The following is a 57,671-nucleotide window of genomic DNA, read 5'->3' on the forward strand; positions in this document are numbered from 1 at the left end:
CATAGTCCAGTAAGAAACTACTTTGGTTTTCGGGTCTGCATACAGCTTCGCTAACTCTTCTAACTGGTCTTTTGGTACCCCAGTCATTTCCGCGGTTTTATCTAAGGTATATTCCGCAACAAAGGCTTTATATTCGTCCCATGTCATTGGTTCAGAGGCATCAGAACCTGCATTTTTCGCGCTTTTTTCTAATGGGTGAGTTGGGCGTAAGCCATAACCGATATCTGTTGCACCGCGGCGTAGGTTAACGTGTTTATCCAGGAAGTCCTGATTAACTGCATTATTTTGAATAATATAATTCGCAATATAGTTCAGGATCACCAAATCAGACTGCGGCGTAAATACAATGCCGTTATCGGCAAGTTCAAAGCTACGGTGTTTAAACGTAGACAACACTGCAACACGTACATCTGGGTTAGATAAACGGCGGTTAGTAATGCGAGACCACAAAATAGGGTGCATTTCAGCCATGTTTGAACCCCACAGAACAAAAGCATCTGCGTGCTCAATATCATCATAACAACCCATCGGTTCATCCATACCAAAAGTACGCATAAAACCCACTACTGCTGACGCCATACAGTGACGCGCGTTCGGATCTAAGTTGTTAGAACGAAAACCACCTTTAAACAGTTTAGAAGCTGCATAACCTTCCCAAACAGTCCATTGGCCTGAACCGAACATGCCGATCCCTTCTGGCCCTTTTTCTTTTAAAGTGGTTTTGACTTTTTCTTCCATGACATCAAACGCTTGTTCCCACGTGATCGGTGTGAACTCACCATTTTTGTCATATTCGCCATCTTTCATGCGCAACATTGGCTGCGTTAAACGGTCTTTTCCGTACATGATTTTCGGTAAAAAATAGCCTTTGATGCAGTTCAGGCCACGGTTTACAGGGGCTTCAGGATCACCTTGGCTCGCAACAATACGGCCATTTTGAGTACCAACAAGAACGCCACAACCTGTACCACAAAAACGGCAAGGGGCTTTGTCCCATTTAATACTTTCTTGTTGACCGACGACCGCTTTGGCAATACTGGGAGTGCCAATACCTGCCGCCGCAGCAGCGGCCGCTATCGCATTGGCTTTCATAAAGCTACGACGACTGAGTTTCATAATCTTCCTCACCTTGCTCATCCTGCTGGTGATACACCAGCGAAACATCTAGCACGCCTTCGATATCGCGTACTAAATCAATAGTATCTAACAACGTTTTACTGCCTTGCCCTTCAACAACGACAATCAGTTTTCCATTTTCAGGGGCGCTAATCGCCACTTCACAGTTCGGAAACTGATTTATTTTTTCGGTCACAGCAGACATTCGTTCGCTTTTTATTTGTACAATCAAACTGCACACTTGATATTTACTGTGCATGTTCATGCTCCACGGTAATGGCTGATACAGGGCAGCCTGCAACACAGGCACCACAGCCTGTACAGCCTTGTGTTTCTATTTTTGGCTGGTAAATACCTGCCAGTGAAGGACGAAAAGAGATAACTTCAGGCTCACAACTGTCTTGGCAACGGCGACATTCAATAGATTTAAACGCAAGGCAGTTCTGACCGATAGAAACGGTGATATCCCAAGGTTGGGTTTGTTGTGGCAGAAAAATAGGTTCAGGGCAGGCGGTCGCACACGCGTAGCAAAAGGTGCATTCGCCACGTTTAAAATCGACAACAGGGTACCCACCTGCGCCAGCGTATAAAATTGTTGTTTCACAACTTTCTACACAAGCATTGCAGCGGGTACACTTTTCAATAAAGTGCGCTTCACTACCACTCCATGGCGGTCGAACCACTGGAGCGGCATTACGCCAAGCACCAGTTAATACTCCCCGACGGGTGAGATCAACCATGTTGATTTCCTTTACATTGCCAACAAAATCGTAAAAAAGTACTGATAAACCGCAGTTTTTATATGTGTATTATTTATGAGAAATATTAACGATAGAGGTTAGAAAAATACATACTACCAAGTAGGTAAAAGGAGTAATAACACCACTTACAACGGAAAATCACCGCATTCGAATTCTTGATAACTTTTGAACATCAGAATGACTCAAAACAGGGAATACCGACAGTTTTTTAATTATTTTTTAACAATCATTCAATATAGATATTTAATTTAATCGTGAGTTTTAATGTTGCAAGTTTAAATTAACACCAAGAACTACCACTAAAGTGGTAGATGCAATGTCATTTTAGAAAAAAATAATTGCAAGTTTTTTGATATTACGCACGATTTATTTCTTATTTTAATTTACGAAATATAAAAAGGATTACAACTAAAAATATTATTCTTAAAAATCAAATAACTAAATAAAACAAATCGTGTTGGTAAAAATAAGAATCATTACTAAATTATTATCCTAAGTGATCAGTTTAAAACCAGTCATTAATAACTATAGCAGTTTCTTTAATACTCCGTATTTATTATTTATCTGCATTCCATTTCTTTAATCCAAATTATCTTTTGATCAAAAACAATATTTTTTGTGTGGTTTTTTGTTACACATATAAGTTGGCAATGTCTTGATAGCATCCATCTGCTTGCTATCAAACCTATATAACAAAAAATACCCAAAATCGTTCGAGCTGATATACCCCACTAAAATAGTCGCTCGAAAAATGAAGGGATGGTTGGCTCACATTACTCGAGGCCCTTTTTATGGCAAACATAAGAAATAATGTACTGTGCTTACTGAGTCTAGTGGCAGGAATATTTCTCTTTACCTCTGTTCATGCACAAACCCCTACTCCGACTAAGGATGGTACCTCCACAATAAATACACGAAATGAAACTTTCGAAGCCGCTCATCCAGACCAATATCACTCTTGGCGAGCAACTTCTGAACAAGCGAACCGCGAAGATGCCCTCGCAGAAGACCCGCGTTTAGTCGTTCTTTGGGCGGGATATCCATTCTCCCGTGACTATAACAAACCGCGGGGTCATGCGTATGCCATCATTGATGTACGCGAAACATTGCGCACAGGTGCACCAAAAGATGCACAAGATGGCCCATTACCAATGGCTTGCTGGAGCTGTAAAAGCCCCGATGTTGCAAGGCTTATCCAAGAACATGGTGAAGATGGCTATTTTGAAGGCAAATGGGCAAAAGGTGGCCCAGAAGTCGTTAACGTTCTCGGTTGCGGTGACTGCCACAAAACTGATTCCCCTGACTTTGCGAAAGGAAAACCCGAGCTAACTCTGACACGCCCTTATGCAGAGCGCGCGATGGAAACCATAGGCAAGCCTTTCGATAAAGCCAGTCGTTTCGACCAACAATCCATGGTGTGTGGTCAATGCCACGTTGAGTACTATTTCTCTGGCGATAAAAAAGCCGTTAAATTCCCATGGGATAACGGAACCAAAGTCGAAGAGATGGAAGTGTACTATGACAACATTGGTTTTTCTGATTGGACAAACACACTATCCAAAGCACCAATGTTAAAGGCACAGCACCCTGAATATGAAACCTGGAGTGCAGGTATTCATGGCAAAAATAATGTGACCTGTATTGATTGCCACATGCCGAAACTACAAAACGAAAAAGGCGAACTGTATACCAGTCATAAAATTGGTAATCCGTTCGATAATTTCGAGCAAACCTGTAGTAACTGCCACACACAAAGCAAACAACAGCTGCAAGATGTCGTCGCAGAGCGTAAACACGCTATCCAAGAAATGAAAATCAAAGTGGAAGATCAGTTAGTTCGTGCTCACTTTGAGGCGAAAGCCGCATGGGATGCAGGTGCAACCGAAGACGAAATGAAACCAATCTTAACCGACATTCGTCATGCACAATGGCGCTGGGACTTAGCGATTGCGTCTCACGGTATCCATATGCATGCGCCTGATGAAGGTTTGCGTATGTTAGGTGGCGCAATGGATAAAGCCGCTGATGCGCGTACCAAACTTGCTCGTTTGCTCGGTTCGAAAGGCATCACCCATGAAATTGCCATCCCAGACATTTCCACCAAAGAAAAAGCGCAACAAGCCATTGGTTTAGATATGCAAAAAATCAATGCTGAGAAACAAGAGTTCTTAAAAACTGTTGTACCTCAATGGGATGAACAAGCTCGTAAAAATGACCTATTAGCCAAATAACCGTCATTTGCCCCGATGATAAGGGGCAATACAACCAATGGAGTAATTATGAGCGTACTACGTTCGTTATTCACTGCTGGGGTGCTGGCAACAGGCTTATTATGGGCAACTGCCGCCTCCGCTACACCTCAACTTGCTGAGGAAAATGCTGATGGCCGTTGGGTTGTCACACAGCAACGCAGCGCTGATGGCGCATGCTTGGATTGCCACAAACCAGACAAAGAAGGCATGCACGGCACGCACTCAGAAGTGGTCAATCCAAACAATAACTTACCAGTGACTTGCACCAACTGCCACGGTAATCCTGGGCCTGATCACCGCGAAGGCGTAAAAGATGTTATGCGCTTCAACAACCCAATGTACACCGTGGAACAACAAAACAGCGTCTGTTTATCCTGTCACTTACCAGAGCAACTGCAAAAAGCGTTCTGGCCCCATGATGTCCACGTGACAAAAGTGGCCTGTGCCAGCTGCCATGACCTCCATCCAAAACAAGATACGATGAAGGTTCTGACCGATAAAGGCAAGGTGAAGATTTGTGTTGATTGCCACTCTGAGCAGCGCGATAACCCTGCTTTCAACCCAGCAGCGGTGAAATTGCGTAAGGAGCAGCCATGAGTTGTTCTCGTCGTCAATTCATTATTTATTCAGGAGCACTGGCGGCGGTAGGAGGAATAGCTGGCCAAACTCTAGCGAATACCATGAAAATAGACGGCGTTCGCTACGGCATGATCCACGATGAAAATTTGTGTATCGGCTGTACGGCATGCATGGATGCGTGCCGTGAGGTTAACCAAGTCCCAGAGGGAGTTTCACGGTTAACCATTATTCGTAGTGAACCCATCGGACAGTTCCCAGATATCAAATATCGCTTCTTTCGCCATTCATGCCAACACTGCGAAAGTGCACCTTGTGTTGACGTCTGCCCAACAGGCGCTTCTTTTATCGATAAAACGACAGGCATTGTTGATGTCAATCCTGACTTATGCGTGGGCTGCCAATACTGTATCGCGGCATGCCCTTACCGTGTGCGTTTTATTCATCCTGTCAATAAAACAGCGGATAAATGCGATTTTTGTCGAAAAACCAATCTAAAAAATGGCAAGCAACCTGCTTGTGTTGAATCTTGCCCAACCAAAGCACTTACATTTGGTAATTTAGATGATCCTAAGAGTGATATTTCCTTGATGCTAAAGGAAAAACCCACTTATCGATTCAAAATCGCACTCGGTACTCACCCCAAAATGTACCGAGTCCCATTCAAATATGGGGAGGTTAGCCAATGACAACCGCTTCTGCTTTCCATTTTGAATCACTGGTTTGGGACTGGCCTATTGCGGTATACCTATTTTTAATCGGTATTTCTGCAGGTCTAGTTGTATTGGCCGTGTTACTGCGCCAGTACTACCCTAACGCTGCTGGTAGTAACAGTACTCTAATGCGTACTACGCTAATTTTAGCACCAACCACCATTGTACTGGGCTTGTTAATTTTGATTTTCCATTTAACACGTCCATGGACGTTTTGGAAATTGATGTTTCATTACAGTCCAACTTCCGTCATGTCGATGGGGGTAATGCTATTCCAAGTATATATGGCGGTCTTAGTGGTATGGCTGGCTAAAATCTATGAGACAGAACTGATTAGCCTGCAACAAAAATGGCTACCGAAACTCAGCATAATTCCTCGTGTACTCGCGATGCTTACTCAAGCTATGCGCTTTCTCGATATTATCATGCTGGTTTTAGCAGTATTACTGGGCGCCTATACGGGGTTCTTACTGTCTGCCTTAAAGTCCTATCCATTCTTAAACAATCCATTATTACCCGCTTTATTCCTATTTTCTGGAATATCGTCAGGAATTGCCGTGTCATTAATAGCATTAGCGTTACGCTACCGCAAAAATATTCATAATCCAGAATCAACCTTTTTACACCGTGTAGAAGGGTTTGTAATTTGGTTAGAGATATTCCTTCTGGCGGCCTTTTTTGTCGGCTTAGCCTTAGGTGATGATGGTAAAATTCGTTCATTAATTGCTGCACTAGGCGGTGGTTTCTGGACATGGTGGTTCTGGATTGGTGTGGTTGGCTTCGGCTTTATTATCCCATTAGGCTTAAAAAAATGGGTAGATAAAAGCCATCGTGCAACAAGAATTTTGCTGGTCAGTGGTTCGAGTTTATTCGGCGTATTTTGCCTGCGTTTCTTTGTGCTATACGCAGGGCAATTAACGGTTGCATAATTTATTCAAGATTAAAGGTGATAATTGGAACTAATACTCCCAGAAGTGGGTTTCATCTGCCTTGTGCTGGCTCTGGGTCTCACCAGTTTTCAAGCACTATTTGGGTTTATTGGTCACTTCAGACACGTTCCGAGGCAAATGCCTCAGAACGTGTTTTGGACATCTTTGCAGTTTATCCTATTACTCAGTGCATATATTTGTTTAACCATCAGTTTTGTTAACAGTGATTTTTCGGTGGTTTATGTTGCTCAACATAGCCACCGACTCTCTCCGTTATCCATTAAAATTGCCGCCGTTTGGGGCGGGCACGAAGGGTCATTATTCCTCTGGTTATTGTTTATCTCAGCTTGGAGCACCTTATTTGCGTGGCGCTATCGCCAGCAAAAACACCCATTATTTTCATTAACACTCACCCTAATTGCGGTCATTAATGCGGCTTTATTGCTGTTTATCGTCCTGTACTCCGACCCTTTTGCTCGTATTTTTCCACCTGCAATTGAAGGGCGAGATCTCAACCCAATGCTGCAACATTGGGGTTTAATCTTGCATCCTCCGCTGCTTTATTTAGGTTATAGCGGTTTAATTATTGTTTGTGCTTTAGTCATTGGCTCACTGTTATCAGATGCATTTAATACAACAACAGCTTGGTTGTGCTGGCGCTTTCTAGTACCAAGTTGGTGCATACTCACTCTCGGTATCATTCTAGGTTCTTGGTGGGCTTATAGCGAATTAGGCTGGGGTGGGTGGTGGTTTTGGGACCCAGTCGAAAATGCTTCTTTACTACCGTGGCTCAGTGCCACCGCACTGCTTCATAGCTTAGCTGCATCACGAAAAAATGGGCTTTATCGCCACTGGTCTATGTTATTGGCAATCGCCACATTTATTCTCTCTTTATTAGGAACCCTGATTGTTCGTTCTGGTATTTTAATGTCTGTACATGCCTTCGCATTAGATAATGTGAGAGCCGTCCCCCTCTTTATATTATTCAGTTTTTTAAGCCTAACCTGCTTACTTATCTACGGATGGAAAGCCAAAACTACTGACAATGCAACACAAAGCAAAACACAGCGTGACGTTTATTTATTACTCACATTAATCCTATTTGTCGCTGTGTTATTTATTGTGCTTACAGGCACATTGTACCCGATGATTTATACGTTATTTGGTTGGGGGAAAATTTCGGTTGGTGCTCCTTACTTCAACCAGACCTTGTTGCCCTTTGGCATTTTAATGTTGCTGGTAATTACATTAAGTGCATTTAATCCAAATCCAAAAAAACGTCGTATTCTTTATATTGCATTTTTCGGCTTACTACTTGGCCTAGTTTTAGCGGCACATGGTATTATTATTGCTACGGCGTGTAGTTTATTAACTGTTGTTTTATTGGTTTTATGGTTAAAACCTTTCTACATTATCCGACAACAACTCCCTGCTTTATTAGCGCATACTGGCGTGGTTATTTTTGCTGCGGGTATTGCATTTTCAATCGGTAGCCGCCAAGAAACTAGTGTTAATCTGGCGGTTGGACAAACTATCACATTAGCAGGCTATCAATTCAAATTTGCCGATTTACAACTCGCGGCACAGCCTAATTACACCACTGAAAAAGCTATTATTCACATTACTCAAGAGAGCCAATTTCAACATAATTTAATTACTGAACGCCGTTTTTATCTTGCTCGTCAGCAATTAATGATTGAACCAGGCATTAACTGGGGGTGGTTACGTAATTGGTATGTGGTGCTTGGTGAAAAGACCGGTGATCAACATTATGCAATGCGCTTTTATGTGCAAGATGGCATTCAATGGATATGGGGCGGCGGCATATTAATGTGCCTAGGACTCTTATTTGGCTGGATACGAGGGCGAAAAAAATATGCTTAATCTCTTACGTGCCCTATTTTTATTATGTATTTCAACCGTAGCGAATGCGCAAATTGTCGATATATGGCAATTTAACAGTGCTGAAGAACAAGAGTATTCTTTACAGATTGCTGCACAACTACGCTGCCCTCAGTGTCAAAATCAAAACCTATTAGAGTCTAACGCCCCTACCGCCGTCAGTATGCGCCATCAAGTCTATAAAATGGTATCCGAAGGGAAAAACCAATCCCAAATAGTGCAATATATGAGGGAACGTTATGGCGATTTTGTTCTGTACAACCCACCCGTCAATTTTACTACCGCCATTCTTTGGTTATTGCCTTTTTTTGCATTTTGTCTGACTTCTTACTACCTAATACGCGCTCTCCGCACACAGAGAAAACAGGCGTCGACACAATCATCAATAACCCCATCAGAACAATTACTGACGATGCCTAAAATAAACCCAAACCTTAATACATGGAATCGTAAGCTCAATGCTTTACTCATCGTATTGGTCGTAGGGATCACCGCAAGCTATTTTTTATTACCCCGTTTTCAATTAGCTTATAATGAATATCAACGCATTTCAGATCCCATAAATGCCTTCACGCCATTAGAACAAGAACAAAGTGACCTATTACGCTTACAAAATGATATTCGCCAATCACCTAAAAACGGTGAACTTTGGGCCGTACTTGGGGAGTATTATTTATACCAGAATAGTTATGACAATTCGTTAATTGCCTACCAGAGAGCACTAAAATACACGGGGGAAAATGCACAACTGTACTCCGCTGTCGCCACTGTTTTATATTATCAAGCGGGCCAGCACCTCACTGATGAGACATTAGCCGTTATCAACAAGGCACTTAGCCTTGATAATAATGAAGTCACTGCGTTGATGTTAATTGCTTCCGATGCGTTTATGAATGCAAACTATGATAAAGCTATTCAAATTTGGCAAACTCTACTCGATAGTAATAGTCCACGAATTAATCGAGCGCAACTTATTGAAGCAATTCAAATGGCAAATATCATGAATAATAAACAATAATAAATTTATTCTAATATTACTAACGCTAGGTATTAATACATGGTAATCTATCACTAAGTAAAATTGTCACTAGCAAAATAATGACAATCTATTTAAATATGTAATTTTTCGTTTCTTATTGATTGTCATTATTTCCTTTCTATATTACTTAAAAAAAATTTATGCTAGATTTAATAAAATCAGCATTTCTTAATACACATACGTACAAAACCGTAATTAATATAGTCATATAGCTACATATACTGCTTATATGCATTTTCCTGTTTGTGTGTTTATTAAGGATAATTAAAATAACTACATATAGAAATAAATACTATGAGAAATAAAATATTTTCATTTTTAGTCGTAGGCCTTATTGCTGGCGTCTCCTTTATTGGCGGCGTTGCGAGTAATTATACTCCTGATTTAGATATTGTCTCTAAATCACAAAAAGCAGTAGAGGACTTTTTAGCATTCCCGAAGACAGCAAAGTATAAAAACGTTAAATATCATGAAATAAGAGAAACACTAGATCATGGCATGCTCGGGTATGTTTGTGGTGAAGTTCTTATCTTCACGACCCAAAACTCATACAGTTTTAAGCGATTTATTGTCAAAACATACCTACATCAAGATGGACGTAATGTCGTTTCTATTCCATTAATCGATAGTGATGAAAAAGAATTTCCAAACGATGAATTTAATATCATTTGGAATAAATACTGCAATAGTTAACAAAACGTAAATATCTAATTCTATTTATTATAAATTTAACTTAAAAGAAAAAATGAAATAGATATAAATTAAATATAGGATTTATATCTAATGTCAATAACTGCACTTCATTTATATGATAGTTGATAACAAATTAGAGTCCCATATTTTCATATGGGCTTTTTATTGGTCAGCTTAACGGTTGAGCAACAACAAGAAGACGAGCCATTAATTTCGGCCTCTTGAATCGGTGGACATTTAACTGAACCATAAGAGCAAAAAACACAACAATCCCCTTTTAATGGCTTCAATAAAACACCACAGTGCTTGCATTCATAAAACCATTGGCATGCATTTGTTGGCATTTCTTCCGCTTCAGATTTCCTACACTCAGGGCACGTGATCACTGATATTAATTCTATCTGTTTATGACTCATTTTAGCTCCATAACATCCGCGTTTTATTTTCATAAGAATAGCCCTTCTTCATTACAAATTCCTTGAGCTAAGAACAGATCAAGCTAAAAACTACTATTCTGATAGTAATTCTAATCTGCTTGATATAAAGTCTTCCCCCTTTTTTCTTTGGTCACTTAATTTTTGGAGATGAGATGTTTATTGGTTTTGATTATGGAACATCCAACTGCGCTGTCGCGATAATGGAAAATGGCGTACCTAAATTGCTGCCTTTAGAAGGTGAGCAGGCTTATATTCCATCGACTCTTTGCGCGCCAACGAGAGAGTCCGTTTCTGAACATTTATTTCGCCATTGCAAGATTGCACCTTCCGATGATATTGGACAACAAATTTTAAGAAGATCAATGGCGTTTAACCAAGAAGAAGGTGTTGAGTTAGTACCTGAAGACATTGTATTCGGTCAAGCTGCGTTAGATTTATATTTACGGGATCCTCGTGATGTCTATTACGTCAAATCACCAAAGTCATTTTTAGGAGCTTCTGGTTTACATGAAACACAAATAAGTTTTTTTGAAGATCTTGTCTGCGCCATGATGCGCAATATAAAAGACACCGCCGAAATAAGTACACACAATCCAATTACAGATACCGTTATTGGACGCCCTATTAACTTCCATGGCCGTGGTGGTGAAACAGCCAATCAACAAGCAGAAGCCATTTTATACCGCGCGGCAAAACGTGCAGGTTTTCATAATATTGCTTTTCAATTCGAACCCGTTGCGGCAGGTTTAGAATATGAGTCAACGTTAAATAATGACCAAATAATCTTAGTCGTTGATATCGGTGGCGGAACAACAGATTGCTCATTAATTCAAATGGGGCCAAGTTACCGTGGTTCAGAAGACAGAACCCAATCATTATTAGCTCACAGTGGCCAACGTGTCGGTGGGAATGATCTCGATATCTACCTCGCTTTAAAACAACTTATGCCGCTTTTTGGCATGGAGAGCCAATCATCATCCGGGTTAAAAATGCCATTTTTGCAATTTTGGAATCCCATAGCCATTAATAATGTCGAAGCACAAAAAGAATTTTATTCAAGACCGAACTTATTGGCACTTACGCGTTTAAAGCAAGATGCGAAAGAACCTGAAAAAATTGCGCGCTTGCTCGAAGTCTATAACCAAACATTGGGCTATAGCCTTGTTCGTAAAGCTGAAGAAGCCAAAATTGCCTTATCAAATAGTCCTGAGTATTTGGCTCAAATAGCCTTAATGAATGAAGCGTTAGAAGTGAATATTCAGCAAGATCAGATGGTTGAATCTATTGAATCACCAAAAAGTAAAATGATTGAACTAGTAAAAGAAGCCGTAATTCAAGGTGGCGTACAACCAAATGCTGTTTTTGTCACGGGAGGAAGTGCTCGTTCACCGATACTACACCAAGCTATTGCTCAGGAACTGCCAAATATTCCTATTGTAAAAGGTGACGATTTTGGCTCTGTCACGGCAGGATTAGCACGTTGGGCAGAAACCTGTTTTAAATAAAAAACGATAACTTGCCTAAAATTAATGCCGCATTAAGCGGCATTAATTAGAAACTATTTTTTTACTTTATGGACAATATCAAAGTACTTATCTTTGCTATCTTGTTCAGGGTAAATACGGTAAGTATATTCTTCTGGTGTTACTGTGACGTTTTCAACAACACGGGTAAATAATACTTCACCTTTATCATTTTTCGCCGTTAATGAGCGAGTTTTTCCATTTTCATCAAATGACCAATCCCCTTTCATTTTCGGTTTGCCATCGAAAGTGGTCATATTAAATGTGCCATCAGGGTAATACTCAGCTAAGCCAAAGAAATTAGCGACTTGCTTATCATCAGCACTTACTGCTTTTTTGTCTTGATCCAACGCTTCCGTGGTTGTCCAAACTTTACCGACCATTATTTCTTCATAAGCATTTAATTTATGCTCCGCGCTCTGAGCTTGGCTCACAGCTTGAGTTGTAGCGGCATGAATACCAAATGACATAGTAGATACAACAGCAAATAATGTAGGTACTAATAATTTTTTCATTTTCTTCCTCTCAATTAACGCTAACAACAGAACTTGTTTTATTTAGGTTAACGACATGAGTCTTATTATCAAAATAGTATTACGTTTATTTACATGAAAACATTTTGTTACATACAATATTTAGTTTTTTAATCTAAAAATGACATAAAAATTCCACAATAACAAAACTAAAAAATATTTATTTAAACCTTTTCCTCAAGTAGCTTATTGATTAACCAATAGCCTGCTTTTCCAGGTGGCGTATTTTTAGACCAAACTAAATCAACATCGATTTTTCGTGGCCACAAATCATAATTAAGGCTAACTAACACATCATGGCCAAATTGTTTAACTAACCATGTGGGTAAAATAGCCCAGCCAATACCTTGCTCCGCCATTTCCAATAACAATAAATAGTTAGGTGCTAACCAGTTTTTCTCGCTATTAATAATAATTTGACTACTGCTACTCAAACGTAACTGACGAGTCATCGTTAAATGTTGGTAAGTCACCTTTTTTACTAGCGCTAAAGGATGTGTTTTTAATACATATAATCCGAGCTCACCTTGAATAGGTAACCGTGAATATGAAATATCCGCGGGGTATTCAGTTCTTGATTCTATCATTCCAACATGGGCCTGCTGATTTTGGATCATCTCAATAACCGCATTATTTTCTGCAATTAGAAATTCAAATTCGATATGCGGAAATTGTCTATTGAGTGTTGTGAGAATATGCTCAGCATGAGGTGGCTGATAAATATCCGAAAAAGCACAACTTAATTGTGGCTCAATATCTGGAGATAACTCGACTCTTAATGCTTGCAAGCGCTCATCAGCTGATAATATATCTTCAACCAAGCTCAGCACTTTTTTCCCGGCCAACGTTAACGTCGATTCACGCCCTTGACGGTCAAATAATACAAAGCCCATATCATCCTCAAAACCACTGATTGTGCTACTAATCGTGGACTGACTTTTATTGAGCTTCCTTGCCGCCGCAGAAAATGATTTTAACGATGCCGCTTCTACAAAGGTACGTAATGTTTCAATGGAATAATTCATAAGGTATCGGTTTTATCGATGGCTGCCATTTTGTATATATAGTAAAAATCACCAATAATTGCACCTGTTTTTTACTAATACATTATTTTGCTATAAGTTTGAGGTTGTTATGAGCAAGCATACAAAAACATTAACTGAACGAGTTTTTCACGCAGTTTCATTCGAAGTCATTGCAATAGCAATAACTGCACCGGTCAGTGCGTGGGTTTTAGGACGCTCAATTTTCCAAATGGGAACAGTGGCTATCGTACTTTCCACACTCGCCATGTTATTAAACCTATTTTATAACATGCTGTTTGACCATTTTTGGCCTTTATCAAAAGGACCAAGATCTACAAAAGTACGTATTGGCCACGCCGTTGGTTTTGAACTTAGTTTCGTTATCTTAGGTGTCCCAATGTTGGCTTTATTATTAAACATGACCTTATGGGATGCCTTTATTTTAGAAGTTGGCTTTTTTACGTTTTTCTTATTTTATACGTATGCATTTAATCTGGTATATGATGTTTTACGCGTACGTTGGTTTGAACATCAAGAAAAACACGCCAAAGCTGCTAATCCTATCGTAAAACGTACTTAATTCGCCCAGTAACACCGGATATCGATATATTCGGTGTTACCTGTGTTTTCTCTTCTATTTCCCCAAACTATCCATCTCTATAATTGCAAAAAAATTCCGTTTATTAATTAATAGATGCGTTTTTTGCATTCAACATTTGCAGAAATGTCAATTTTCCCTTTGCTTTTCATCACTTATATTTAGCGCATTAAAGAAACAAACACTTAAAGTTACAAGCCAATATTAGCTGGCTAAACTGTTTAAAGGTATTTAAATGAAAAAAATATTTATCTCATCAGCATTTTTTTTAATCTTTCACATGAGCGCACAAGCCGATATCCGCGCACATGAAAATGCAATTGTTTCATTAAGCTTTAATGAAAATAACACATCTTATGCAAATGAAGCGGCAATCGCGGCTCATGCAAAGGCCGCAAATTTACCTAAAAGTGGCATCAATGGAGTGGCTAAGCCTTTTTCACAAATGAACATTCATGAAAAAGCCATAACCACATTAAATTCCACTGAAAATAATACGTCGCCCGCTATTTTGCATATTATCGAGTCGCATATTAAAGCAAGCCAATTACCTTCTAATAAAATTTCAGGGGTTAGCAAATCTCTTTCAGACATGGATTCCCATGAAAAAGCAGCTGTTGCATTAAGTTTTACCCACAACAACCAGTCCCCTTCAATGATTTATGCAATGGAACAACACTTAATCCGGAGCCAAACAAAATAAGAAAATTCGTTATTAACGCACTATTTCGATTTATCACACACTAATCATGCTCAAGGCTTAGGAACTATTCTGAGCCTTTTTAGTTACCCCGCATCTCAAAAAACCTATTAGCCGATTAGCCCCACGAAAATTTTGGCACAATCATTTATACTGAATATTGAATTTAATTAATTTTAAAAATAAAACTCATTCCCATTAAACTTAATAATTACAAGCCAACTCACGAATAATAAATTCAATTAGAAACTTATGTTAAAATAATGAAAATATTTTTCATTAGATAAATCACATCATATAAATAAAGATAACTATTTTTTTCGTCCACAGATAAAATATTTCTCTATTTCGCATTCAAGAATTAAAAATAGAGAAACATTTTTCATCTATCAGTTATTATTAACAAAATAATCGTACTCCCCCAACCAAGATTCAATTAAAATCATTTATTATCAATAGATTGGAAACTTAATGTTTTTTAATGAAAATTAATTATTATCAATAAGTTACCAACCAATAAAATATTAATTCATTGATATGACGCAACAAATCATCTTAATCAAATAGTAAGATGATTTCCTGAAAACCATATATTTAGTATGGTCATAAAGGTCATCACAATGAAGATAAAAAATAAATTATTAAATAGCCCTATTTCAAGACGTAATGTCGTGAAATCAGGAGCAGCAAGCGGACTATTTGCAGCTGTGGGTGGTTTGTCTCTTCCTTTTAATGCAAAAGCAATGAATGCCTCCTCTTCAACAAACTTCTCTGAGGATAAAGTCGTTTGGAGTTCATGTACTGTAAACTGTGGAAGCCGCTGCTTACTTCGTTTACATGTCAAAGATGACGAAGTGTTTTGGGTTGAGTCTGATAACACGGGTAACGACGAATATGGTAACCATCAAGTACGTGCTTGTTTGCGTGGCCGTTCAATTCGCCGTCGTATGAATCACCCTGACAGATTGAAATACCCAATGAAACGAGTGGGTAAAAGAGGTGAGGGTAAATTTACCCGAATTTCATGGGAAGAAGCACTCGATATCGTTGGCGATAGCTTACGTAACACATTGAAAAATTATGGTAATGAGGCTGTACACGTTTTATATGGAACGGGTGTTGATGGTGGCAACATCACCAACTCTAATGTCCCTTATCGCTTAATGAATTCATGTGGTGGTTTTTTAAGTCGCTATGGTAGTTATAGTACCGCTCAAATCCGTGCAGGTATGAACTACCTATATGGTTCTCAGGAAGCCAATAGCCCCGATGATATCGCAAATACTAAACTTGTCGTGATGTTTGGCAACAACCCAGCCGAAACTAGAATGAGTGGCGGCGGAGTTACCTATTATGTCGAGCAAGCTCGTGAGCGCTCAAATGCACGAATGATTGTTATTGATCCTCGTTATAACGACACCGCTGCAGGTCGTGAAGACGAGTGGTTACCAATACGTCCAGGTACTGACGGTGCTTTAGCAGCAGCATTAGCCTATGTCATTATCACAGAAAACATGGTTGACCAGGATTTTGTTGATAAATATTGCGTAGGCTACGATGAAAAAACATTGCCAGCTTCCGCTCCACGTAATGGTCATTATAAAGCCTATATTTTAGGTGATGGTGCTGATGGCATAGCTAAAACACCACAGTGGGCCTCGACTATTACAGGGATCCCCGCTGATAAAATTATTAAACTCGCACGTGAAATCGGGCAAGCCAAACCCGCTTATATCGTTCAAGGTTGGGGGCCTCAGCGCCATTCAAATGGAGAGCAAACTGTACGAGCCATTGCAATGCTCGCCATTATTACAGGTAATGTAGGAATTAGCGGAGGAAATTCAGGTTGCCGTGAAGGCACTTATGATTCAGGCGTTGAATGGTTCCCTATGCTTGATAATCCTGTAAAAACGCAAATTTCGGTGTTTACATGGACCGATGCGATTGAACGTGGAACTGAAATGACCGCCACTCGCGATGGCATTAAAGGAAAAGATAAACTGGATGTACCGATTAAATTCTTATGGTGCTATGCCAGTAATACGTTAATTAACCAACATAGCGAAATTGCACGCACTCATGAAATTTTACAAGATGACAGTAAATGCGAAATGATTGTCGGTATCGACCATTTTATGACCGCATCGGCAAAATATTGCGATATTTTATTGCCTGATTTAATGCCAACTGAACAAGAAGATTTAATTCCGAGTGAATCAGCTGGGAATATGTCCTATATGATTTTAGGGCAACCCGCCACCAGTGCTAAATTTGAGCGCAAACCAATTTATGAAATTTTATCTGAAATTGCAAAACGCTTAGGTCCAGATGTTGAAAAAACCTTTACAGAAGGTCGCACTCAGCATGAATGGGTTAAATACCTCTGCGAAAAAAGCCGCGAACGCTTCCCTGATATGCCAACTTATGAAGAGATGAAAACAGTGGGTATTTTCAAACACAAATGCCCTGATGAACATGTCATTGGTTTTAAAGAATTTCGTGATAACCCACAGGCCAACCCACTGAAAACGCCATCAGGAAAGATCGAGGTCTACTCGGAAGCTCTTGCTGAAATTTCAAAGAATTGGGAGCTATCCCCAGATGATATTATCGACCCATTGCCAATTTATGCCAAAGGGTTTGAAGGACATCAAGATAAATTAAGCGAGAAATATCCACTCCAAATGACAGGTTTCCACTACAAAGCTAGAACACACTCAAGCTACGGTAATATTGATATTTTAAAACAAGCTTGTCGCCAAGAAATCTGGATTAACCCTATCGATGCTAAAGCTCGGGGCATTGAACAAGGTGATATTGTTAAAGTTTTTAATGACCGAGGGGAAGTGCATATTCCTGCCAAAGTCACACCGCGGATTATGCCTGGCGTAACTGCGATGGGGCAAGGTGCATGGTTAGATGCTGACATGTTTGGTGCAAAAGTCGACCAAGGCGGATGTATTAATGTTCTAACAACGCAGCGCCCATCACCGCTTGCGAAAGGAAATCCGCAACATACTAACTTAGTCGAAATCGCAAAACTGTAAGGAGCCCGATATGTCACAACAATATGGTTTTTATATTGATACACAACGATGTACGGGCTGTAAAACCTGTGAACTCGCTTGTAAAGACTTCAAAAATTTATCAACGGATGTTCACTTTCGCCGTATTTATGAGTATGCCGGTGGGGATTGGACTGAACAAAATGGTGCTTGGCAACAAAACGTTTTTTCCTACTATCTGTCCATCTCTTGTAATCATTGCGATGATCCTGCCTGCGCTAAAGTATGCCCAAGTGGCGCAATGCATAAACGTGAAGATGGTTTTGTTGTTGTCGATGAAAGTGTTTGTATTGGCTGCCGTTATTGCCATATGGCATGTCCATACGGTGCACCTCAATTTGATGCAGAAAAAGGTCACATGACCAAATGTGATGGCTGTTTTGAGCGAGTTGCTGAAGGTAAAAAACCGATTTGCGTTGAATCTTGCCCGTTACGCGCGTTGGATTTTGGCCCTATCGATGAATTGCGAGCAAAATACGGTAACATTAATGAAATTGCCCCTCTTCCACCTGCACATTACACCAAACCGAATATTGTTTTAAACCTTAATAATAATTGTCGCCCCGTTGGTGATACTACGGGCTATCTTGCAAATCCGGAGGAGGTATAAAATGGGTGCTGGCTTACATGAATATCCATTAATACTCTTTACTGTTATCGGACAAACCGTCGCTGGCGCTTTTATTTTAATGGCGCTTGTTTTACAACTTAAACCTTCCGCGCAACAGCATCACCAAATCGTGATGAGTATGTTCGGATTATGGTTATTAATGGGTATCGGCTTTTTATTATCCATGTTACATATGGGTTCACCCTTACGCGCTTTTAATTCGATGATACGTGTAGGACATTCTGCATTAAGTAATGAAATTGTCAGCGGCTCCCTCTTTTTTGCTTTAGGCGGGTTATATTGGCTTATTTCATTTTTCAAAAAAATGCCTCGATCACTTGGTCAAATTTGGTTAATGATCACCATGTTTGCTGCTGCATTTTTTATTTATGCAATTTCTCGCGTTTATCAAATTGAAACAGTACCAACCTGGTTTAATCAATATGGTAGTTTGCAATTTATTTTAACTAGCTTAATTGCAGGCCCTGTATTAGCTGCTTTTTTATTGCGTATAGCCAGCTATGACATTAGTCGGGTACGTTCTTTTGCGCTCATCAGTATTATCGGCATAATAGCTAGCTGTATTTTAGTCACGGCTCAAGGATATGAACTTGGTTCAATTCAAAGCTCTGTGCAAAAAGCCAGTCAACTAGTACCTGACTACGCATCATTAATGGGATGGAGAACTATCTGTTTATTCCTTGGTTTAGCTTTTTGGCTTTATCCTCATATTAAGATGAGAAATCCCTCAATTATCAGCTTATTCATTGCTGTTTTATTTGTAATGTTTGGTGAACTTATTGGTCGGGGTATTTTCTACGGATTACATATGACTGTTGGTATGGCAGTGGTAGGTTAAGTGCTCTTCATGAGGGGGATATCCCCCTCTTCTCGTCGACAAATATCTGATGATTCGTTACGATGGTTAAATCAATATGTTGATATTTCCATAAACAAGTACAATCGAAAACCACCCTTTATTTCATTTGAAACTCAAATGGTTAAAAATTTTTAGTAAAATTAAAAGACGAAGTGAATCAGTATGGAACAAAAACAATTAGATGACATGTCACTGTGCACCCAAACTTTAGGCGCACTCTTTTCCTATGACCCTTCAGACCCTCGAGTTAGCAGACTCATTGAGCTATTTAGCACCAGTGAATGGTTAACCGAGTGGCCTCTCACCGCTCATTATGATTGCCAACGAATTAATCAGTTATTTCAAGGTGATACTAAGCAATCTGAAACGCTAAAAGAGGCCTATGAGCGATTATTTATTGGCCCTAATGCACTCCCTGCTCCGCCTTGGGGTTCTGTTTATCTCGATAAAGAAAATGTTTTATTTGGAATTTCTACCCTTGAGTTAAGAGCTTGGCTACGTAACAACCAAATTAATATTGAATTGAATGCCAATGAACCAGAAGACCATGTTGGCTTATTGTTCTTATTAACAGCGTGGGTTATCCAAAATAAGCCTGAATTGCTAAATGATTTATTGGAAATTCATTTCTTACCTTGGGTATATCGTTATTTGGAAAAAATGCAATTACAAAGCGGTAATAACTTTTATGAAGCTACTGCGTTATTAGCAACAGAAACATTAAAATACTTGCAGAAAGAAGCTCAATTGACACCGGTGAATAAAGAGCTTTATCTATAGTTTCCATTATTTATTCAATGACAAGCACCCTAAAGAATATTAGGGTGCTTGTTTTTATTATGGATGCTGTTTAGGTATATGGTAAGTATCTACTAAAAACGCAATGATTTGGCTTAAGTCAGAAATATAAGACGTGTTTTTATACACTCCAGTTTGATAAGAAGACGTTATCCCCTCAGGTAATATTAAAGCAGGTAAAGATTGATTCTCCTCGCCACACATATCCACTAATTCTTCTCGTGGTTTCTCAAAAGGCAGATAACTTACATCAATGAAATTGGATAACCTCGGGTTTTTAGCGAGTATTCCCTCTAGCATTGTGCAGTCTGGGCAAAAAAAAGTGTCATCTTGATAATTTTTATCTGAAAAACCCATATCTAAAAGATACAATTTACATTTCATTGTGATACCCATTTTTGTAAGGAATAAAGATGAAAAATAAGCCTTCAGGTTATAACGTTGATAGTGCGTTATCTAAATCAGCTAATAAGTCACTAATGTCTTCACAGCCAACTGAAAAACGTAGCAACCCATCCGTTACTCCCTGTGCAATGCGTTCCTCTTTAGGAATACAGGCATGGGACATAATCTTAGGATAAGAAATAATTGACTCAATTCCCCCTAAGCTAACAGCGACCAATGGGATACGAATCGCATCTAAAAATAATTTCACATTTTTTTCATTGCCTAAATCAAACGAAACGACCATTCCGCCATTTTTTGATTGCTGCATATGAACCTGGTGATTTGGGTGTGAAACCAAGCCTGGGTAAAACACCTTTTTTACTTTCGAATGCTGGTTAAGATATTCTGCAAGCTTCTGTGCATTTTCACTGGAACGCTCAACACGCATTGCCATTGATTTTAAACCGCGCATGGTCAGCCAACTATCAAATGGTGCAGCAATACTGCCTATAGCAACCGCTGATTTGTGTAACCATTTGGCATATTCGGCATTATTTGTTGCAACGGTTCCTAAAATAACGTCGCTGTGCCCATTAATAAATTTAGTGGCACTATTAATCGAGAAATCAATACCTAACGAAATCACATCCGACAATAACGGCGTCATAAATGTGTTATCACACACAGTGATTAAATTATTCTTTTTTGCCAAACCAATGACCGCATTTAAGTCTGTTACTTGCAGTGTCGGGTTCGATGGCGTTTCAATGTAAAATGCCTTAGTATTTTCTTGTATTGCATCTGCATAGTTTTTAGGATCTGTCGCATCAACAAATGTCACTGAAATACCGTAACGAGGTAAAAACTCAGTCATTAACTGAAAAGTGCCACCATAAATACTTTTACAGGCAACAATGTGATCTCCCTGGCTAAATCCTAATAAAACTGCACTAATAGCAGCCATGCCCGATGAAAAAACCTCAGCAAATTGTGCGTTTTCAATTGAGCAAATAGCTTCGCTTAGTGCATCACGGGTTGGGTTTGAAAAACGCGAATAAATATACGCGTAATTTTCTTCAATATTACTTTGCGAGTAAGTTGACGATTGATATAACGGAATAGATGAACTTCCCGTGTACTTATCCGTCATTGGATAACCGTGTATAACTTTAGTATTAATCTTCATAGGTACATCACATCTTTAATATAGTTTTAAATACTTGCCACATTGATTTCAGGATAAGCAAATAAGGCAGGTGAACCGCCAGTATGAATAAATAAAAGCGGCTGACTGCCTTCAATAGTTTCTTTTAATACATTATCAATTAACCCTGCCATGGCTTTGCCAGTATAAACAGGGTCGAGTAAAATCCCTTCTTTTTGTGCTAATAATTCAATTGCTTGTTGCCCCTTGCTATTCGGTGCACCATATGCAGGTGAAAAGTATTGATCCCATAATTGTACATTCGGAAAATCAGCAAGGTTTAATAATTCACTTATTTCATTTTGCAGCTTTTCAACTTTTGGCTGTTGTTGTTCAACCGTACGCGAGACTGTTACGCCAATAACAGGAGTTTGAGGTAAAACGACCTGTAACCCTATAGCTAAACCAGCATGGGTTCCCGCACTACCTGAAGCAACAATCACCGCAGCAAAATCAATATCTTTTGGCTTTTGTTGTGCAATCTCCAAAGCACAACTGACATACCCCAGTGAACCTAGAGCATTCGAACCACCGACAGGTACAACATACGCATTTTCTAACCCTAATGACTCAATTAATGCTTTCATTTGTTCATTAGGGTCACTTAATTCTTCACAAAAATAACAGCGAGTATTAAATAAATCTGTCAGCAGCTTATTGCCATTATTTAAAAATAGGGAATTCCCACTTTGCAGCGGGTTTTCCAATAAAGCCACACACTCTAAACCATACATTGCTGCAATAGCGGCTGTTTGGCGAACATGGTTAGATTGTATAGCGCCTGCAGTGACTAATACTTTAGCTTTTTTCTGTAGTGCATCCGCAATAATAAACTCTAACTTACGCAGTTTATTGCCCCCCATCGCAAGGGGGGTCATATCATCACGTTTAATATAAATTTCTCGACCAAGGTATTCAGATATATTATTCAATTTCACCAATGGCGTTGCGGTATGCAATAAATTAATTTTCGCTATTGCTGAAAGCCTTTCTTGTATATTCATTTGAATATTATCCAGATTAATATGTGAAGCCTAAATAGAGGTAGACCATCAGAGCAAATGCAGCTGTCACAGTAGCATAAGGCATTTGTGTTCGGATATGTTCAATATGGTCACAATCTGTTGCCATGGAAGCCACAATCGCATCACTGGAAATTGGGGATGTCATATCGCCGTAAATAGACCCTGCGATAGCTGCACCAATCATATATTCCACTGGCATTCCCACTGAAATACCTAATTGCACACCGATAGGGATCATAATGGCAAACGTTCCCCACGATGTGCCTGTTGCCAATGACATTACAGCACTAATTAAGAAAATAAAACCGATTGAGAATGCAGGGGAAATAACACCAGAAGTCACTTCAGCAATATAAGCCCCAGTATTTAAATCTGAGGAAACTGTCCCCATTAAGAATGCTAATATCATGACTGAGCTGATTTTCACCATGCTAGCGTAACCGATATATAGTTCTTTAAAGAAACTCTCAATATTTAATACGCGACGCGCTAAGAACCAGACAAAAGAAACTAGCGTTCCAAACATGACCCCCCAATAAACAGATGTTGAGCCGCTGCCTTTACTAAAGTCACCATTACCAGTGATATATAAAGCCACTGGGACCATTAATACCGTTGATAAAATTGGGATAAAGAAATTTAAAGATGTATGGCAATTAGGATGTTCAATAATATCTTCATCATCTTGCTCAGTATTTTCCGCGGATAAGATGGTTAACGATTCTTCATGAGCTCGCAATTCTGCTTTTTTCATCGGCCCCCAAGAAAAATTGGAGAAGATATAAAATAAAACCGAAGCTAAAGAAAACCATGCCATGATATTAAATACCATCGAGCTGGCTAAAATTTCAAAAGGTTCACCCGTAATAAAACCTTTTGATATCTGCACGCCAATCACCCCCATCATTGCCGCCCCCCAACCGTTTATCATCGCTGACGAGCACACCGACACACAGGATGTTTGCACGATATAAGACATTTTTTCTGGCGAAACACCATAATTCTTCGCGAGTGTTTTTGTTGACGCACCTGCAATTAACTGGTTAATTGAACTTTCAATAAAAATTAATGACGTAATAATCATTGCCATTAATTGAACTGCTTTTCTATTTTTAATCAACTTGGTTTTATTAGTCAATAATCTAACAAGTGACCTAACACCACCTGTAACCACAACAAGGCGCATAATACCGCCTATCATGACCATAAATAGAATTGTTTTTGTATTTCCAGGTGAGGCAAAAGTATTAATAATTCCATCGAGTGTTCCGTTAACACCTAATAATATATTATGATCATTAATAACGGTAAACCCGACTAATATTCCCAATAATAAAGATAAAATAACTTGGCGTGTAAAAATGGCTAAAAGTATCGTGACCAGTGGAGTGACAATGGTCCAAATTCCATAATCATTCATGGGGTGCTCTCTTATTATATTTTATTGTGATTTTAATTAAGATAATGCTTTTTCTAAATCATTTAATAAGTCGTTAATATCTTCAATACCTACTGATAAACGCAATGTCGTATCGTAAACATGAATACTTTCTCTTTCTTCTTTAGTCATTGAACCATGGGACATGGTCGCTGAATGGTTTACCATACTTTCCACACCACCAAGAGACTCCGCCAATACAAAATAAGTCACCTTAGATAAAAATGTTTTTGTATCCTCAATATCACCTTTTAATTTAATCGTCACAACTGCCCCCCCGCTTCGCATTTGTGTTTTACATAGCTGATGTTGTGGGTGTGATGGTAAACCTGGGTAATAAACGTGCTCAATTTTCGGGTGTGTTGCTAGATATTCTGCGACTTTCTGCGCATTACTGCATTGTGCTGACATGCGTAATGCCAATGTTTTTAAGCCGCGTAATGCAAGGTAAGCATCAAAGGGAGAAGCAATTGCACCGAGGGTGGTTTTTAAAAAATCAAGTCGACTGGCAATATCTTCACGTTGTGTAATTACCGCACCACCAATTAAATCAGAATGACCACCGATATATTTACTGGCTGATAACATCACTAAATCGGCACCTAATTCTAATGGTTTTTGGTTCCATGCTGTTGCAAATGTATTATCCACGCAAGTCAAAATATCATGCATTTTTGCCAACGAACAAACCGCTTTAATATCCACTAACTCTAATAACGGATTAGTTGGACTTTCAATCCAAATTAAGCGGGTATTGTCTTTTATGTTAGCTTTGACCTCATCCAGATTATTTAAATCAACATAATCTATTTTGTGACCACAGTTTACGGTTGCAACACGCTCAAATAAGCGGAAAGTTCCACCATAAACGCCCTTCATTGCAATAATATGAGAGTCTTTTGGTAGTAAATTTAGCACTAAACTTGAAGCCGCAACACCTGAAGCAGTCGCTGTTGCGTAGATTCCACCTTCAATTTCCGCTAACAGTGTTTCATAGGCATAACGAGTTGGGTTACTGCAACGGGAATAACAATATTCTCCATGTTCAGTTAAGCTTTGTTGGACAAAAGTACTCGCGGTTGTGATTGCAGGGAAAATCGCATGATTGACAGTATCTTGCTGTTTTCCACCATGAATTAAAACAGTAGCAATATTCTTAGTCATTATTAAAACCCAATCATAGAAAGAGAAAAAAGTGTTTATTTATATTTGTTGCTGAAAGGAATATGCCATAGGGAAATAGAAAAATTTTTCTAAAAATCGATGACTTTATACAAATTTAGAGAAAAATTTTCTAAATTTAAATTAATAATCTTAAAATACAATAAGTTAATCAATAAACATGAAATGAGCGAGCCGTCACAATATCACTATTTAGTTTATCAATATCTACTTCACCAGTAGATAAAATTCATTAACCTATTAAAATTAAAGAATAATTGTATATTAAAAGTTAATTATATTACTAACCAATGTAATCAGGCCTAATGAAAACCATGATTAGCATCATAGTCCTATCCGAAATTTCACTTACCATCTCTACCGACTTACTCTTTAATGGTGCTATTGTAGAAACTTATTCTCTTTTGCCATCCTAACTATTTTCTCTTACAGATTGCTCAGCTATATCAGCTCATTTATTACCAACCACAAAGTGAAGAACAACAATTACCCTATCAAACCTCTGTAAGGTAGCTAAAAACGTAGCTTCATTTTATGTTTCTAATAATATCGCCAATTAACCAAGTCAGCATTTAGCACATTATTTAAACAAAGAAATACTAATTATTAATCTCAATTTAACCTACGAACAAAAATCACATAATTATACTTATTTAAAATCAAAAGCTATTCACAAAACAAAGTGTTTAATAATTGTTCGATTTAAATCCTAAAGACCATAAAGTTTATTATGTTTATTAAATTCAAATAAAAATATAAATTTTAATATTGGTTTATTTACACTCTAAATTATACTTTATATAAGTAAATTGAATAAAATCAAACAAAAAAACCATTACTGTAAAACAAAAATCCAAAATATAAAGTTCCTTAATTATTTATAGCGAATGATTAGATTTATTTTATTGTTTTGTATTTTTCATTCAATTTCAATGCGTTAAATTAAAATAAAACAAAACTTGTATCCAAATTATTTAGTATGATAGAGTCAAAAAGTACCGACCGCTATCGGTATCCTGCATATTAACCTTTCACATAATAGTGAAGTTATATATCGAATCATCAAATTCGATTTAGTTAATCCGTGTCATAGAAACATAACAGAGACGATAAAAAATGCTTACAATAATTATTGAAAAATTTTAATCAAATAATTAAAACTGAGTACTTTATCAAGTGGTGTATATATTTATTTAATTTAAAGAAAAATGAAATTTCTTACATTGCACTTATTCTTATCTTTATTTTTCGATGTAATACCACATGCAGAACACAATAAAAACAGTCTCATTAACGACAAACACAATATTAGGAATCCATTATGACTAATCATTTTTTAGTGCACGAGCCCGCCATGTTAAAACTACTGGAACAGGTCGTGAATATCGAATCTGGTTCTTATGACAAGGCTGGCGTCGATAACCATGCTGCCGTGTGGTGCGAAAAATACCAAGCAATGGGATTTGAAGTTGAAGTCATTGAAAATGAATCATTAGGCAATAACTACCGTATTTATTACCCATCGGTAAAGGCCGATATCTTAATTTTACTGCACTTAGATACCGTTTTCCCAAAAGGCACTGTCGCAGAACGTCCATTTAGTATCAAAGGTGATAGAGCCTATGGTCCAGGTGTGATTGATATGAAAGGCAGTCATGTCATGGTGTATCAAGTCATGAAGCAACTGTACGACAACCAAGACTCTCGCTATAAAAATATCGAAATTTTACTTAACTGCGACGAAGAAATTGGCTCTATTTCATCCCGCGGTGTGATTGAAAAATGTGCATTAGGCAAGCGTTATGCCTTAGTTATGGAACCTGCACGTGCCAATGGCGCCATTGTTAGTGCACGCCGTGGCGTCGGCACTTATGTACTGAGCATCGAAGGGAAAGCTTCTCACTCGGGTATTGCCCCTGAAGCTGGTATCAGCGCTATTCAAGAGCTATCCCACAAAATCCAAAGCTTACATGCACTCTCTGCCCATGACCAAGGCTTATCCGTTAACGTTGGTCTCATTTCAGGTGGAACCTCAGTCAATACTGTGGCACCCAATGCGAGAGCAGAAATCGATGTACGAATTTCTTCTGAAGAACAAGGCGTAGAAATTGATAAAAAAGTCAGAGAAGTGTGCAGCAAACCGATATTAGACGGCATTAAACTGACGCTAACTGGGGGAATCAATCGCCCGCCAATGGCTAAAACGGATGAAAGTACAGTACTTATCGACATCATCAAGCAAGAAGCGACGAAATTAGATATCGAGTTAATCGACGTTTCAACAGGCGGCGGCTCAGATGCTTCATTCACAGCAGGTGTCGGCACTGCTACTGTTGATGGCTTAGGCCCAATCGGCGGCTACCAACACAGTGATAAAGAATATTTAGAAATTCCATCATTAACTGAGCGAGCACAGTTATTTTTCAATGTATTACAACGTATTACACAATAAATAATAATCCAACAGGATAATAATATGGCAACAACGTCAACAAATACACCACCACCAGCGAAAAAACGTTCGGAAGGTTTGAACCCTTACGTTTTATTGTTCTTCATTTTAGTCATCGCAGGTATTGCTACTTGGATCGTTCCTGCGGGGCAATATGCATCAGAGACTAAAGTCATCACCATGGTCAAAGATGGCATTGAAACTAAAGTATCTAGCTCTTACACCATACCTGGTAGCTATGAGCGTTTACCTGAGCAACACGGTATTTTACCAGGGCAAATCTTCACGTCTATTGCCGATGGCTTAGTAAAAGCTGCACCAATTATCTTTTTAATTATTTTTACAGGTGGTGCGTTACATCTTCTTGAAGAAACCGGTGCCATAAAAAAGGTACTGAATAATATTTCGCGCAGTAAGAAGCTCAATGATTTTCTGTTAATCACAATTTTCTTTGTGGTGTTTTCTATTTTAGGCACTACTGGCATTGTCGTTAACTCAATCATTGCATTTGTTCCTATCGGCCTGCTAGTCGCAAAATCTGTTGGGATGGACGATAAATTTGGTGCCGCATTGGTCTATGTTGCTGCCTATGCTGGTTTTAATGCCTCAATCATGGCACCGATGACGGTTGGCTTATCACAAGGCTTAGCAGACGTTCCCCTGCTATCTGGCCTTGGTTTTCGAATGGTGATTTATATCGCTTTCGTCATCGCGGGTATCTTATTTTTAACTTTCTATACTAAAAAATGCCGTAAGCAAGGTATGGTTCGCCCAGAGATTGCTGTCGATGACGCTGATCACCAAACCTCAAAAATTTCGGCGCTACATATCATCACTTTGTCATATAGCGCATTCTGCTTAGTCGGCTTTATTTTTGGTGCTGTCGAATGGGGCTGGGGTGAAAAAGAGATGATGGCGATGTTTATCATCTTAGGGGTCGGTGTTGGTGTACTCAACCGTATGTCACCAAATAGCATTGCAACAGGCTTCTTAAAAGGCTGTGCGGGTATGGTTGGCGGTGCATTTATCGTTGGTATGGCACGTGCTATTGCGATTGTATTATCTGATGGCATGATTTTGGACACCATCGTCAATGCGATTATTTCGATGATGGATGGTTTGCCAAAAACCCTTTCTGCACTCTCTATGTTTGCAACTGCAGCGATTATGCACTTCTTTATTTCTTCTGGCTCAGGTGAGGCCGCTGTATTAGTGCCAATCTTTACTCCGATGGGCGACCTACTCGAAATTACCCGCCAAACTACCGTACAAACGGTTCTGTTAGGTGAAGGTGTGGTGAACTGCATTAACCCAACATCGGGGATCTTAATGGCCGTGCTGGCTACGGCGAAAATCCCATATACCACGTGGGTGAAATTTATTTGGCCATTAGTCTTCACATGGATTGCCATTTCTATTGTGGCTCTGGTTTATGCCGTCCTGACCAATTTAGGGCCGATTTAATCCCTAGTTAACAATAGAGAACACTGGCTCAAAGCTTCCTTTATAAGAAAGGAAGCTTTTTATGACTTACCTTTCTATTTTTTCAATAAAACACATCACGTCATTCATCAGTGGGAACAGCTGTTTTTCTATTCCAACAAATAGTGCACTTTTTTGCGTGAAATCAGGATGAGAAATTAGCATAGTCGCTAACACACTGTATTGCGGCATTTCAGCCAAATGTGTATTCCATGGACTGGATTTTAATTTTTGCCAATATACCTTTTGTATTGATGCATTTTGCCCCATCAACCATAATTCTAAACACAATTTACGGTGATTAAGCACAATACCAAAGCGCAGTTTTCGCTGTTTCAAAAATGTATTTACAATAGGAAAATATGAGTAATCTAGGTAACCTGGGGAGATATTTCCATATTCAAAACCACGTTCAGATTGATTTGCAAGATATTGCTTTGCTTGCATCATGGTTTTAATTAAATACTCATAGACAACGTTGAGTTCACTTTCTTGAATTTGCCGTTGATAATGATTGAGCCGCTGCTGCAAATTGTCCATTTAATTATCCTCCAGTCTGGTTTATCTAAAATCTTACCTGAACCCCACCTTTCCTACCTTAATTTGGAATTAAAAACAGACAGCATCATGCAGGGATAGTATCATTGGCGCCATTAGCTCCTTTTTATTATTTGAGATTTTATTGTGACTTCATTTGCTGATCTTAACGCGCTGAGCGCGGAACAACTGTCTAACCTACAAGAGTTAGGTTACCTCAGTATGACCCCGATCCAAGCGGCCGCCCTTCCTGCTATCCTGGCGGGGAAAGATGTTCGTGCGCAAGCCAAAACAGGCAGCGGTAAAACTGCTGCATTCGGTTTGGGGTTATTGCAACGTATTGATGCCAAATTATTTAAAACCCAATCATTGGTTTTGTGCCCTACTCGCGAACTCGCAGAACAAGTCGCCAACGAATTACGCCGCTTAGCCCGTGCAATTCCAAACATTAAAATTCTCACCTTGTGTGGCGGTGTACCTTTTAGCGTGCAGCGCGATTCCCTTGCTCATGCAGCCCATATAATTGTCGCGACGCCAGGCCGCTTACTTGATCACCTAAACCGCGAAACCGTTCAACTTGATGAATTGCAAACGTTAGTGCTGGATGAAGCGGACAGAATGCTAGATATGGGCTTTATGCCTGACATTGAAACCGTAATTAACTACGCACCAATAAGCCGACAAACTTTACTGTTTTCCGCTACTTGGCCAGATGAAATAGCACGCATTAGCCAACAAATTCAGCACGAGCCACAAACAATTGAAATCAATAGTGTTGATGAATTACCTGAGGTTGAGCAGCAATTTTATGAAGTCTCACGCCACGGTAAAATCGAATTATTACAAAAATTATTAAGCCGTGAACAACCCGCTTCTTGCGTCGTTTTTTGTAACACCAAAAAAGATTGCCAAGCGGTGTATGATGCACTAAATGACAGCAAGCAAAGTGTGTTAGTGCTACATGGCGACTTAGAACAACGTGACCGTGACCAAACCTTGGTGCGCTTTGCAAATGGGAGCAGCCGCGTGTTGGTTGCGACCGATGTCGCTTCCCGCGGACTCGATATTAAAGCCCTTGAAATGGTGATTAACTATGAATTATCGTGGGATCCTGAAGTTCATGTGCACCGTATCGGCCGTACTGCTCGTGCAGGTGAAAGCGGTTTAGCCATTAGCCTATGCGCCCCTGAAGAAGCACAACGCGCAAATGCCCTCGAAGAAATGCTGAATATGAAGCTAAACTGGCAACCCGAACCCGCAGGTCTTCGCATTACACCACTTGAAGCCACAATGGTGACGTTATGCCTTGATGGCGGCAAAAAAGCTAAAATGCGCCCTGGTGACATTTTAGGGGCTCTCACTGGAGAGGTCGGCCTTGACGGCGCAGACATTGGTAAAATTGCCATTCACCCAACCCACGCCTATGTGGCAGTAAAGCGCTCCGTGGCTCAGCAAGCGTGGAAACACCTGCAACAAGGTAAAATCAAAGGTAAATCCGTTAAAGCACGACTCTTAAAATAGCCTTTCTGTTGTGATTTAGCGTCTAAGCTTATTAGGCGCTAAATTTTTCTTTTTATTTCTTATTTAACATCAAGTTTAAACCCATTAATTCACCAAATGATAGTTGACCCTTGAAATTAATCGTTATATAAATCAATTTACATCGAAATACTAGGTTATATAACAATGAAAAAATATCTTATTGGCCTTTTGGCTTTATCTTGCTCATTCGCCAGCTTAGCTGAGCGAGAATTTACCGATCAATTAGGTCGAAAAGTTGTCATTGACGACCAGATTGAACGTGTCGCCGTTCTCCAACACCAAACATTAAATTTACTGGTTCAGTTGGATGCCACCGATAAAATCGTTGGCGTCATGGGGAATTGGCGTGAACAACTTGGGCAAAATTATGAAAGACTTGCTCCTGAATTGGTCAAAGTTCCCAATGTCGGTGACCTCAAAAGTGTTAACCTTGAAAGTTTAGTGCAATTAAAACCTCAAGTGGTATTTGTAACAAACTATGCCCCGCAAGAAATGATCGATAAAATATCCCAAGTGGGCATTCCTGTTGTGGCAATTTCATTGCAAAAAGACAATAGTGGCAAAGCAAAAAACAATGTCAATCCTGAACTTATCAACGAAGAACAGGCATATAACGAAGGCTTAAAAGAAGGCATTGCGCTGATTGGGGATATCGTCAATAAACCCGACAACGCAAAAGCACTGATTAAAGAAACTTTTGATAGCCGCGACGTTGTAGCTCAACACTTAAAAAATATTCCTGAAAATCAACGTATTCGAGCCTACATGGCGAACCCTGAGCTCACCACTTATGGCTCTGGAAAATACACGGGTTTAATGATGCAACATGCAGGGGCGATGAACGTTGCCGCATCAACCATCAAAGGATACAAACAAGTTTCCTTAGAACAAGTGATTAGCTGGAACCCTGAAGTCATTTTCATTCAAGACCGATACCCAAGCGTAGTGGATGAAATCAACAATGACCCGCGCTGGCAAGTTATTGATGCTGTTAAAAATAAACGCGTCTTTTTAATGCCTGAATATGCGAAAGCATGGGGTTATCCAATGCCTGAAGCTATGGCGTTAGGTGAATTATGGATGGCGAGCAAGCTCTACCCCCAAAAATTTGCTGATGTTGATGTGGATGCAAAAGTGAATAATTGGTATCAAAAATTCTATCGTACTCAATATCAAGGCAACCATTAATGCATATTATGGCAGCGGGCAGTCTACGTGGCGCATTGACTGCCATTTTAACGCATTTTCCGCAAGCGGATGAGCATGCAATCACCTGTGAGTTTGGCCCCGCAGGTCTATTACGGCGAAAAATTGAGGCAGGTACATATTGTGATCTGTTTCTTTCTGCGGATAAAGCACATCCCCTAGTATTAATGCAACAAAATATCGCCTATGCCACTTTGCCCTTTATTACTAACCGCCTAGGAATTACCACAACGACACTGCTTGCCCAAAAGTACCCAAACTGGCTGCAATTGCTTAGTGCACCAGATATTATCATTGGCACATCTACGCCCCACGATGACCCTTGTGGGGATTATGTTATCCAACTCTACGATAAAATTCGCCTGAATCATCCTCACCTTGCTAATGAGATTCAAGCTCGTACTCGCCACTTAGTCGGTGGGAAAAACTCTCCCGTGATCCCTTCTGGTCAATTAGCTTCCCAATGGTTAATAGAATCTCATCAGGCAGACTTATTTATTGGCTATCATCACTATCAACAAAAAATTGCAAAACTGCCAAACCTCACCACGCTCCCAATTCCAAATCACGATAATATCCAAGCGATTTACACCATGGCATTGATAACAAAAAAATCAGAAATTTTCGCAAATTACCTATTACAGATTGAATCGCAACAACTTTTTACTGAATATGGATTTACCTCTCTGCAATAAATCACCTAAGAGCACACATTTCAAATCAATAAATTAAAAATATTGAACAATATACGAAAACGTTTGCTTTTTATTTTGATGGCTATAAAATGCGTCGGATTTTTTTGGCCTGAGAAAAATAACTGGAGACAATCGTGCCTGAAGATAAAAATTATAGCCATGGGCCCGTGCCCATATCCGCGCGAAAAGGCGGACTAGCATTAACCTTTGTGATGCTAGGTTTAACGTTCTTTTCAGCCAGTATGTGGACCGGAGGCGCTCTCGGTACCGGTCTTAATTTTCATGATTTCTTCCTCGCAGTTCTTATTGGTAATCTTCTTCTTGGTATCTACACCGCATTTCTTGGTTTTATCGGTTCAAAAACTGGCTTAACAACTCACCTCCTAGCGCGTTACTCCTTCGGTATTAAAGGCTCATGGCTCCCTTCATTCTTACTTGGCGGCACGCAAGTCGGCTGGTTTGGTGTGGGTGTTGCGATGTTTGCTATCCCTGTTGGTAAAGCCACAGGCTGGGACATTAACTGGTTGATTGGTATTTCAGGCATTTTAATGACCGTCACCGTATTTTTCGGTATTTCCGCATTAACCGTCCTTTCTATCGTCGCCGTTCCCGCGATTGCTATATTAGGGAGTTACTCTGTCTACCTCGCGATCACCGATATGGGGGGAATGAGCGCACTACAAGCCGTTGTCCCTGCAAAACCGATTGATTTTAATTTGGCACTTGCCATGGTGGTCGGCTCATTCGTCAGTGCAGGCACCTTAACCGCAGATTTTGTTCGCTTTGGTCGCAAACCGAAAGTCGCCGTTTTAGTCGCACTCGTGGCTTTCTTCCTTGGTAACTCATTAATGTTTATCTTTGGTGCAGCTGGGGCCGCGTCACTCGGAATGGCTGATATCTCAGATGTCATGATTGCCCAAGGTTTGTTATTACCCGCAATTATCGTTTTGGGTTTAAACATTTGGACAACCAATGACAATGCCCTTTACGCTTCAGGTTTAGGCTTCGCCAACATTACTGGGTTATCCAGTAAAGCCTTATCCATTGTGAATGGGTTAGTTGGTACTTTGTGTGCATTATGGCTGTATAACAATTTTGTCGGCTGGCTAACCTTCTTATCTGCCGCCATTCCACCGATAGGTGGGATAATCATTGCTGACTACTTGATGTATCGCCATCGTTATGAAACATTCGATCGCAGTAAAATGCGTGATGTGAATGTCAGTGCGTTAATCGCTGTTGCAGCGGGTGTCATTGCGGGGCATTGGTTACCTGGAATTGTGCCTGTTAATGCCGTCCTTGGGGGCGCTTTGTGTTACGCTGTACTTAATCCTTTATTAAACCGCCGCCGTGCCACGGATTCGGAGTTAACTCGTGCATAATCAAACTATTAAACATATCCATAATGTCCGCTTACCTGAGCGTAATGGCTTATGGCGCATCGATATCGATAACCAAAAAATCACTGCAATTACCCCGCAAGTGGATGGCGAGATCTTGCCAGAAAGCTTAAATGGTGAAGGTGGGTTAGTTTCGGCTCCTTTTGTTGAGCCGCACATTCATTTAGATACAACCCAAACGGCGGGACAACCTAGCTGGAACCAGTCTGGTACCTTATTCGAAGGGATTGAACGTTGGGCAGAACGCAAAGCGATGCTCACACACGATGATGTGAAAAACCGCGCATGGCAGACCTTGAAATGGCAAATTGCGAATGGAATTCAACATGTTCGTACTCATGTTGATGTGTCTGATCCTACGTTAACGGCACTGAAAGCGATGCTTGAAGTGAAGCAAGAAGTGGCGCCATGGATCGATTTGCAAATTGTCGCCTTTCCACAAGAGGGCATTATGTCTTACCCAAATGGTGAAGAACTCCTTGAAGAAGCTCTACGCCTTGGTGCTGATGTCGTTGGTGCAATTCCTCACTTTGAATTTACCCGTGAATACGGTGTGGAATCACTCCATAAAACCTTTGCTTTAGCTGAAAAGTATGACCGTTTGATTGATGTTCACTGTGATGAAATTGATGACGAGCAATCGCGCTTTGTGGAAACTGTTGCCGCGTTAGCACACGCGAAAGGCATGGGCTCCCGTGTGACTGCGAGCCACACTACAGCGATGCACTCCTATAACGGTGCTTATACATCCCGTTTGTTCCGCTTGTTAAAAATGTCGAAAATCAACTTTGTTGCCAATCCGTTAGTGAACATTCACTTACAAGGCCGATTTGATACCTACCCAAAACGCCGTGGGATCACGCGAGTAAAAGAGATGCTGGCTGCGGATATTAATGTGTGCTTTGGGCATGATGACGTTTTTGACCCGTGGTATCCACTTGGCACAGCCAATATGTTGCAAGTCCTGCATATGGGGTTACATGTTTGCCAATTAATGGGTTATCAGCAAATCAATGATGGATTGAAACTGATTAGTGAATACAGCGCACGTACCTTGAACTTACAAGACTACGGTGTCAGTGAAGGTAAACGCGCAAGTCTGTTAATTTTGCCTGCTGAAAATGGTTTCGATGCGGTGCGCCGTCAAGTGCCAGTGCGTTACTCTATTCGTGATGGACAAATCATTGCCAATACCCAACCTGCGGTAACCCAAATTCACCTCGAAGAAACTGAAACCGTTCGTTACGGATATTCCCCACTCGTTTAATCATTGTTGATTAAACTGATTAATAGCGCTCAATAATTTATTGAGCGCTATTTTACCCACTAAGATTATCTGCAAACAAGAATAGCCATCTACACATCTGTAACTATTTAAACTTACTTATAAAAATAGTGTTCATCATTTTGTCACTCACTTAAGTCATACTAAAATATAATGGTATAAGGGCAATATCCCCTTAATTCACCTTGTTTTTTGGTGATAAGTGCCTTTTATGTTATTTAGTTGTAATTTTGATTGAAATTCACACTGAAGGTTTTATATTTTTTAGAGAGTTATCTGAAACTGGATTTGAGCTTTATTTATAGCAACAATAACGCTAATACACTGTCTGCCATACAGTGGTGGTCAATATTCCTGTTTTGCTGTACCGCGAATACGTCACAAATAAAGCTCTCTGAATCCCACTTTGCTAAAAATTGGAGATCAGATGAGTACTGAACATGCTGTTAATCAAAAAACCTCTGTCGACTCTTGGAAGCGCATTGTTAGTGAGTTATTAAGCGAAGCTGGCATTGAAATTAATGGCTCCCAACCTTTCGATATTCGTGTCCATAATGACCAATTTTATAAACATGTCTTACAACAAGGTTCCATTGCACTTGGTGAAAGTTATATGGCGGGTTGGTGGGATTGCGAACGTTTAGATATTTTTTTCCACCATGTACTCCGCCATGGTCTCGATAAAAAACTACCACATAATTTCAGCGATATACTGAAAATTGCGATTGCACGCATCCGTAATTTACAAACACCAAAACGCGCACGCATTGTAGGTGAGGAGCATTACGACCTTGGGAACGACCTATTCTCACGGATGCTTGACCCTTATATGCAATATTCCTGTGGTTATTGGAAAGGTTTAGATAATACCCCCGAGAACTTGCCGATAGCACAAGAACAAAAATTAAAACTGATTTGCGAAAAACTGCAATTAAAACCAGGAATGCGTTTACTTGATATCGGTTGTGGCTGGGGAGGCCTTGCAGCTTTTGCTGCAAAACATTTTTCAGTGTCGGTAACGGGTGTAACGATTTCTGCTGAGCAACAGAAATATGCACAAGCGCGATGTGCTGAACTTGATGTGCAAATTATGTTAGAAGATTACCGTAATCTTAATGCCCAATTTGACCGCATTGTTTCCGTTGGCATGTTTGAACATGTCGGCCCCAAAAATTATGCAACGTATTTTGATGTGGTGAAACGAAATTTAAAACCAGATGGGCTATTTTTATTGCACACGATTGGTTCCAATCGAAATAAGGTAAATGTTGACGCATGGATCAATAAATATATATTTCCAAATGGTTGTCTGCCTTCACTGCAAAATATTGGCGAAAGTAGCGAAAACAAATTAGTGATGGAAGATTGGCATAACTTTGGTGCTGACTATGATAAAACGCTTATGGCGTGGTATTCACGTTTCCAATCAGCTTGGCCTGAGCTAGAGCATAATTATACACCGCGCTTTAAACGGATGTTTTCTTATTACTTGAATGCCTGTGCTGGCGCTTTTCGAGCCCGTGATATCCAGTTATGGCAAATTTTATGGAGCCCGCAAGGGGTCGAAGGTGGCTTAAGAGTTGCAAGGTAAACAATGATGCCGTAAAAAGGCGATTAAATCGCCTTTTTCACAACATTTGAAACTTGAATCAAGTCGATTGGTTTTCCAACCATTTCTCAATCACTTGTAACCCATCTTCTATTTCTTTTCTTAATTCAGTGGATTGTAAAGGTTCTTTTTCTAAAAGAACACACGTCGCCATCGCCATTTGTAGGCCTAAACTGGCGCAGCTGCTTTTTAATTGATGAGCCAACTTTTTTATACGTTCAGTATCATTATGTTGATAAGCAGCCTCAATATCAGCCAATAAGGGGAAAGAATGCTGTTTAAAAATAGCTACCCAGTCCTTGATTTTTGGGTAACCCATTAATTGTGCATCATTTTCCAATTGCACTAAATTAACTGACTGTATATTCTCAGGAATAATAGATGGAATTGAAATGCATTCCCCCCCCGAAATATATTTAGTAATTAATTGATTTAGTGTATCCCTCGGAACAGGCTTTTGAATGATCCCACGGAAAATTTTATGAGTACGTTGTCGCAACGTTTCATCAATCACATGGGCACTAAAACCAATCAGGAGAAGCAACGGATATTGCTCTGATAACTGCTTCGCTAATGTAATCCCATCAATATCTGGCAAGCCAAAATCGACTAGTGCAGCAGTAAAGGAAGGTTGTTGCGAGAGTATTGCCAGCGCTTCTGCCGCTGACCCCGCGACTGTCACTTTCGCCCCACTTGAAATTAGCATTTCACTGCTAATTTTTTGTGTCAACGGGTTATCTTCAATCAGCAATAAACTCACACCATGTATGTTAACAGGTAAATCAGAAGAATTATCAATGGGCTTTAACGCAGGGCAAAGGGGTAATGTTAAACGAAAACAGCTTCCAACACCCAACTCACTATTCACAGTAAGCTCTCCCCCCATGGCCTCAGCCAAGCTTGCACTGATGGTCAACCCAAGACCTGTTCCGCCTCGTTGGCTATCCACTTGCACAAACGGTTTGAAAATATCAGCTAGGCGCGAGCCTTCAATGCCACACCCAGTATCTTCTACCTCAATAAACCAGTATTTACCAAAACGACAACTGCGTAAGGTAATTTGCCCTGCCTGTGTAAAGCGCAGTGCATTGCTCAACAAATTAGTAATAATCTGTCTAATACGTAATGGGTCGCCCTGTAGTGCCACAGGCAAGTCATCCGCAATATCTGCCACCATTGTGATAGCGCGGTTTTTATTGCTCGCATTCATTAAATATAATGTGCTTTCTAGTAGCGGTTTTGGTAGAAAAGGTTCATCGCTGATAGAAACATTCTGCCCGCCTGCTTCAATGGCGGAGTAATCTAAAATATCATTTAAAATAGCCAGTAAAGACTCACCTGAATCTGTGATGGCGTGCAAATCTTCACGATATTGCTTAAGCGGTGGCTTTTCTAATAACAACTGCGCTGTGCCTAAAATACCATATAGCGGTGTGCGAATTTCATGACTCATGGCAGCCAAAAAGGCAGATTTTGCGTGGTTGGCCTTTTCCGCTTCGGCGCGTGCTTTTCGGTGCTCTACCACCAATACCCGTAATTCCGCAGTCCGTGCTTTGACTTGATCGGCGAGCTGTTCACGCTGACTATTCAGCGCATGAACACTTGAGCGAAATGCATCCATCAAACGACCGATGGTGTCTAATTCTTTCACCCCCGCTGTTTCAGGAAATGCGGAATCAATATCCCCCTCAAGTAACCGCTGGAGAGCTTGTGTTTGCTGCGCGAGTGGTTTAGTCACTAGCCGATAAACCACACGCCATAAAATCAAAATAAATGAAAAAAGTGACACAACACTGAGTAACAACAACCAGTTTTGCCCCCGTTCACTGGCTTGCTTGAGTTCGACAAGTGCTGTTTGATTACGTTGTTCAATCGTATCAACCAGTTGGGTAACTTCACTGCTAAAGCGTGCAAATTGGTCAATATTATTTTGCGATAAAATCTGTAAACGCGTGGTGATATCGTTTTCTTGGCGATATAGCGAAATCAACTCCACATAACGGCTAACGATGTCTAATGCATTTCCTACTTGGTGACGAACTGCGGGATCTTCAATGTATTTTTGCCGACGTTGGAGGATTTTCACTGCTTGGTTGAGTTGGTTATCTAACTCCACTGTATTTGGGGTTAATGGCAATGTACTTAAATTTAACACCATCTGTTGAACACGCATCGCACTGAGCCGTAATTCATTCATTTGACTGACATATTCAAGGTCAATATCAATTAAGCGATCAAGTGCCGCCTGCGCTGATGAAGTTCGTTTTTCTTCAATTAAATCATATAAACTAACTTGCGTTGCTCCTGCAGAGGTTGTGGCATTATTTGCCTGCCCATGAGCTAACTGCGCAATTTCCCCTGCCGCTGAAATAATTCGTTGGCGTAGTTGTCGCTGTGTATTACGCAACGTCAGCCGTTGGCCAACAAGCTCCCCCTGTTGGCTTAACGACTTGGCGATCTCTTTTTCTTGCTGTTCAATTGCTGATGTATCAAACCCTTGTTCACGAAGGGTTTTCAATAAGTTCGTAATTTTTAAGCTTTGTGCTGTTAGCATTCGGCCTTGGGCAAGCCAGCTGTTTTCATTATCTGCATTAGTCAAATTTTGTGCTGAAAAAAGCTCCCATGCGCTGGCTTCACTTAATTGGCGCGCCATATTCATGGTTGGAATTAGGGCTTGGGTGTTATCTTGCTCAACCTGACTAACAAAACGGAGGTTATACCAGCCCACTAGGGTACTGATGAACGTCAATGCGGCCATTAAGGCAAAGCCCATCCACAATCGTCGAGTTAGTGATAAATTCACAGTTTACGCACCTAGCGGTTAATAAAGGTTGAGTTCATATTACAAAAGCATTTAGGATAAAGGTTTATGACCAGTGAGGCTATCATGCGCGCATTTATTTTACTGTTCGTCACGTTTTACGCGGCACTCGGTTATGCTGCGGATAAAAACGAGTCGCTATTGCGTTGGCAAGATAATTTGTCTTTCAGTCATCAAAAACACCAAACGCCCCAAACCGACAAAGTTTGGAAGTTATGTGCCCTTTACCCAAGTTTAAAAGATTCTTATTGGTTATCCATCAATTATGGTATGCAAAAAGCAGCCCAGACTTACGGTGTCGATTTAAAAGTTTTGGAAGCGGGCGGTTATAATCAGCTAGCGACTCAGCAAAAACAAATTTCCCAATGCCAACAATGGGGAGCCGACGCGTTGTTGCTAGGCAGTAGCACCACATCATTTCCTAACTTAAGCCAACAAGTAGGTCATTTACCTGTTATTGAAGTGATAAATGCCACTCACAATAACATCATTAAAACTCGCGTGGGTGTACCTTGGTTCCAAATGGGCTATCAACCTGGTCGTTACCTTGTTCAATGGAGCAAAGGCAACCCATTAAAAGTATTACTGATGCCAGGCCCTCGTGATGCAGGTGGCAGTCAAGAAATGGAAGACGGTTTCCAACAAGCTATAGCTAAAAGCAATGTAACTATTCTTGATATTGCCCATGGTGATAACGACCTTGAAATTCAACGTAATTTGTTACATGAAATGCTAGAGCGTCACCCTGATGCCGATGTGGTGGTCGGTACGGCCATTGCCGCAGAGGCTGCGATGGGTGAAAAACGAAACCTTGCAAAACCACTCAATATTGTTTCTTTTTACTTGTCCCACCAAGTCTATCGTGGCTTAAAACGCGGCCGAATTATCATGGCAGCCAGCGACCAAATGGTTTGGCAAGGGGAACTCGTCATTGAACAAGCAATTAATGTGCTCGAAGGCCATGCCGTACCAGATAATATTAGCCCACCCATTTTAGTATTAACCCAGAAAAATGCCGATAGTGAGCACTTACGTTGTTCACTTTCTCCTGGGGGATTTCGCCCTGTTTATCAATATACATCAGCCGCTAAAAAATAACCTTCACCATGCTGAGTAACCAATAAATCCGCCTTTAATTTGTGACGCAAACGGCGGATCAGCACATCGACAGTACGCAAATCTGGGTTATCAACGCGGCGTGCTGATAACATACGTAATAACCGCTCACGACTTAGAATTTCCCTTGGATTCGTCACAAAAGCCACTAACATTTCATATTCAGCACGCGTTAATTTTATGGTTTCTTGGTTAAACTCTAACGTGTGCATAGACACATTGAGGCAATAACCTGCAAATTGGTAGCAATTGTCTTGGGAAATAGGTTGCGAGTGCGCTTGGTTCGCTAAGTCAATGCGCCATAAAAGATTTTTCACACGCACGACTAACTCCCGCAATTCCAGCGGCTTCGTCACATAGTCATCCGCTCCCATCTCTAAACCAACAATACGGTCAATTTGGTCGCAGCGCCCTGTCACTAAAATAATCCCTACCGTAAATCGCTCTCGCAGTGCCCTTGTGAGCATCAATCCGTTCTCATCAGGTAAATTAATATCTAATAAAATCAGGTCGACAGGCTGAAGCTCCATAATTTCACGCAGACCCGCACCACTCCCCGTGACCGAAACACGATACCCTTCTTGCTCAAAATAGGCTTGCAACCGTGCCTGAGTCACGGGTTCGTCTTCAACAACCACAATATGATGTGATGCCATCAATTTCTTCTCTTCTGTTCATATCTGTTCATATTTATTCACATCTTGCCGCATGCTGTTCATCCTGACCAGTACCGCTATTCATATTTGCTGAATAAGATCCTCTATATTAAACCATATTATTTTAGGGGATATTATGCGGAAACTCTGGAGAGCGTTATTAAGGCCAAGTGCGCGCTGGTCAATGCTCACACTACTTATCGTCGGTATTGTTGTCGGCGTTGCACTCATCGTTGTTCCTCATGTGGGAATGAAAGTCACCAGTACAACGGAATTCTGCGTTAGCTGTCACAGCATGGAAACCGTTTATGAAGAATATAAACAATCTGTTCATTTCCAAAATGCTTCTGGTGTTCGTGCAGAGTGCCACGATTGTCATATACCAAATGACCTCCCTGGCATGATTAAACGTAAACTCGAAGCGAGCAATGATATTTATCAAACATTTATCGCACATTCGATCGATACCCCAGAAAAATTTGAAGCGAAACGTGCAGAACTTGCAGAACGCGAGTGGGCTCGCATGAAAGAAAATAATTCCGCGACATGCCGCTCCTGCCATGATTACGATTCAATGGATCACGCTAAGCAAAACCCAGAAGCGGCACGCCAAATGCAAATTGCAGCGAAAGATAACCAATCTTGCATCGATTGTCACAAAGGGATCGCCCACCAATTACCCGATATGAGCAGTGGTTTTCGTAAACAGTTCGATGAATTACGTTCCAAAGCAAATGACGATGGCAATACATTATATTCCCTTGATATCAAACCGCTTTATGCTCAAAAAGGCGATAAAGACCCAGCAGGCTCACTGTTACCAGCATCTGAAGTGAAAGTGTTAAAACGCGATGGTGATTGGCTACAAGTCGAAATTACGGGTTGGACAGAAACCGATGGCCGCCGCCGTGTACTTTCTGAGTTACCAGGCAAACGTATTTTCGTTGCGTCCATTCGTGGTGATGTTCAAGAAAATGTAAAAACCCTCGAAAGCACGACCGTTGAAGCCACTGATACCTCGTGGAGCAAATTGCAAGCCACTGCGTGGGTGCAGCAAGGGGATATGGTCAACGATATCAAACCAATTTGGGCTTATGCAGACTCCCTGTACAACGGCTCATGCAACCAGTGCCACGGTGCACCTGACATCGCCCACTTCGACGCCAATGGCTGGATAGGCACCCTAAATGGCATGATTGGCTTTACCAGTTTAGATAAGCGCGAAGAACGTACCTTATTGAAATACCTGCAAATGAATGCATCTGATACAGGTGGTGCTGCACATGGTGACAACGGAGAAAAATAATGAAAAATAATCCGACATTTCAAGCTTCTCGTCGACGCTTTCTTGCCCAACTAGGCGGGCTAACGGTGGCAGGGATGCTAGGCCCTTCATTACTAACCCCACGAAAAGCCAGTGCAGCAACGGCAGCAGAACAAACCGCTGTTGTACAAGAAGGCATTTTAACGGGATCGCATTGGGGTGCTATTCGCGCCACCGTTGTTGATGGTCGATTTATCGAAGCGAAAGCATTTGAGCGCGATAAATTTCCATCCAAAATGATCGCTGGTTTACCTGACCACGTACATGGCACTGCACGCATTCGCTACCCAATGGTGCGGGTTGATTGGCTACGCAAGCGCCATTTAAGTGATACCACCCAACGGGGCGATAACCGATTTGTGCGTGTTTCGTGGGATGAAGCCCTAGATTTATTCTATCAAGAGCTTGAACGCATTCAGACAACTTATGGCCCAAGCGGGTTATTAACCGCAAGTGGCTGGCAATCAACGGGGATGTTCCATAATGCTTCTGGGATGCTTGCCCGCGCTATCGCCCTGCACGGTAACAGCGTCAGCACGGGTGGCGACTACTCCACAGGGGCTGCGCAGGTTATTTTACCTCGCGTAGTGGGTTCGATGGAGGTCTATGAGCAACAAACTTCATGGCCATTGGTATTAGAAAACAGTAAAACCATCGTGTTATGGGGCTCTGATCTCATTAAAAACCAACAAGCTAACTGGTGGTGCCCAGACCACGACGTATACGCTTATTACGAGCAGCTAAAAGAAAAAACAGCAAGTGGTGAGATAAAAGTAATTAGTGTCGACCCAATCATTACCTCTACTCATGATTATCTTGGACGCGACAATGTTCAACACATCGCCATCAATCCACAAGCCGATGTACCTTTACAACTCGCTTTAGCCCACACGCTATACACGGAAAATTTACACGATAAAAACTTCCTTAAAGATTACTGTGTTGGTTTTGAGCAATTCTTACCCTATTTACTGGGGGAAAAAGATGGGCAAGCCAAAGATGCAGAATGGGCAGCTAAAATTTGTGGTATTGATACTGAAACAATCCGCACACTTGCACGCCAAATGGCGGCAAACCGCACGCAAATTATTGCGGGTTGGTGTGTGCAGCGCATGCAGCATGGTGAACAATGGTCGTGGATGATTGTTGTGCTCGCCGCGATGTTAGGTCAAATTGGTTTACCTGGGGGTGGGTTTGGTTTCGGCTGGCACTATAACGGTGCAGGCACACCAAGCCGCCAAGGAATTATTTTAAGTGGCTTTTCTGGCTCAACCAAAGTCCCGCCAATCCACGACAGCAACGATTACAAGGGCTATAGCAGTACTATTCCAATCGCGCGTTTTATCGATGCGATTCTAGAGCCGGGTAAAACCATTAATTGGAACGGTAAATCCGTCAAACTACCGCCATTAAAAATGTGCGTGTTTGCGGGTACTAACCCGTTCCATCGCCACCAGCAAATTAACCGTATTATTGAGGGGTGGCGTAAGCTTGAAACGGTGGTTTCGATTGATAACCAATGGACATCTACCTGCCGTTTTGCCGATATTGTCTTGCCTGCCACAACGCAATTTGAACGTAATGACCTCGACCAATACGGTAACCACTCTAATCGCGGCATTATTGCGATGAAACAGTTAGTTGAGCCGCAATTTGAATCGCGTAACGATTTTGATATTTTCCGTGACTTATGCCGCCGTTTTGGGCGTGAAGACGCATTCACCGAAGGCTTAGACCAAATGGGCTGGCTCAAACGGATTTGGCAAGAAGGCAGCCAGCAAGGAAAAGGCCGCGGTATTCATTTACCCACATTTGATGCATTCTGGGAAAAAGACGGATATGTGGAATTTGAACATCCACAAATGTTTGTTCGCCATCAAGCCTTTAGGGAAGATCCAGATTTAGAACCATTGGGCACACCAAGCGGCTTGATAGAGATTTACTCGAAAACCATCGCAGACATGCAGTACGATGACTGCCAAGGCCACCCAATGTGGTTTGAAAAAGTTGAGCGCTCCCACGGTGGCCCAGGCTCTAAACAATGGCCTTTGCATTTACAGTCTGCTCACCCTGATTTTCGCTTACACTCACAATTATGTGAGTCCCCAGCATTACGTCAATATTATTCTGTCAGTGGCAAAGAGCCCGTATTTATCAGCCCTCAAGATGCCAAAGCTCGTGGAATTCATAACGGTGATGTGGTTCGAGTCTTTAATGACCGCGGGCAAGTTTTGGCTGGTGCTGTGGTTTCTGACTTGTATGCGCAAGGTGTTGCCCGTATTCACGAAGGTGCCTGGTATGATCCTACCAAAGGCGGTGAAATCAATGCACTTTGTAAATATGGCAACCCTAACGTATTAACGTTAGATATTGGTACATCACAACTCGCCCAGGCCACCAGCGCACATACCACCTTAGTGGAGATCGAGAAATTCACAGGGCAATTAGATAGCGTTAGTGCATTTGATGGGCCAATTGAAATGGTAGCACAATGTGAATATGTGCCTGCATCACAGGTGAACAAATGACCAAGAACAGCATGTTAACCAGGGAACAGATAGCCTGTATTTATGCATGGCTAGCACAACTATTCTCACGTGAATTAGATAGCGCCCAATTGGCACAGCTTCAGTCCACCGATAGGGTGGACTGGTTTACCATTATCGAGCAAGAACCGAGATTAATTGCACCAACGCATGAATTACAGATAAAAATCGATGCCCTTACGCATCGACCTGACGCCCAATTAGAACTGGCTGCGGATTTTTGTAGCCTATTTTTAATGTCAGATAAACAATCTGCCTTACCTTATGCCTCGGTTTACCCAAGTAATGCGCCAAATAACGTACAAATTGCGAGTTTGTTATTCGAAGCAGGAATGGAAACCAGTGATGTATTTAATGAACCGTCAGACCATCTTTCCATCTTTTTGGAATTACTCAGTCACCTGCATTTTTCACTCAGTGAACCCCATATCGATCACGAAAAAATCAGGCAATTACGCCAACAAACCTTATCGTGCTTATTGCAGTGGTTACCTACATTTAGCCACAATTGCCAACGTTATGATGAATTCGGTTTTTATGGTGCCTTGAGTCAATTATTACTCACATTAGTTCAGTTAGACGAACAAAATCAATAACGTTGTGACTCATAACTATTGGGTTGCGTGTGTTTACACGCGACCCAATTTAAAACAACCTAAATCCGAGCTTGAATTAAACTTGATTCGATTAAGTTTTCAAAGAGTGTTTGCTGACCCGTTGGTAAAACATGGCATAGCGTTTCTTTCCGCTTTTGTTGATCAAATAGTGATTCAATCAGCCAACCGACAAGGTACAACGTGGATAAGCATCCCCCCGCTGTAGCGACTTTCCCATGACAAACAAGAGGTTGGTCAATCGGTTCTACCTGCCTTAATTGTAACGCTTTTCTTGCCTCTTGGTGAGTTGTCGCTTTTCGTTCAGATAATAAGCCAAGCGCATCTAAAATAAACGCTCCCGCACAAATCGAGCCAATATATTGACGGTTTGAATCTAACTGTAATACAGATAAAAAATTCGGATCCGCCAATACGTCTGGCACGCCTTTTTTACCGCTGCTAAACAACACGGCATCGGCTTGATTCGCGTCAGAAATTGAACCATGCACTGGAATTTCCAGCCCATGAGCAGAACGAATTGTGGGCGTGATGGCCAAAATACGAACGTGCCAATCTCGTTGATTCCGCCCCAAAATATCCCACATGAAAAACAGGTCAATATCTGTAAAATCATCAAATGCAATAATCGCTATTTCTTTCATATTGGTTCCTTTATGCTCTCGTTAATGGCAAATTAAGGGCATAAAGTAACAGTAGTATTTCCACCATACACAGCCTGTATTGAACAATGAAAAAATTAACCAAAGCGTGTTGGATTAAAGCGGGATTTGATGTGTTAGACACAGAAGGACACACTCGATTTTCCAGTGAGCACATTGCGCGAAAACTCAATGTAACCCGCGGTTCTTTTTACCACCATTTTAAAAATCGTGAAGAATATGTTCGCACTTTACTGGAATGCTGGGAGTTAGAGTACACGGAACAGATGTTAGCTCAGGCTAATTCTGCTTATACTCTTGATGATATTTTGAAGAAATATCTTGATGTTGCATCGCAAAAACACCCATCAAGAGAAGTCGCCATTCGAGCATGGGCGCTCAACGATCCGATTGTTTCAGAGTACCAACAAAGGGTCGATGAAACCCGATTAGCTTTTGTGACTCAAAAACTCAATCGTTTATTTATTCCTCGCCACTATACTGATTTGCTCAGCAAACTGATCCATTTATGTTTTATTGGTGGCCAAATGTCTGGTGATAGACATAACAACCAAGAGTTTAACCAGTTGATCCTTGATGCGCTCCGCTTAAAGGCGCGACTCTTTAACTTTTGATGATGTTTATCTAGCACGTAAAACACCACTTATTATCCTAAAATTCCCTACAATTAGGATGACTGAGAGAAACATATTTAGGTATTTTATGATTATCCGATACAGGCAGTGCCACACTTCACAGCTTACTGATGACGAAAAAGACACGTTATTCGATATGTTATTTGTTGGGTTTGAAGGGGATTTCACTCGGGATGATTTTGAGCATGCCTTGGGCGGCATGCACGTTTTAGCCTATGACCAACATCGTATCGTGGGTCACGTGGCTATAATTCAGCGCCATATGGCGATAAATGATAAACCGATTTCAGTGGGGTATGTCGAAGCCATGGCGGTACTGGAAAGTTATCGTCGCCAAGGTATTGGGCGTGAATTGATGTCTATGACAAATACGATCATCGGCAATTGCTACCAACTTGGCTTGCTGTCGGCCTCTGACGAAGGGTTCCATCTGTATCAATCCCTTGGTTGGAAAGTGTGGAAAGGCACCTTGTTTGAATTATGCCAAGGCGCCTACGTCCGCTCTGAAGGCGAAGAAGGCGGCGTGATGGGCTGGTCTAGAGATAATTCTGTTGAGTTTACTGAATCCCTGTACTGCGACTTTCGCGGTGGCGATCAATGGTAACAGGCTGATAACGATAATCTAGCCTTATTTACTGATAGTCAGGTTTGGCTGAATAAGGCTATAGATTTGATTTTTCAATTCTGTTTGACTCGCAAGTTGGTAAACCTGCGCAGCAACATCTGCACGCATCACTAACCCATGCGCTTCAACAGTTTGCTGCAAAATGGACTTTCCTGTCGCATCCCCATGAAGTAACCCGCCTGGTCGCACAATCGCAAAATCAAGGGAGCTGGTTTGTAACCATGATTCAGCCAGTGATTTTTCCCTTACGGCGTGTCCGAAAGCAGCTCTTGCCCGTAAAGAAAGATATTGCCATGAATCCCCGCATCCCAAAGATGTCACCAATACCATACGGGAGATCCCTTCTTGTTCCGCACAGTCAATCACTGTACGGTTCGCTAAATAATCTTGTGAGCCTCCCATGGTGGAAATCACCGTTGCATTGGTACCCGCCGCTTGGCATGCTGCGGTCACGATGGCCTTATCGCAAGCATCCCCCACAAATACGTTAACCCCCTGTAATGACAACTTTTCCTCGGCTTCAGTATTGCGTACCACTGCCACCACTTGCTGCTGATTTGTAATCGCCAGTTGGGCTATCATGTTCCCAACCCCTTTCCCACCTGCCCCAAAAAGTAGCCACTGCGCCATACATTCACCTTTGTTATTCACTGAAATTACCCACCACGCTACCAAACTAATTGAGATATAAATACCATTCATTTTGAAAATACCATCAACCAAGCTCACGTTTATTCCCTTTTTCTATCCAATAATATCCTCAAAATACGCTCGGGGCTTAAGTTCGCGATGATAATGGCAATGCTGTTATCAATGATAGTGGGGGAACGATGATGAAGTTTGTGATGAAACTGGCGCAAGGAAGCACAGTCAGTTAGGGCTTTTAATACTTAAGCGCTTTTAGCCCTTGATGATCACAGGGCTGAGAGTTGATGACTTATCGTTGAGTTTATTGAGCAAGTAATTCCAATAATGTTTGTTCCAAAACAGGCAAAGCAGCGCCATAAATGCGAGAGTTGCGGTTAATTTGGCTCATTGAAAGCTCTGGAAGAGTTTGTCCAAAAAATGCATTTTGCTGCTGAAAGTTTTCACAAAAAGTCGCCCAAACTTGTGGATTTTTCACAAATGGGCCTGAAACAATGAGGCGTGAAGGAAAAAACACCCGACATATATTTGATGCTGCATTCACCATATGAATAATTGCTTGCTGCATGACGGGGTTACTGGCTAAATCACAGCTTGCTAATATTTCAGCGATATTTTCCTCGTCATCATGTGCCTTGAATTTACTTCCAAGTACATCAGGCCCGATGGACCATAACGCGGCCACCGTTTCTAAACATCCCACTTGCCCACATTGGCAAGGTTTTATTTGCTGGGGAATATGCCAATGGCCTATCTCGCCAAACCCGTGCCCACCTACGTTAATCTGGTTATCTGCTGTACTAAATGCAACACCAACGCCATATCCCCAATGAAGTAATAAAGTACTTCTATTGCGTTCAAGAACATGAAGCATCAGTTCATCATCCAGCGTACGCGACAAAACGACTCGATAATTCTCTGGAAACAATTTTTTGATATTCAGGTTATTCATTCGAGGCCATCGGGAAGCATGTATCCAATGGTAAGTTTGGCTATCGAAAATTCCCCCTAGAGAAAACACGCACCCAGCCACTTCAGCTGATTTCGGGATCTTTACCATAATTTTTTCATGGAGCTGGCTAAACTTATCGGCCAATGCCTGATTATCGCAATCTGGGGATGCCTCGAGTTGCTCATGAGCAATAACATTTGACACTAAATTGATAGCAAAAACGTGCAACGACAAGCTAATCACTTGAAAAACCAATGTAATTAACCGGTTAGGGTTAACAACTAAAACCATTGATGGCCTTCCCCGACCTGAATTTTGGCTAATGGTCTCAGTTAATAAGCGGCTATCAAGAAGTTGTGCAACATATTCAGACACTGTTGTCGAGCGAATATTCAACAACTTCACGGCTTCGCGGCGAGTTGTGATTTGCCCATTTAAAATAGCAAAAAATATACGCTCTTTATCGTGGGTTATGGGTTGCGTTATCGGTAGGTGAGAAAGAAAACCTGTCGTTTGTTTAAGTATCATAATAGTGAGATATAAAGCTGTTTAATCAATAGCTTACCCTAAAAACAATTGTCTTAAACGACTGGGAAAATACGCTATTTATCGGCAGCCTAGCCCTTATATGTGCGGAAAAATGGTGAATCACTATCGACAAAGTATGCCTTAAGGAATAGCAGTCAATCAATCCCTATCCACAAAAGAAAATACAAACAAAACATTAGAGAAGCGCAAGAGGCAAGAAGAAGGTTTAGGTATAAACACTTATTGTACCTATAAGTAGCCAGAGCAAACCTTTAGCTCTAGCTACTGAGTTATTAACACATTCTATAGCTTATTATTTTAAAATACATATTCGCGCGCGATATCTTCTCCTAATACACAACTGACGATATTCATGTTTTCATCCCATTTCACCGCAGATATTTGAGGGACTATCCCATGGAAGTCGAACGCTGATTGCAAATAGCGTAATGGGTTCATCCTCGCCATCATGATTGCCTCATCAAATTTAGCCATTTTATGTGTCACAACATTACGAATGGCTTGATCTAACGTTAAACTAGACCCTGCTAAATTGACCTCTCCTGGTACCCGTACTGTGCCATCAGCCGCCCGCTCAATCGACATTGTTGCAAATTGGTAGACCCCAGCTTGATGACATCCCGCTGCGCTGACGGCATCAGTAACCAGTATTGACCTTGCTACCGTCTTTGTTCGCAATAAATTTTTTAACGCAGGAAATGGAATATGGATCCCATCTGCGATAAAACTTGCGCCAATCGCATCGCAACTTAATTGAGCTTGCAGCGTATTTTCCAATTTATGCAAATGTTGAGGGATCCCATTACCTAAATGGGTACTCATGCAAACCCCTGCGCTGGCTGCCGCTTCCATTTGGTTAAAGCTAACATTCGAGTGGCCCACTGCAATACATTTACCTTCCGCGACTAACTGCTTTGTAAATTGAAAATCGTCATCAAACTCAGGTGCATAAGTGATCAATAAGATTGGCTTAGTGATTTCCTGCTCTAACCGACTTATCAAGTGCACATCAGGTTTAATAATTTCGTTAGGTGGATGACATCCTGCATAGCCTATTGCTGAATTAATAAAAGGGCCTTCTAAATGATAGCCAGGCACCATCCATGGCCCTAAGCGACTTGTGGATACCGCCTTATCAAGCGCTCGAAAGCGCTTTATCAAAGATGATTCCGATGCTGTTATTAATGTTGGCAAACAGAGTGTGACGCCTGTTTTTAACATCGCCTCTAACGCATGATCCAATGCCTCTGCGGTGATTTTTTCGTCATTAAAATCAACACCCGCAAAACCATTGACTTGAATATCAAATAAGCCACCCGTCATTTTCATAATTTGTTCCTTCAATACTTTTCCTTAATCAACCTTTGATAACAATGACGCAGAATCTTTATCTAAAAATATTTGGCATTGGGCATGATTTTGAACAATAGATGCAGGCACACGAGGAGTGATTTCTCCTTCAAGTGTGTTTTTCACCGCCCTAGCTTTTCGTAAATCAGGAATACTCAGTATTAATGATTTTGAACGCATGATCTGTGGAATACTCATCGAGATAGCCTGTTTAGGCACCTCATCTAAACTCGCGAACCATTTTTCACCCAGTTGTTGTCGTCTACAATCTTCATCAAGATTAACAACAAGATATGCAGAGGTAGCATGAAAATCAGCGGGTGGATCATTAAATGCTAAGTGCGCATTTTCACCAATACCAGCAAAACAGACATCAATTTCATACTGCGAGATAATCTCGTTAAGCCGTTGAATTTCCTTTCCAATATCAGCAGCAGAACCATTCACACCAATAAATTGGTGTAGCGTGGGTAATTTATCCACTAAACGTTCTTGCAAATAACGGCGAAAACTCGCTGGATGAGTCTCATCAAGGCCAATGTATTCATCTAGGTGAAAAATAGTCACCCTTGACCAATCAATATCTTCTTTGATTAAGCAATCCAACATCTCAAACTGACTGGCACCAGTGGCAACAATAATGGCAATTTCGCTTTTTTCGCGCATTGCTTGTTTAATGGCCTGCACTCCAGCTTTACTGGCTTTTTCACCTAGTGCATGTTTCGTGTCGGAAATAGTAATATTCATACGAACCTCATATTTAAATATTGATACGACCACAAATGGCCTTATTGATGCTGTTTTAAATTTTTCGCCATTTGCACTGCGGCTAACGTCAGTACACAACAGAAAATCAGGTAATAAACAACATAGGTGGGTTTGCCATCACCAACGGTAACAAGGGCGGTCGCAATGACGGGAGTTGATCCTGCGAAAATCACACTGTTTAATTCTCGTGAAAGTGCAATACCTGAATAACGATATTGTGTTGGGAATAAATTGGCTAGGAATGCACCTTGTGCACCTGACGTAGCACCGTGTCCAATACCATACGCAATACACATACCGAGCGTTGCTAGTACTAAACTGCCACTCCCCAAAAACCAGAATAAAGGAAAGGCAAAAGCACCTAAGAAAATAGCGCCGAAAGAGAAAATGGTCGTAGTTCCGTATTTATCCGTTAAACGTCCCATGACAGGAGTCATTATTGTATTCACCAGCACAGCAACCATTAACGCCATCAATCCATCTGATTTTTCCATTCCTAATGTATTGGTCAGATAGCTAATACTAAACACACTAAGAACATAACCATTTGCTTGGTGCCCCGCTAAACTGAAGAAGCCACACAATAAATTTTTTCGGCTATGTATAAAAAGCTCTTTAATTGGGATCTTTTGCTCTTTTTTCTCTTTCTCCGCTTTTTCAACGGATTTAACGTATTCAGGTGTTTCATCTAATTGCTTACGGATATAAATCGCAACAATAAATAAAACGATGGATAACAAGAAAGGTATCCGCCATCCCCAACTCATAAAAGCTTCATCGGGTAGCTGCGTCACGGCAAAAAATGCGGCTGTGGAGAGCAAAATTGCAATCCCCGTAGAAGCATTAATTAGCGATGTATAGAAGCCCCGCTGCTTCATGGGGACATATTCCGCCACAAAGGTTTGCGCACCTGCTAATTCAGCCCCTGATCCAAACCCTTGCATTAACCGAATAATAACCAGAGCAATCGTTGCCCAAATGCCGATATGGTAATACGTGGGTAATAACCCAAGCGCTAATGTCGCAATCCCCATTAAGACGATTGCAAAAATGAGTGCTGGTTTTCGCCCATAGCGGTCACCAATATGGGCAATGATCACACCACCGAGTGGTCGTGAAATAAAACCGACGGCAAAAGTTAAAAATGCAGCCAGCGTTGCAATTGTTGGTGATAAGTTTGGAAAATAAAGTTTGTTAATCACCAACCCTGCTGCTGCGCCATAGAGTGAATAGTCATACCATTCAATTACGGTGCCTGACACGCTTGCCATCATCACTTTTCTAATCGTTTTTTTATCTGCCGCGGGCTTATCAACCGCGGTATCTGTGGCTAATTGTTCTGAAATAGTGTCACTCATACTGCCCCCTACATTTTAGGAATACATTATTTGAGGTATGTTTTGTTCAAACAAAACGGACAAAAAGCGCGCACCATTGAAACTAACACTGAGATAATTATTTTAGAACATAATTGTTCTTAATTTATTTAAAAATGAGATCTAAATCAAATTTAATCGATAAAGCAGTGCTGTCATTTGAATAATTCAATTTTTTCTTATACTTAACCATCGAATTACCAACTTTAAAAATAAATAAAAACACACATAAATCAATAAATTAAAATCATAACCAAATTATTTCTTTAATAAATATTTTAACGTTGTACACTTTTATTATTCATGACACTTTTTCTATTTTTACCTCAAATTTAAAACAAAATTGTTTTTAAAATCCAAAATGGTAAAGTGTGCGTAGCGCATATTCTTTTTATGATAGGGAGTGATAATGGATAACAATAGGCATCAGTTAGTTCCTCGAATAGTACACCTTGGTTTCGGGGCATTTCATCGTGCTCATCAAGCACTTTATACACATCTATTAATTGAACAATCTCAATCTGATTGGGGATATTGCGAAATAAACTTAATGTCGGCGCGCGGGGCAGAGCTTATCCGTCAGCTAAAGAAACGCCACTGCACTTACGTACTATTAGAAAAAGATGAAGAAAGAACCACGCTAACACGGATTAATTCAGTAAAAGAAGCGATGCACCCACGTATTGATGGGGTACATGCCGTGATTGAAAAAATGGCAGCGCCTGAGACTGCGATTATCTCTTTGACAATAACAGAAAAAGGCTATTGCACTGATCCTTCAACGAATAAACTCAATTTATCACATCCTGCAATACGCCACGATATCGCCTATCCTGAAACGCCAGAGTCTGTTTTAGGCTATATCCTTGCCGCTCTCAAAATACGCTTTCAACAAAATCTTCCCCCTGTGACCATACTTTCTTGCGACAATATTAGAAATAATGGTGAGGTTGCACGAAATGCTATTTTAAGTTTGGCTGCACAACAAGATAGTGAATTAGCATTGTGGATTAAGCGAAATATCACATTTCCAAGCACGATGGTGGATAGAATAGTCCCTGCGATGACCGAAGATTCTTTTGCTGAAATCAAGCAATTAACAGGTGAAGATGATCCTTGTGCGGTTATCAGTGAGCCATTTCGGCAATGGGTTATTGAAGATTGCTTTGCGAACGGCCGACCTGATTGGCACTATGTGGGAGCGCAATTTGTTAAGGATGTGGCACCTTATGAAATGATGAAGCTAAGAATGTTAAATGGCAGCCATTCATTCCTGGCTTATTTAGGCTATTTAGGCGGTTATGAGTTTATATCAGATGCCATGCAAAATCAGGATTACTACCAAATCGTACAACGCATAATGCTAGCCGAACAAAAACCGACTCTCAGCTTGCCTGATAATATTGATCTTAACCAATATGCCCAACAGTTATTAACTCGCTTTGCTAATCGAGCAATTAAACATAAAACAGCACAGATAGCCGTTGATGGTAGCCAAAAACTACCTCAGCGCCTACTCGACTCTATACTTTGGCACCAGAAAAAGGGGTCAGACTACCCATTACTTGCTTTAGGCGTTGCCGCCTGGATGAGATATGTCAGTGGTATCAATGAGGACGGAGAACCTATTCCCATCAAAGACCCACTTAGTGACGAGTTTTCGAAGATTTATCAACACCATGGTACATCTTTAGAAGCCGTTGATGCCCTATTAAAAATTGATGCAATATTTAGCCCAGAAATATCACAAAACAATGATATTGTTAATAAAATAAAAACCGCATACCAACAATTGTTGACACTTGGAGCACGACAGACTGTCAAATATTACTTAACAAAAATCGATTAATAATATTCAAATTCCACTCGGGTTAAGTCGCTCACTCTAGCCCGAGACACTTTGGTCTTATGATGCAGACCTACCTTCAAATTACTCCCCCATTATTGCTTTTCAATTAACAAATGTTCAATTTTGAGATCTTGATCAAAAACCCCTACCAATGTAGGTATATTTTAAATTATCAAATTTATTTTAAAAAAATGAATAAAATCAATGCTAGATAATTATCCCTTAAATAATATTTAACCCAGATTAAAATAGAAACAAAAGAACAAAAAACTCATCATTAATGCTATTTAAAATTCAATTTTCATCATTATATAAATAAATTTAAATTAGCCATTTTTTCAGAGTGAATAGAAAAACAAGAGCAAAATCACATTCTCCTATAAATTAACGGTTTTTTACTAAAATTCAGCAAGCAATCAAAAACACTTATGAAACAACATGTTAAAAAATTAACACAATTTTATATCTCGATGAAAAATAAAAGAATATTACCAAAAACACAATTGAGAATAATTCTCTTTATTTTAATTTATTAATAAATATTAATTTATGATTTTTAACCATGCCTTTTAGGCATGCCTGAGACTTTTTCGGAATATTGTCAGGAAAATAGTTTCGTGGATAGTATGAATACGCAAATAATGCTTTTTATTATAAATATATACGAATTACTCTTAAAAACATTTCCAATGAAAGGTAACACTATGGGTATATTAAAAGATAGTAAGTTGCTTTTGGTTAGCTTACTTATCATTCTTCTTTCAGAAGCAATAGGGCAAATTAAAATCAGTCTCGTGATGGTTTTTCCAATGCTTTATTCCATGTTGATGGGTGGTATTGTCAGTTTCCCAAAATTCAAAATTCTTAATGAACAAAACATGGCACGTGCTAGCTCAATTATGAGTGTCGCGTTAGTTATCTTAATTGCAAAATTAAGCACCTCTGTTGGTGCATCTTGGGAAAAAATTATTCAGGCAGGTGGCGCGCTGATCCTTCAGGAAGTTGGCCACTTTATCGGTACTATTCTGCTCGGTTTACCGCTCGCCATTATGTTAGGTATGGGACGTGAAGCCGTCGGAGCAACCTATTCGATAGGTCGCGAACCAAACATCGCCATCATCGAAGCGAAATACGGTTTAAGTTCGCCAGAAGGCCGCGGCGTCATGGCAATGTACATTTGCGGTACATTATATGGTGCAGTTTGGATGGGGATTATTGCCAGTGTTATTGCAGGACTCGATATTATGAGCCCACTTGCATTAGCCATGGGCGCTGGTGTTGGTAGTGGTTCGATGTTAGCTGCATCTGTTGCACCGCTACTCGAACTTTACCCTCAACATGCAGCGGATATCCAAGCATTTTCATCATCCGCAAACTTGATGTCTTCCGTTTTAGGTCTGTACATCTACATTTTCTTCTCCTTACCTTTTGCCTCTTTCTTGTACAACAAACTGAAAAGAAAACGTGCAATGGCATCAGCGGATACAGAATAAGGATACGAAATCATGAAAAAGATGGCAGAAATTGCAATAATCATCGTATTAGTTATCATCTTCACTTCATTGGGTGATGCACTGGGCGGTTCAATC

51 protein-coding genes (2 of these 51 running past the window's edge) are annotated in these 57,671 nt (G+C 40.6%); 31 read left to right on the forward strand and 20 right to left on the reverse strand.

The genetic code is table 11. The features are described from left to right. The 3 genes in view from napA to napF are tightly spaced (each overlapping or abutting the next) and all read right to left on the reverse strand, a layout consistent with a single transcriptional unit that may run on beyond the window. Nucleotides 1–1,116: the start of a nitrate reductase catalytic subunit NapA gene (gene napA / locus PSF27_RS07305; RefSeq protein ID WP_206082773.1), read on the reverse strand. 1,371 nt of this gene lie to the left of the window's left edge; only the first 1,116 of its 2,487 coding nucleotides appear in the window; it begins with the start codon at nt 1,114–1,116; its stop codon lies off the left edge, out of view. After that, nucleotides 1,097–1,375, reverse strand: a complete 279-nt coding sequence (napD, locus tag PSF27_RS07310) for a chaperone NapD (RefSeq protein ID WP_206082774.1) — start codon at nt 1,373–1,375, stop codon at nt 1,097–1,099. Before napD ends, napA begins: the two co-directional genes overlap by 20 nt. Then, on the reverse strand, nt 1,365–1,856 hold the full coding sequence (gene napF / locus PSF27_RS07315) for a ferredoxin-type protein NapF (protein ID WP_206082775.1): 492 nt from the start codon (nt 1,854–1,856) through the stop codon (nt 1,365–1,367). Before napF ends, napD begins: the two co-directional genes overlap by 11 nt. Before the next feature lie 812 nt (nt 1,857–2,668). On the opposite strand from napF, the gene nrfA reads away from it, so the two are divergent. The 7 genes from nrfA (at nt 2,669) to PSF27_RS07350 (ending at nt 9,981) form a co-directional block, all read left to right on the forward strand. After that, entirely contained in the window at nt 2,669–4,108 is a 1,440-nt protein-coding gene (nrfA, locus tag PSF27_RS07320) for an ammonia-forming nitrite reductase cytochrome c552 subunit (RefSeq protein WP_206082776.1), read from the forward strand. Nucleotides 4,109–4,156: 48 nt separating this feature from the next. Continuing rightward, complete coding sequence (nrfB, locus tag PSF27_RS07325) at nt 4,157–4,726, forward strand: cytochrome c nitrite reductase pentaheme subunit (RefSeq protein WP_272539085.1); 570 nt, start codon at nt 4,157–4,159, stop codon at nt 4,724–4,726. Then, a complete protein-coding gene (gene nrfC / locus PSF27_RS07330; RefSeq protein ID WP_206082778.1) occupies nt 4,723–5,394 on the forward strand; it encodes a cytochrome c nitrite reductase Fe-S protein in 672 nt (223 codons plus the stop codon). Before nrfB ends, nrfC begins: the two co-directional genes overlap by 4 nt. Continuing rightward, nucleotides 5,391–6,347 carry a cytochrome c nitrite reductase subunit NrfD gene (gene nrfD / locus PSF27_RS07335; protein WP_206082779.1) on the forward strand — a complete coding sequence of 319 codons (957 nt, stop codon included), beginning with the start codon at nt 5,391–5,393 and terminating at the stop codon, nt 6,345–6,347. Before nrfC ends, nrfD begins: the two co-directional genes overlap by 4 nt. Before the next feature lie 24 nt (nt 6,348–6,371). Continuing rightward, complete coding sequence (locus PSF27_RS07340) at nt 6,372–8,231, forward strand: heme lyase CcmF/NrfE family subunit (protein WP_206082780.1); 1,860 nt, start codon at nt 6,372–6,374, stop codon at nt 8,229–8,231. Further along, nucleotides 8,224–9,267 carry a heme lyase NrfEFG subunit NrfF gene (nrfF, locus tag PSF27_RS07345; protein ID WP_272681195.1) on the forward strand — a complete coding sequence of 348 codons (1,044 nt, stop codon included), beginning with the start codon at nt 8,224–8,226 and terminating at the stop codon, nt 9,265–9,267. The genes PSF27_RS07340 and nrfF overlap by 8 nt, the downstream gene beginning before the upstream one ends. A gap of 315 nt (nt 9,268–9,582) precedes the next feature. Continuing rightward, nucleotides 9,583–9,981: a hypothetical protein gene (locus PSF27_RS07350; protein WP_206082782.1), complete on the forward strand. Its 399-nt coding sequence runs from the start codon at nt 9,583–9,585 to the stop codon at nt 9,979–9,981. A gap of 149 nt (nt 9,982–10,130) precedes the next feature. On the opposite strand, the gene PSF27_RS07355 is transcribed toward PSF27_RS07350, so the two are convergent. After that, the gene (locus PSF27_RS07355) at nt 10,131–10,397 is read right to left on the reverse strand and encodes a GDCCVxC domain-containing (seleno)protein (RefSeq protein ID WP_206082783.1); all 267 of its coding nucleotides are present in this window, start codon (nt 10,395–10,397) and stop codon (nt 10,131–10,133) included. Nucleotides 10,398–10,570: 173 nt separating this feature from the next. Here PSF27_RS07355 and yegD point away from each other — a divergent pair, with 173 nt between their 5' ends. Next, the gene (yegD, locus tag PSF27_RS07360) at nt 10,571–11,923 is read left to right on the forward strand and encodes a molecular chaperone (RefSeq protein ID WP_272681196.1); all 1,353 of its coding nucleotides are present in this window, start codon (nt 10,571–10,573) and stop codon (nt 11,921–11,923) included. Between the two features lie 53 nt (nt 11,924–11,976). Here the strand turns inward: yegD and PSF27_RS07365 are convergent, their stop codons facing one another. Beyond that, on the reverse strand, nt 11,977–12,456 hold the full coding sequence (locus PSF27_RS07365) for a DUF4822 domain-containing protein (RefSeq protein ID WP_206082785.1): 480 nt from the start codon (nt 12,454–12,456) through the stop codon (nt 11,977–11,979). Nucleotides 12,457–12,638: 182 nt separating this feature from the next. Continuing rightward, a complete protein-coding gene (locus PSF27_RS07370) occupies nt 12,639–13,499 on the reverse strand; it encodes a LysR family transcriptional regulator (protein ID WP_272573395.1) in 861 nt (286 codons plus the stop codon). A 109-nt stretch (nt 13,500–13,608) separates the two neighbouring features. Between PSF27_RS07370 and PSF27_RS07375 the strand changes: the two genes are divergently transcribed. The 6 genes from PSF27_RS07375 to dmsD all read left to right on the forward strand — a co-directional run bounded on the left by PSF27_RS07375 (nt 13,609) and on the right by dmsD (nt 20,132). Then, nucleotides 13,609–14,079 (forward strand): multidrug/biocide efflux PACE transporter, encoded by a 471-nt coding sequence (locus PSF27_RS07375; RefSeq protein ID WP_206082787.1) that lies wholly within the window; start codon nt 13,609–13,611, stop codon nt 14,077–14,079. Nucleotides 14,080–14,332: 253 nt separating this feature from the next. Continuing rightward, complete coding sequence (locus tag PSF27_RS07380; protein WP_272681197.1) at nt 14,333–14,800, forward strand: hypothetical protein; 468 nt, start codon at nt 14,333–14,335, stop codon at nt 14,798–14,800. Between the two features lie 617 nt (nt 14,801–15,417). Continuing rightward, complete coding sequence (gene ynfF / locus PSF27_RS07385; protein WP_272681198.1) at nt 15,418–17,844, forward strand: selenate/tellurate reductase subunit YnfF; 2,427 nt, start codon at nt 15,418–15,420, stop codon at nt 17,842–17,844. A gap of 10 nt (nt 17,845–17,854) precedes the next feature. Further along, nucleotides 17,855–18,472: a DMSO/selenate family reductase complex B subunit gene (locus tag PSF27_RS07390; RefSeq protein WP_206082790.1), complete on the forward strand. Its 618-nt coding sequence runs from the start codon at nt 17,855–17,857 to the stop codon at nt 18,470–18,472. Nucleotide 18,473: 1 nt separating this feature from the next. Next, nucleotides 18,474–19,331, forward strand: coding sequence for a DmsC/YnfH family molybdoenzyme membrane anchor subunit (locus PSF27_RS07395; protein ID WP_206082791.1), 858 nt, complete (start codon nt 18,474–18,476; stop codon nt 19,329–19,331). Between the two features lie 183 nt (nt 19,332–19,514). After that, complete coding sequence (gene dmsD / locus PSF27_RS07400; RefSeq protein WP_206082792.1) at nt 19,515–20,132, forward strand: Tat proofreading chaperone DmsD; 618 nt, start codon at nt 19,515–19,517, stop codon at nt 20,130–20,132. 57 nt (nt 20,133–20,189) lie between these two features. On the opposite strand, the gene PSF27_RS07405 is transcribed toward dmsD, so the two are convergent. From PSF27_RS07405 to PSF27_RS07425, 5 genes are read right to left on the reverse strand one after another with little or no spacing between them, the layout of a single operon-like run. Further along, nucleotides 20,190–20,534, reverse strand: coding sequence for a DUF3088 family protein (locus tag PSF27_RS07405; RefSeq protein ID WP_206082793.1), 345 nt, complete (start codon nt 20,532–20,534; stop codon nt 20,190–20,192). A gap of 49 nt (nt 20,535–20,583) precedes the next feature. Next, nucleotides 20,584–21,723: a trans-sulfuration enzyme family protein gene (locus tag PSF27_RS07410; RefSeq protein ID WP_206082794.1), complete on the reverse strand. Its 1,140-nt coding sequence runs from the start codon at nt 21,721–21,723 to the stop codon at nt 20,584–20,586. Between the two features lie 26 nt (nt 21,724–21,749). Then, complete coding sequence (locus PSF27_RS07415; RefSeq protein WP_272681199.1) at nt 21,750–22,745, reverse strand: D-cysteine desulfhydrase; 996 nt, start codon at nt 22,743–22,745, stop codon at nt 21,750–21,752. Between the two features lie 16 nt (nt 22,746–22,761). Then, the gene (locus tag PSF27_RS07420) at nt 22,762–24,186 is read right to left on the reverse strand and encodes a Na+/H+ antiporter NhaC family protein (RefSeq protein WP_206082796.1); all 1,425 of its coding nucleotides are present in this window, start codon (nt 24,184–24,186) and stop codon (nt 22,762–22,764) included. Nucleotides 24,187–24,222: 36 nt separating this feature from the next. Next, nucleotides 24,223–25,368 (reverse strand): trans-sulfuration enzyme family protein, encoded by a 1,146-nt coding sequence (locus tag PSF27_RS07425; RefSeq protein WP_206082797.1) that lies wholly within the window; start codon nt 25,366–25,368, stop codon nt 24,223–24,225. A 1,339-nt stretch (nt 25,369–26,707) separates the two neighbouring features. Here PSF27_RS07425 and PSF27_RS07430 point away from each other — a divergent pair. Together PSF27_RS07430 and PSF27_RS07435 are read left to right on the forward strand one after the other, a co-directional pair. After that, on the forward strand, nt 26,708–27,838 hold the full coding sequence (locus PSF27_RS07430) for a M20 family metallopeptidase (protein WP_206082798.1): 1,131 nt from the start codon (nt 26,708–26,710) through the stop codon (nt 27,836–27,838). Between the two features lie 24 nt (nt 27,839–27,862). After that, nucleotides 27,863–29,302: a YfcC family protein gene (locus PSF27_RS07435; RefSeq protein WP_206082799.1), complete on the forward strand. Its 1,440-nt coding sequence runs from the start codon at nt 27,863–27,865 to the stop codon at nt 29,300–29,302. 66 nt (nt 29,303–29,368) lie between these two features. On the opposite strand, the gene PSF27_RS07440 is transcribed toward PSF27_RS07435, so the two are convergent. Further along, nucleotides 29,369–29,860: a DUF7000 family protein gene (locus PSF27_RS07440; protein ID WP_272681200.1), complete on the reverse strand. Its 492-nt coding sequence runs from the start codon at nt 29,858–29,860 to the stop codon at nt 29,369–29,371. A gap of 144 nt (nt 29,861–30,004) precedes the next feature. On the opposite strand from PSF27_RS07440, the gene dbpA reads away from it, so the two are divergent. The 6 genes from dbpA (at nt 30,005) to cfa (ending at nt 37,576) form a co-directional block, all read left to right on the forward strand. Further along, nucleotides 30,005–31,378 carry an ATP-dependent RNA helicase DbpA gene (dbpA, locus tag PSF27_RS07445; RefSeq protein ID WP_272681201.1) on the forward strand — a complete coding sequence of 458 codons (1,374 nt, stop codon included), beginning with the start codon at nt 30,005–30,007 and terminating at the stop codon, nt 31,376–31,378. Nucleotides 31,379–31,543: 165 nt separating this feature from the next. Further along, entirely contained in the window at nt 31,544–32,587 is a 1,044-nt protein-coding gene (locus PSF27_RS07450) for an ABC transporter substrate-binding protein (RefSeq protein WP_272681202.1), read from the forward strand. Next, nucleotides 32,587–33,300 (forward strand): substrate-binding domain-containing protein, encoded by a 714-nt coding sequence (locus PSF27_RS07455; RefSeq protein ID WP_272573388.1) that lies wholly within the window; start codon nt 32,587–32,589, stop codon nt 33,298–33,300. The genes PSF27_RS07450 and PSF27_RS07455 overlap by 1 nt, the downstream gene beginning before the upstream one ends. A gap of 134 nt (nt 33,301–33,434) precedes the next feature. Then, nucleotides 33,435–34,682 carry a cytosine permease gene (gene codB / locus PSF27_RS07460; protein ID WP_206082804.1) on the forward strand — a complete coding sequence of 416 codons (1,248 nt, stop codon included), beginning with the start codon at nt 33,435–33,437 and terminating at the stop codon, nt 34,680–34,682. After that, nucleotides 34,675–35,967 carry a cytosine deaminase gene (locus PSF27_RS07465; protein WP_272681203.1) on the forward strand — a complete coding sequence of 431 codons (1,293 nt, stop codon included), beginning with the start codon at nt 34,675–34,677 and terminating at the stop codon, nt 35,965–35,967. The genes codB and PSF27_RS07465 overlap by 8 nt, the downstream gene beginning before the upstream one ends. Before the next feature lie 445 nt (nt 35,968–36,412). Beyond that, nucleotides 36,413–37,576 (forward strand): cyclopropane fatty acyl phospholipid synthase, encoded by a 1,164-nt coding sequence (gene cfa, locus PSF27_RS07470; RefSeq protein ID WP_206082806.1) that lies wholly within the window; start codon nt 36,413–36,415, stop codon nt 37,574–37,576. Between the two features lie 58 nt (nt 37,577–37,634). On the opposite strand, the gene torS is transcribed toward cfa, so the two are convergent. Next, on the reverse strand, nt 37,635–40,397 hold the full coding sequence (gene torS, locus PSF27_RS07475) for a TMAO reductase system sensor histidine kinase/response regulator TorS (protein WP_272681204.1): 2,763 nt from the start codon (nt 40,395–40,397) through the stop codon (nt 37,635–37,637). 84 nt (nt 40,398–40,481) lie between these two features. Here torS and torT point away from each other — a divergent pair, with 84 nt between their 5' ends. Continuing rightward, nucleotides 40,482–41,513, forward strand: coding sequence for a TMAO reductase system periplasmic protein TorT (gene torT / locus PSF27_RS07480; RefSeq protein ID WP_206083029.1), 1,032 nt, complete (start codon nt 40,482–40,484; stop codon nt 41,511–41,513). Here the strand turns inward: torT and torR are convergent. After that, nucleotides 41,486–42,187, reverse strand: coding sequence for a two-component system response regulator TorR (torR, locus tag PSF27_RS07485; protein ID WP_206082808.1), 702 nt, complete (start codon nt 42,185–42,187; stop codon nt 41,486–41,488). The two genes, torT and torR, sit on opposite strands and share 28 nt — an antisense overlap. A gap of 136 nt (nt 42,188–42,323) precedes the next feature. Between torR and torC the strand changes: the two genes are divergently transcribed. From torC to torD, 3 genes are read left to right on the forward strand one after another with little or no spacing between them, the layout of a single operon-like run. Next, nucleotides 42,324–43,493, forward strand: coding sequence for a pentaheme c-type cytochrome TorC (torC, locus tag PSF27_RS07490; protein ID WP_272681205.1), 1,170 nt, complete (start codon nt 42,324–42,326; stop codon nt 43,491–43,493). Beyond that, entirely contained in the window at nt 43,493–46,039 is a 2,547-nt protein-coding gene (gene torA, locus PSF27_RS07495) for a trimethylamine-N-oxide reductase TorA (RefSeq protein WP_272681206.1), read from the forward strand. The genes torC and torA overlap by 1 nt, the downstream gene beginning before the upstream one ends. Next, nucleotides 46,036–46,653 carry a molecular chaperone TorD gene (gene torD, locus PSF27_RS07500; RefSeq protein ID WP_272681207.1) on the forward strand — a complete coding sequence of 206 codons (618 nt, stop codon included), beginning with the start codon at nt 46,036–46,038 and terminating at the stop codon, nt 46,651–46,653. The genes torA and torD overlap by 4 nt, the downstream gene beginning before the upstream one ends. 59 nt (nt 46,654–46,712) lie before the next feature. Here torD and PSF27_RS07505 read toward each other — a convergent pair whose 3' ends face one another. Next, nucleotides 46,713–47,315 carry a DJ-1/PfpI family protein gene (locus tag PSF27_RS07505; RefSeq protein WP_272681208.1) on the reverse strand — a complete coding sequence of 201 codons (603 nt, stop codon included), beginning with the start codon at nt 47,313–47,315 and terminating at the stop codon, nt 46,713–46,715. Nucleotides 47,316–47,401: 86 nt separating this feature from the next. Here PSF27_RS07505 and PSF27_RS07510 point away from each other — a divergent pair, with 86 nt between their 5' ends. After that, entirely contained in the window at nt 47,402–47,947 is a 546-nt protein-coding gene (locus tag PSF27_RS07510) for a TetR/AcrR family transcriptional regulator (RefSeq protein ID WP_272681209.1), read from the forward strand. 88 nt (nt 47,948–48,035) lie between these two features. After that, nucleotides 48,036–48,572, forward strand: a complete 537-nt coding sequence (locus PSF27_RS07515; RefSeq protein WP_272681210.1) for a GNAT family N-acetyltransferase — start codon at nt 48,036–48,038, stop codon at nt 48,570–48,572. A gap of 24 nt (nt 48,573–48,596) precedes the next feature. Here PSF27_RS07515 and PSF27_RS07520 read toward each other — a convergent pair whose 3' ends face one another. The 5 genes from PSF27_RS07520 to PSF27_RS07540 all read right to left on the reverse strand — a co-directional run bounded on the left by PSF27_RS07520 (nt 48,597) and on the right by PSF27_RS07540 (nt 54,215). Continuing rightward, nucleotides 48,597–49,223: an SDR family oxidoreductase gene (locus tag PSF27_RS07520; RefSeq protein WP_272681252.1), complete on the reverse strand. Its 627-nt coding sequence runs from the start codon at nt 49,221–49,223 to the stop codon at nt 48,597–48,599. 319 nt (nt 49,224–49,542) lie between these two features. Further along, nucleotides 49,543–50,718: an ROK family protein gene (locus PSF27_RS07525; protein ID WP_272681211.1), complete on the reverse strand. Its 1,176-nt coding sequence runs from the start codon at nt 50,716–50,718 to the stop codon at nt 49,543–49,545. Nucleotides 50,719–51,036: 318 nt separating this feature from the next. Then, nucleotides 51,037–52,068 (reverse strand): N-acetylglucosamine-6-phosphate deacetylase, encoded by a 1,032-nt coding sequence (locus PSF27_RS07530; protein ID WP_272681212.1) that lies wholly within the window; start codon nt 52,066–52,068, stop codon nt 51,037–51,039. Nucleotides 52,069–52,092: 24 nt separating this feature from the next. Then, complete coding sequence (locus PSF27_RS07535; protein WP_272573385.1) at nt 52,093–52,836, reverse strand: glucosamine-6-phosphate deaminase; 744 nt, start codon at nt 52,834–52,836, stop codon at nt 52,093–52,095. 41 nt (nt 52,837–52,877) lie between these two features. Beyond that, a complete protein-coding gene (locus tag PSF27_RS07540) occupies nt 52,878–54,215 on the reverse strand; it encodes an MFS transporter (RefSeq protein ID WP_206082817.1) in 1,338 nt (445 codons plus the stop codon). A gap of 427 nt (nt 54,216–54,642) precedes the next feature. Here PSF27_RS07540 and PSF27_RS07545 point away from each other — a divergent pair, with 427 nt between their 5' ends. The 3 genes from PSF27_RS07545 to PSF27_RS07555 all read left to right on the forward strand — a co-directional run. Further along, complete coding sequence (locus PSF27_RS07545) at nt 54,643–56,082, forward strand: mannitol dehydrogenase family protein (protein WP_272681213.1); 1,440 nt, start codon at nt 54,643–54,645, stop codon at nt 56,080–56,082. Nucleotides 56,083–56,786: 704 nt separating this feature from the next. After that, nucleotides 56,787–57,575 (forward strand): DUF3100 domain-containing protein, encoded by a 789-nt coding sequence (locus tag PSF27_RS07550; RefSeq protein WP_206082819.1) that lies wholly within the window; start codon nt 56,787–56,789, stop codon nt 57,573–57,575. Nucleotides 57,576–57,587: 12 nt separating this feature from the next. Continuing rightward, on the forward strand, nt 57,588–57,671 hold the beginning of the coding sequence (locus tag PSF27_RS07555; RefSeq protein ID WP_219246199.1) for a hypothetical protein. 393 nt of this gene lie beyond the right edge of the window; 84 of the gene's 477 nt are visible here — the first part of the coding sequence; it begins with the start codon at nt 57,588–57,590; the stop codon falls past the right edge of the window.

Source organism: Providencia sp. PROV129, assembly GCF_028482245.1.
Taxonomy (GTDB): Bacteria; Pseudomonadota; Gammaproteobacteria; order Enterobacterales; family Enterobacteriaceae; genus Providencia; species Providencia vermicola.

Coding starts and splice junctions, on each gene's coding strand:
- napD (WP_206082774.1), bottom strand. CDS start 1,375: ATGCACAGTAAATATCAAGTGTGCAGTTTGATTGTACAAATAAAAAGC.
- napF (WP_206082775.1), bottom strand. CDS start 1,856: ATGGTTGATCTCACCCGTCGGGGAGTATTAACTGGTGCTTGGCGTAAT.
- nrfA (WP_206082776.1), top strand. CDS start 2,669: ATGGCAAACATAAGAAATAATGTACTGTGCTTACTGAGTCTAGTGGCA.
- nrfB (WP_272539085.1), top strand. CDS start 4,157: ATGAGCGTACTACGTTCGTTATTCACTGCTGGGGTGCTGGCAACAGGC.
- nrfC (WP_206082778.1), top strand. CDS start 4,723: ATGAGTTGTTCTCGTCGTCAATTCATTATTTATTCAGGAGCACTGGCG.
- nrfD (WP_206082779.1), top strand. CDS start 5,391: ATGACAACCGCTTCTGCTTTCCATTTTGAATCACTGGTTTGGGACTGG.
- nrfF (WP_272681195.1), top strand. CDS start 8,224: ATGCTTAATCTCTTACGTGCCCTATTTTTATTATGTATTTCAACCGTA.
- PSF27_RS07350 (WP_206082782.1), top strand. CDS start 9,583: ATGAGAAATAAAATATTTTCATTTTTAGTCGTAGGCCTTATTGCTGGC.
- PSF27_RS07355 (WP_206082783.1), bottom strand. CDS start 10,397: ATGAGTCATAAACAGATAGAATTAATATCAGTGATCACGTGCCCTGAG.
- yegD (WP_272681196.1), top strand. CDS start 10,571: ATGTTTATTGGTTTTGATTATGGAACATCCAACTGCGCTGTCGCGATA.
- PSF27_RS07365 (WP_206082785.1), bottom strand. CDS start 12,456: ATGAAAAAATTATTAGTACCTACATTATTTGCTGTTGTATCTACTATG.
- PSF27_RS07370 (WP_272573395.1), bottom strand. CDS start 13,499: ATGAATTATTCCATTGAAACATTACGTACCTTTGTAGAAGCGGCATCG.
- PSF27_RS07375 (WP_206082787.1), top strand. CDS start 13,609: ATGAGCAAGCATACAAAAACATTAACTGAACGAGTTTTTCACGCAGTT.
- PSF27_RS07380 (WP_272681197.1), top strand. CDS start 14,333: ATGAAAAAAATATTTATCTCATCAGCATTTTTTTTAATCTTTCACATG.
- ynfF (WP_272681198.1), top strand. CDS start 15,418: ATGAAGATAAAAAATAAATTATTAAATAGCCCTATTTCAAGACGTAAT.
- PSF27_RS07390 (WP_206082790.1), top strand. CDS start 17,855: ATGTCACAACAATATGGTTTTTATATTGATACACAACGATGTACGGGC.
- PSF27_RS07395 (WP_206082791.1), top strand. CDS start 18,474: ATGGGTGCTGGCTTACATGAATATCCATTAATACTCTTTACTGTTATC.
- dmsD (WP_206082792.1), top strand. CDS start 19,515: ATGGAACAAAAACAATTAGATGACATGTCACTGTGCACCCAAACTTTA.
- PSF27_RS07405 (WP_206082793.1), bottom strand. CDS start 20,534: ATGAAATGTAAATTGTATCTTTTAGATATGGGTTTTTCAGATAAAAAT.
- PSF27_RS07410 (WP_206082794.1), bottom strand. CDS start 21,723: ATGAAGATTAATACTAAAGTTATACACGGTTATCCAATGACGGATAAG.
- PSF27_RS07415 (WP_272681199.1), bottom strand. CDS start 22,745: ATGAATATACAAGAAAGGCTTTCAGCAATAGCGAAAATTAATTTATTG.
- PSF27_RS07420 (WP_206082796.1), bottom strand. CDS start 24,186: ATGAATGATTATGGAATTTGGACCATTGTCACTCCACTGGTCACGATA.
- PSF27_RS07425 (WP_206082797.1), bottom strand. CDS start 25,368: ATGACTAAGAATATTGCTACTGTTTTAATTCATGGTGGAAAACAGCAA.
- PSF27_RS07430 (WP_206082798.1), top strand. CDS start 26,708: ATGACTAATCATTTTTTAGTGCACGAGCCCGCCATGTTAAAACTACTG.
- PSF27_RS07435 (WP_206082799.1), top strand. CDS start 27,863: ATGGCAACAACGTCAACAAATACACCACCACCAGCGAAAAAACGTTCG.
- PSF27_RS07440 (WP_272681200.1), bottom strand. CDS start 29,860: ATGGACAATTTGCAGCAGCGGCTCAATCATTATCAACGGCAAATTCAA.
- PSF27_RS07450 (WP_272681202.1), top strand. CDS start 31,544: ATGAAAAAATATCTTATTGGCCTTTTGGCTTTATCTTGCTCATTCGCC.
- PSF27_RS07455 (WP_272573388.1), top strand. CDS start 32,587: ATGCATATTATGGCAGCGGGCAGTCTACGTGGCGCATTGACTGCCATT.
- cfa (WP_206082806.1), top strand. CDS start 36,413: ATGAGTACTGAACATGCTGTTAATCAAAAAACCTCTGTCGACTCTTGG.
- torT (WP_206083029.1), top strand. CDS start 40,482: ATGCGCGCATTTATTTTACTGTTCGTCACGTTTTACGCGGCACTCGGT.
- torR (WP_206082808.1), bottom strand. CDS start 42,187: ATGGCATCACATCATATTGTGGTTGTTGAAGACGAACCCGTGACTCAG.
- torC (WP_272681205.1), top strand. CDS start 42,324: ATGCGGAAACTCTGGAGAGCGTTATTAAGGCCAAGTGCGCGCTGGTCA.
- torA (WP_272681206.1), top strand. CDS start 43,493: ATGAAAAATAATCCGACATTTCAAGCTTCTCGTCGACGCTTTCTTGCC.
- torD (WP_272681207.1), top strand. CDS start 46,036: ATGACCAAGAACAGCATGTTAACCAGGGAACAGATAGCCTGTATTTAT.
- PSF27_RS07505 (WP_272681208.1), bottom strand. CDS start 47,315: ATGAAAGAAATAGCGATTATTGCATTTGATGATTTTACAGATATTGAC.
- PSF27_RS07510 (WP_272681209.1), top strand. CDS start 47,402: ATGAAAAAATTAACCAAAGCGTGTTGGATTAAAGCGGGATTTGATGTG.
- PSF27_RS07515 (WP_272681210.1), top strand. CDS start 48,036: ATGATTATCCGATACAGGCAGTGCCACACTTCACAGCTTACTGATGAC.
- PSF27_RS07520 (WP_272681252.1), bottom strand. CDS start 49,223: ATGGCGCAGTGGCTACTTTTTGGGGCAGGTGGGAAAGGGGTTGGGAAC.
- PSF27_RS07525 (WP_272681211.1), bottom strand. CDS start 50,718: ATGATACTTAAACAAACGACAGGTTTTCTTTCTCACCTACCGATAACG.
- PSF27_RS07530 (WP_272681212.1), bottom strand. CDS start 52,068: ATGAAAATGACGGGTGGCTTATTTGATATTCAAGTCAATGGTTTTGCG.
- PSF27_RS07535 (WP_272573385.1), bottom strand. CDS start 52,836: ATGAATATTACTATTTCCGACACGAAACATGCACTAGGTGAAAAAGCC.
- PSF27_RS07540 (WP_206082817.1), bottom strand. CDS start 54,215: ATGAGTGACACTATTTCAGAACAATTAGCCACAGATACCGCGGTTGAT.
- PSF27_RS07545 (WP_272681213.1), top strand. CDS start 54,643: ATGGATAACAATAGGCATCAGTTAGTTCCTCGAATAGTACACCTTGGT.
- PSF27_RS07550 (WP_206082819.1), top strand. CDS start 56,787: ATGGGTATATTAAAAGATAGTAAGTTGCTTTTGGTTAGCTTACTTATC.